Source organism: Arcicella sp. GW821-FHT09D11 (assembly GCF_059416265.1).
In genome coordinates this window covers 115,343-173,013 of sequence record NZ_JBWKOV010000002.1, presented here as the reverse complement: position 1 = coordinate 173,013, position 57,671 = coordinate 115,343, and the positions used below count along the sequence as shown (strand labels likewise).

Genomic DNA, 57,671 nt, shown 5'->3' with positions numbered 1-57,671 from the left:
AATAACAATAAGAAGAAGCGTAAGCGTATTGATAAACCTGGTGGTGCTAAAGTTACAGAAGCTGAAATCCGTAACGAAAGAGGTGCCCCTCGTCCTAAAAAAGATGGTGTACCTAATGCTGCACCCGCTACGAATGACCCTAATGCTAAAAAACCTGCGAATAATGTTGGAGCATCAGGCAACAACAACAATCAGAACAATAATAATACCCAGAATAACAACAACAATAATCAGGGTAATAATAATAATCAGCATAATAACAACTTTAAGAAAAAACCAGCAGGAAATAATAACAACAATAATGCTGGCGGTGGCGTAAAACCACAACCTAAAGGTGAAGTTTCTGAAAAACAAATTCAAGACCAAATTAAGGCTACGATGGCTCGTCTGCAAGGACAAACCAATAAGTCTAACTTTGGTGCAAAAGAACGTCGTGTTAAACGTAAGTTCCGTGCAGAAAGAAATGAACAACGTCAATTAGCAGAAGACGAAGAAGCAAAAATCTTGAAAGTAACTGAGTTTATCTCAGCTAGCGAATTGGCTTCTTTAATGGATGTATCGGTAAACGAAATCATTTCTACTTGTATGAGTTTAGGAATGTTCGTTTCAATCAACCAACGTCTTGAGGCAGATGTTATCGCCTTAATTACAGAAGAATTCGGCTTTGAAGTTCAGTTTGTTTCAGCTGAAGAAGAAATCGAATCTGCGATTGTTGAAGAAGAAGATGCTGAAGAGGATTTATTACCGAGAGCGCCAATCGTAACGATTATGGGTCACGTTGACCACGGTAAAACATCATTACTAGATTATATCCGTCGTGCTAAAGTTGCCGCTGGTGAAGCCGGAGGTATCACACAGCACATCGGTGCATACTCTGTAAAACATGACGATGGCCGTAGAATTACCTTCTTGGATACGCCTGGTCACGAAGCCTTTACGGCAATGCGTGCTCGTGGTGCTAAACTGACAGACGTTGCCATTATCGTAATTGCAGCAGACGACGCAGTGATGCCACAAACAGAAGAAGCTATCAACCACGCAATGGTTGCTGGCGTACCTATTGTTTTTGCTTTCTCGAAAGTAGATAAGCCTGGTGCAAACACAGAAAAAATTCGTGAGCAATTATCTATCAAAAACATGCTTGTAGAAGAATGGGGTGGTAAATACCAAACTCAGGAAATTTCTTCAAAATCAGGGATGGGTATCAATGAATTGTTAGAGAAAGTATTACTAGAAGCCGAATTGTTAGAATTGAAAGCCAATGCTAATAAACGTGCGGTAGGTGCTGTTATTGAAGCTTCATTAGATAAAGGTCGTGGTTATGTTGCGAATATCATGGTTCAAGCTGGTACATTAAAAGTAGGAGATATGATGCTTGCAGGTGCTCACTATGGCCGTGTAAAAGCCATGTTCGATTACCGTGGTAATAAATTAAAAGAAGCGGGTCCATCTATTCCAGTACAAGTACTTGGTTTAAGTGGTGCTCCTGCTGCGGGTGACAAACTAAGCGTAATGGAAAATGAGCGTGATGCACGTGAAATTGCCAACAAACGTGAACAAATTATCCGTGAACAATCATTACGTACACGTAAACACATTACCTTAGATGAAATCGGTCGTCGTAAAGCTATCGGTACATTCAAAGAATTGAACGTAATTGTGAAAGGTGACGTGGATGGTTCAGTAGAAGCATTGTCAGATTCATTATTGAAACTATCAACCGAAGAAGTACAAGTTCGTATCATTCACAAAGGTGTTGGTCAAGTCTCAGAATCAGACGTATTGTTGGCTTCTGCTTCAGATGCAGTAATTGTAGCTTTCCAAGTTCGTCCAAGTGTGAACGCTCGTCGTTTAGCAGAAAACGAACAAATCGAAATTCGTACATACTCTATCATCTACCAAGCAATTGATGATGTAAGAGACGCGATGGAAGGTTTATTAGCACCGAAATTTGAAGAAGTAGTAACTGCTAACATTGAAGTACGTGACGTATTCAAAATCTCTAAAGTAGGTACTGTAGCAGGTTCTTATGTATTAGATGGTACAGTGAAACGTTCGCATAAGATTCGTGTTATCCGTGACTTCGTCGTGGTTCATGAAGGTGAAATTTCTGCTTTAAAACGTTTCAAAGACGATGTGGCAGAAGTGAAATTCGGATATGAATGTGGTCTTTCAATCAAAAACTTCAATGACCTTGAAGTAGGTGACATCATCGAATGTTACGAAATGAAAGAATTGAAACGTACATTATAATTCGTTAATAATAGCACAAAAAAAGCTCGGAGATATCTTCGAGCTTTTTTGGTGTTTTACCCCTCTCCTCTTTTTCTATACCAATCACTTAATTTTACTATTTAAATATAAATTATAAAAAAAATATGCTATCAATATTTATTTTAAGGCTTTAGCATATAGAATTCATATAAAATCTTGCTAATTTTATATTCAAAACTTATCTTATTTAATATGAATCAAAAACTTTTACTGCTGTTATTAATCACTATTATCTTTTCATTTTGCGCTTGTGAAAAACAAGACACACTCTTTACTCAATTATCCGCAGAAGATACAGGCATTACTTTCGCCAATCGGATTATAGAAAACGATACGATGAATGTCCTTGAGTTTGAATACGTCTATAATGGTGGCGGAGTAGCCCTTGGAGACTTCAATAATGATAATCTTACTGATATTTATTTTACGGGCAATCAAGTAGCTAATAAACTATACTTAAACAAAGGCGTAGATGAGGCTAACAAGCTAAAGTTTGAGGATGTAACCGAAAAATCTAACGTTGCAGGACAGGGAAAATGGTGTTCTGGTGTAGCTGTTGTTGATATCAACAATGATAACCTGTTGGATATATACGTATGTGCCACTGTTAAAAAGGTAGCCTCAGAACGTACTAATATGCTATATGTTAACCAAGGCGTTGGTAAAGATGGCATTCCTACTTTCAAAGAAATGGCTAAGGAATATGGCATTGCCGACACCACTCATACAACCAATGCTGCATTTTTTGATTATGACAACGATGGTGACTTAGACTTATATGTATTGATTAACGAAATGGAAGACATCCGTTTCCCAAATAAATACCATGATAAAATAGTAGACGGTTCGTCTAAACGTACAGGTAGATTATACCGCAACGATTGGGATGAAAAACTAAAGCATGGCGTATATTCAGATATTTCTAAAAAGGCGGGTATTTTGATAGAAGGTTATGGCTTAGGAATAAACATTACTGATATTAACAGAGATGGCTGGAAGGATATTTATATTACCAACGATTACCTGACGAACGATTTACTTTATATCAATAACCATAACGGTACATTTACAGATCAAGCCCATGATTATTTCAAGCACACTTCTTATTCAGCCATGGGTAATGATGTTGCCGATTTAAACAATGATGGTCTTGTTGATATTTTAGCCGTTGATATGATGCCTGCGGATAATTATCGCAAAAAGATGATGTTGCCTCCTAATAATTACCTGACTTATCAAAACAATGAAAAGTTTGGGTATGATTTCCAATATCCTCGAAATACGTTACAAATGAATCAAGGTTTTAATCCGAAAACAGGCAAACCTGTTTTTAGTGAGATTGGCTTGTTGGCGGGTATTGCTGAAACTGACTGGAGTTGGACACCTATGGCAACAGATTTTGATAATGACGGACTCAGAGATATTATTATCACCAATGGTTTTCCACGTGATATTACTGATCAAGACTTCATGATTTACCGTGCTGAAATGGGTAATATGGTGCCTAGAATGATGCTCTTGGATTCTATCCCTTCTATAAAAATCACGAACTATGCATTTAAGAATAAAGGAAACTTTGCTTTTGATGACGTCAGTGCTTCATGGGGACTTACTAAACCTAGTTTTTCTAATGGGGCAGCCTATGGAGATTTAGATAATGATGGCGACTTAGATTATGTCACCAACAACATCAACGATTCGGCTTCTGTTTATCGTAATAATCTAATTGAAACGAAGCCTAACGAAAGTAATTATCTACGCATAAAACTAAAAGGAACGGATAAAAATATTGGGGGCTTGGGAGCATTCATAGAAATCAGTTATCAAAATGGACAGAAACAAGTGTATGAAAATACACCTTATAGAGGATACCTTTCTACTATCGAAAACATTGCTCATTTTGGTTTAGGCAAAAGCAAGAAAATAGATGAAGTGAAAATCATTTGGCAAAGTGGCAAAACTCAACTATTAAAAAATGTAATTGCGAACCAAGTTTTAACGGTTTATGAAAAGAATGCTACCATGCTTAATGTAAGCCAGCCCGTAAAACGTACAACACTTTTTGCAGATATTACAGATTCCCTTAATATCGACTATGTTCATACTGAAAAAGATTTTATTGATTTCAATATTCAGAAATTGATTCCCCACAAACTATCCCAATTTGGCCCAGCGATTGCCGTTGGCGATGTAAACGGTGATGGACTTGAAGATATTTTTATTGGTGGGCCTTCTGAACAAAAGGGTGCTTTCTTATTACAAAATCAAGCTGGAAAATTTGTTAAGTCTGATTTGATAGGCGGTGAAACTGACCTTACAAAAATTGCGGAGGATATGGGGGTTTTGCTTTTTGATGCTGACCTCGACAACGACCTTGATTTATACATTGTAAGTGGTAGTAACGAACAACCAAAAGACTCGCCAACTTATCAAGATAGATTTTATGAAAATGATGGCAAAGGGCATTTTGTACAAAAAACACAGGCTTTACCTAGTTTCTTAAAAAGTGGCTCGTGTATTAAAGCTGCCGATTATGATAAAGACGGTGACCTTGATTTATTTATTGGTGGGCGTGTAGAAGTTTCTAGCTATCCAATGCCAGTTTCTAGCTATATCCTTAGAAACGATTCAAAAATTGGGCAAGTAAAATTCACCAATGTAAGTACTCAGGTAGCACCAAGTCTATCAAATATAGGTTTGGTATGTGATGCCATTTGGACAGACTATAACAATGATGGTTGGGTAGATTTGATGCTTGCTGGCGAATGGATGCCCATTACTATGCTACAAAACAACAAGGGTAAATTAGAAAAACTAGAAGGAGCTTTAGACCTTAACAAGCAAATTGGGTTTTGGAATAGTATTACCGCTGGCGATTTTGATGATGATGGAGATATGGATTACATCGTTGGGAATTTTGGTAAAAACTCTGTCATGAGAGCAAGTGATACTGAACCCGTGTCTATATATGCCAAAGACTTCAATACGGATGGTAATTATGATGCTATCCCAACTGTCTTTTTTAAACCTAAAGACACAGACGCTCATAAAAAAGAATTTGCTTTTAATGGTCGCGACGATTTAAGTAAACAAATGATTACTACACGTAAGAAATTTGTAACCTATAATCAACTGGCTAAATCCGACATTAAAGGATTTTTTACCGAAGAGGAATTGAAAGATGCCCTCATTTTAAGGGCTAATTACCTAAAAACAAGCTATATAGAAAACCTTGGCAGTGGTAATTTCAAAGTAAAAGCATTACCTATGGAGGCACAAACAGCTCCTGTATTAGGAATGTTGACGGAGGATTTTGACAACGACGGACATCTTGACGTACTCATGGTAGGAAATGACTTTGCGTCGGAAGTATCTGTAGGTAGACTAGATGCTTTCAATGGACTCCTCTTGAAAGGCGATGGAAAAGGGAATTTCAAAGCAAGCTTATTGCCAGAAACAGCCTTTGGCGTAACGGGTGATGCAAAAGGCTTAGTAAGACTTACTAATGCAAAAGGAAAAACCTTGGTAATGGCTACACAAAACCGTGGAGCATTAAAAACATTCAAATTAAGCAACAATACTCTTCAAAGTAAGTCTTTGAAAACCAATGATTGTGTTGTGTTGGAAAATCTGAAAAATGGAAAAACACGCAGAGTAGAAGTTGGCTATGGCACTTCGTTTTTATCACAATCATCACGAAGCGTATTGATAAATTCAAATTTGAAATCAATAGAAGTAATAGATTCAAAAGGTAAAAAGCGAGCACTTTAACCTGAACAATAAATTAGGTATTTCAGTAAAGCAAATTCAGCTAATTAGCTGGATTTGCTTTTTTTATTTGCTTTTCTCATTAGATTATCTTGCTATTGGGCTTTATCCATACAAATAGCAAAAGGATATTTGATGGTTATTTTCTTCAAAAGAAATTCTAACAAGGCAGGATTAAAATCTTGAATAAAATTTTAGCTAAAAACATTATCTCAAAATTGCTAAACAAAAAGTACCTTATGGCAATAAGCTATACTATATTTCCACAAATAGAAACACAGTTAAACTATTAATAATCAAACACTTAAATACTATTTAAAATAAGTATATTGCTCAATCTCCAAATTCCTTTTTGTCCTTTGCCTTGCAAACTATACCTTTACGATAAATTTACGTAGGCACTGTATAAATATAATCACTGTTAAGATTAAATGCAGTAATTTCACAAAAAAACTGATTTTTACAAACCAAATATTTATCTGAAATGAGTGTACTTGTTAACAAAAACTCAAAAATAATCGTACAAGGCTTTACTGGGTCTGAAGGTTCATTCCACGCTCAGCAAATGATCGAATATGGTACTAATGTAGTTGGTGGTGTAACGCCAGGAAAAGGTGGTTCAACCCATCTTGACCGTCCTGTATTTAATACAGTTACTGAAGCTGTAGAAAAGGCAGGTGCTGATACTTCAATCATCTTTGTACCACCTGCATTTGCTGCTGATGCTATTATGGAATCGGCTGATGCTGGTATCAAAGTAATTATTTGTATCACAGAAGGTATTCCAACCAAAGACATGATTTATGCTAAGGAATACATTCAGAACAAAGATTGTCGTTTAATTGGACCAAACTGTCCGGGAGTAATGACAGCAGGTGAATGTAAAGTAGGTATCATGCCTGGTTTTATTTTCACTAAAGGTAAAATTGGTATCGTATCAAAATCAGGAACTTTAACTTACGAAGCTGTAGACCAATTAACAAAAGCAGGTTTGGGACAAACAACTGCAATTGGTATTGGTGGTGACCCTATCATCGGAACAACTACTAAAGAAGCCGTTGAATTATTAATGAATGACCCTGAAACTGAGGGTATCGTAATGATTGGTGAAATTGGTGGTGGCATGGAAGCAGAAGCTGCTGAATGGATTAAAGCTGACGGAAACAGAAAACCTGTAGTAGGTTTTATCGCTGGTCAAACTGCACCGAAAGGTCGTAGAATGGGTCATGCTGGTGCTATTATCGGTGGTGCAGATGATACTGCTGCTGCTAAAATGGCCATCATGGAAGCTTGTGGTATCCACGTAGTACATTCTCCAGCGGATATTGGTGCTACAATGTTAAAAGCATTAGGATTGTAGTAAACGGTTTCAATGAATTATTGATAGTTTTTTTCTAATTTTGCACAAAACTATCAAGACTTGAAATCCTTCCAACAATATATTCATTCACAAAATCCTGCACGATTTATTCAATCATGCAGGATTTTGCGTTTAGTCAAATCATACTCTTTCCTCAGAATAGCCTTTTTAATCATATCGGGGTATTTATTTTTCATTCCTAACACCCTTGCCAAAGACACCGTTGGTCCAAGCAACGCTTATTATTTAGTGCATGACTACCGAGATGACTGGCAGGTATTTGATGAACGCTATAAAGCCTATGTACCCTATGTTCGTGAACTCCATAAAGACTATAATTCATTTAGCTTGTTTTGTGATATAGAAAATTATAAAACTTATAAAATTCTGTATTACTCATCCAAAGAAAATTACCTATTCATTAATGCTTCCTTACAACAACAATTGCCCATTAATAAATGGGTTGTTTTAGATGTTGACAGCTTGCAGAGAGTCTATAAAAAAACGAAACTATTTCTTACAATTTATGGTAGCAATACCAATATTGAAGAATTGATGGTTTATGTAGGAAATAGAATATCTAGAACTCAGGAAACATTTGAATTATCTGAGTCTTTATTAACCATTATTCCACGTGATATTTCCTCTTTCCAAAACTTTTTTGTGATTGGCTTATTCTTACTGGTAGGTGCTTACGCATTTTTGTATAATTATCAGCCAAAATCTTTCGAGCGTTTTTTTAATCCCAAAGACTTGCTGACAATTAGTGTACGAGATGATTCATTTATCGTAAACAAGCCTTTTGATTTAGGGAATCTACTGTTTGTCATAAACCTTAGTTTTACAATCGGCTTTATTTTTATGCTAGTCATTAATGAAAAGAACGATTTATTCTCTACTAGCAGTATCCTTCAAGAAGGAGAAACACTTGGCGTATTATTGAGTAACTTCTTAGTAATTTCTTCAATTATCTTTGGCGCATATATTTTTAAATATATCTCCTTAATGATTCTTTCAAACCTTTACAGGCTCGATAAAATCATCAATATTCACTTTTTTAAAATTATTCAAGCTTCAAGTATTTTTTTCCTGATTGTACTAATTATACTCACTTACAGTACGATATCAATACCTGAAATTACGGAAAATGCAGAAAAATATTTGTTCTTCCCTATTTCATTATTCTTTATCGGACGCCTAGCACTTTTATACTTTACGATAAATAAGATGACGGCACTAAAAAATCTGTATTTATTTTCGTACCTTTGCATCGTTGAATTAATACCGCTTATAGTAGGCATCCGTTTTGCACTCTAAATAATGTGATAATTCAACAAAAAAATGTTCTAAAAATAGCACATTAGCCCAAACAATAATCCAATCAAGTTTAACTGCATTGAGCATGAGCGAAATAGCATTAACCGCACATCCAGACAGATTAACCAAAGTAACCAGTATTTTAGTTACGCAAGCACGCCCAGCCGACGATAAATCACCATATTTTGAGTTGGAAAGAAGATACAATATCAAAGTTGATTTTCGCCCATTTATCGAAATTCAAGGCGTTGCTTTTAAGGACTTCCGGAAGCAAAAAATCAATATTCTTGATCATACTGCCATTATTTTTACTAGTCGTAATGCTGTAGATCATTTTTTTCGCATTTGTAAAGAAGCGCGTATAGAAGTACCAGCTGACATGAAATACTTCTGTATCACAGAACAGACTTCTAATTACTTGCAGAAATATATTGTAATACGTAAACGTAAGATTTTTACAGGAACAAAAACTGCTGCTGAATTACTTGAGTTAATCAAGAAACATAAAACTGAGAAGTTTTTATTTCCTTGTTCAGACAAGCGTCGTAGTGATATCCCAGAATTTATGGGAACAAACGATTTACAACTTACAGAGGCTGTAATGTATGAAACAGTTTCTTCAGATTTATCTGATTTAGAAAGCGTGTTTTATGATGTAATTGCATTTTTTAGTCCTTCTGGCATAAAATCTTTGTTTCATAATTTTCCAGATTTCAAGCAAAACAAAACAAGAATTGCTGCCTTTGGACCAACAACCGCAAAAGCAGTAACAGAAGCAGGCTTGATTTTGGATATTCAAGCGCCTCTTCCAAATGCCCCATCTATGACGGGTGCTTTAGAGCTTTATATCAAGAAAGCAAATAGTATTTAAGACTATTTAAAAGAATTCATAAAAGACCTGTGAGTAATATAAACTCATGGGTCTCTTTTTTTATCACCCATATCACAACAAATATTAATAAATTAGCGTTAGGAGTATCTATGAGATACATTTTTTAACGTAATTTATACAAATGTTTATTAGATTTGGAATTAAAGCCTGTATTTGACTTATTTGTACTTTTTTGAAAGACTATGCGAAAGAATTTACAATTTTTTACTATAATTCTACTGCTATTGGCAAACTATTCCGTCTTTGCTCAACAAGATGCACAGTTAAGCCAATATATGTTTAATCCACTATACATTAATCCAGCCACTGCTGGTACTGATGGTGTGATGAAATTTCAATTACATTACCGTAATCAATGGACAGCCTATCAAACTACTTATGATGGTTCGGGGTCGTTAGGAACACAGCTTTTTACAGCCTCAATGCCGTTAAATGGACTTCATAGTGGGCTTGGTATTCAGTTTGTAAACGACAAAACACCATCTGGTAGTGGTTATCAGAATATGTTGTTATCGTATTCTTATCAAATCGGGCTTAGAAATGGTTCGATTATTTCAATTGGTGTAAAGGGTGGTTTTCATACTAAAACATTTGATTCAAATTTCAGACCTGGTGAATCTGGAGACCCAATTGTGGATGCAGCCCTAAAAAAACTTAATGAAACCAAAGCCGACCTATCATTGGGGGTTTTATATAAAGCAGAGAATTATCAAATCGGGGTAAGCCTTAATCACGTAAATAATCCAAATTATAGTTTTGGTGTTGACAGAGCTAGTCAATATACCATCAAACAAGCCCTGAATGTAACGGCGAGTTATGATTATTATTTAAACGATGACGTAAAAGTTACTCCTACAGCCCTTTGGCGTAGTGATTTCGTAACAACGGCTTTAGAAGGAGGTGCGATTTTTACTTATACAGAAAAATATTGGTTGGGCGGCTCCTACCGACTAAACGATGCTGGTATCATTATTGCAGGTATTTCGATGTTGAATAACTCATTAAGATTGGGATATTCGCTAGATTTAACCACTGTTGGGCAAACAGCTAAGTCGCCTACATCGCACGAAGTATTAATAAGTTATGCCTTGCCAGCACCTAAATTATTTGGTGGAAAGAAGACACCTGTGCGTACACCAAGGTTCAGACATCAGTAGTTTTTTTTCTGTAAAATGTGCTTACAAAAACGTAAATAAACGATTGATGTATTTACAACAAAAAAAAATATTAACTTTGTTTTTGGGTTACTATAATAACCGAGTAAATAAGGTCGTTTTTAAGAAGATTTAACACTAAAAATGAATTTTATTACAATAAATATAAAGTACGATTATTAATACAACCATTATCAAAATTTAAGAGATCATTACCTTATTTTACTCACGGGTATCAATTAAAAAAGTTAAGACACTATGAATTACAGTGGAATTTACAGGAAAATATCCTTACTACTTTTAGTAGTTACTACTGTTTTGTTTTTGGATAGCTGTAGCTCTTCTGGTACTAGCAAATCGACTAGTAGTAGGGGAAGAAGTAGCAGGTCTAGAGGAGAACAGGTTGCCAAAGGCAAAAACGGTAAACGAAGTAGAAGTAGCAAAAAAGAAGATATTAAAATGGTTAATGGGGAAATTGCAGCTACTAGCCGTAAAGGTTGGAAGCAAACTACTCCACTAGGCATGGTTTTAATTCCGGCTGGCTCTTATATGATGGGGCAAGCGGATGAAGATATTGCTGCATCGTCAGTTGGTTTTAACAAACGTGTAACAGTCGTTCAATTTTATATGGACGACACAGAAATCACCAACAACGAATATCGTCAATTTACGGATGTAATGTTGACAGACTCAATCGCTGTACTAGGCGAAGAAAAAGTTATTTCTGAATATTATCCTGATACTACTGTATGGAGTAAAGACTTTACTTATCATAATGGTGACCCAATGACTGAATATTATTTCTCAAGCCCTGCTTTTGATATGTATCCAGTAGTGGGCGTAAGCTGGATTGCTGCAAGATATTTCTGCGACTGGCGAACAAAAGCTTATAACGATTACAGAACCTCTGAGGGAATGTATATTTCTCCAAGATTCCGCTTACCATCTGAAGCTGAATGGGAATGGGCTGCTCGTGGTGGAAAAGCTTCTGCTAAATATCCTTGGGGTAACCCTTACGTAGCGAACGTTAAAGGATGTTTGTTAGCCAACTTCAAGCCTCACAGAGGTAATTATGATGCAGATGGATATGCTTATACGGCTCCTGCAAACCAGTTCAATCCGAACGATTATGGTTTATATAACATGGCAGGAAACGTTGCCGAATGGTGCTTAGATGCTTATGCAGACAATGCTGTAGCAGTTACTTGGGACTTAAACACGATGAATGACGATAAAGACGAACCAAGAAAAGTTATTCGTGGCGGTTCATGGAAAGATGTTGCTTATTATCTTGAAACGGGTACTCGTTCTTATGAATATGAAACAAAGAAACGATCTTACATCGGCTTCCGTTGTGCCATGAATCATTTAGGACGTTCATCTGGAAAAGAATTCAGATAAAAGAAAAAACGATTTTAAATCGTAAGCGAGGGAATCCAGTCGTTAATTTACGACAACATTCTCTCGCTTCGTTTTGATAATCCCTTCACACATCAAATCATTCTCAAATCATATTACACTCAAAATCATTAAAAAGACAAATGGAAAGAATTATTAACGTTATCGCCAGTTTTGGTGCAGCAGTTGTTATCGTTGGTGCTTTATTTAAAATCTTACACTGGAATAATGCCAATGAAATGCTAATGGTTGGTATGTTTACTGAAGCATTTATATTTATATTATTTGGGGTATTGTATCTTTCTGCAAAGCCTGAGAAATTTTACGATTGGGAAAAAGTATATCCAGAATTATCTAAAGATTTTCAAGGTGAATTACCTAAAAGAAGTGTGGCAACTTCAACTGCAGGCGTTGGTTTAACAGCTAAAATGGATGAAATGTTAGCTAATGCTAAAATTACTCCAGATGTTTTTGAAAATTTAGGTAAAGGCATGAAGTCATTAACAGAAACGGTTTCAAAAATTGGAACAATTACTGATGCTACTGTAGCTACAAACGAATATGCTAAAAACGTAAAAGTTGCTGCTGGTACAATGACAGAAATGAACAAGGCTTATGGCGTAACGATGAGTGCAATGGGTGAAATGGCCAATGCTTCACAAGACGCTAAAGAATATCGTGTACAGTTCCAGAAAGTTACTCAAAACATGGGTGCATTGAATGCTGTATATGAATTAGAATTACAAGATACAAACAAGCATTTAAAAGCAATGAATGCTTTCTATGGCAACTTAACAGTAGCGATGGAAAACATGGCTGATGCAAGTAAAGATACTCAGCAGTTTAAGCAAGAATTAGCCAAATTGACTTCTAACTTAACTTCACTAAACAATGTTTATGGAAGTATGTTAACAGCCATGAAAGGGAACTAATTTAAGAAACATATCCGTCTTTGATAGTTTAATACTAATCAAGACAAAATGTTGAAAAAAAACTTAAACAAAAACTCCTACAAGTAGATAAGAAAATGGCTGGAATGAAAGAAACGCCCCGTCAGAAGATGATTGGGATGATGTATTTGGTGCTCACAGCTTTACTTGCATTGCAAGTGAGCGATGCCCTTTTACAAAAATTTGTACTATTAAATAATAGCTTAGAAGCAGCGAATGGCTCTGCTGTTCAAAAAAATAACCAAACTGTTGAAGGGATTAAGGCAAAAGTAAATGATTCGCCTAATCCTGCTCAATATGCTGATATCATCAGACAAGCGCAAGAAGTACGTAAGCTTTCTGACGCGATGGTTGGTGAATTAGATAATTTGAAAGGTACTATCGTTGAACAAACGGGTGGTATAGATCCAGAAACAGGTGCTTATGTCGGCATGAAAGAAACCGAAAAAGTATATGAGATAATGATCGGGGGTAAAAAGAATGGATTAGCTTATGGCTTAAAAACTCAGCTTGATAATTTTGTCACTAAAATAGCAACTTATAGTGATAAAAATACGAAGTTTGAACCGCTTGCTCTTTCAGGAAAAGAAGACCCTGCGGTAGCTAAGGATGCTAACAATAAAAATAAAGATTTCGCTGAATTGAACTTTGCTGAAACGCCAGTACCTGCTGCTTTAGCAACGTTAAGTCAGAAACAATCTGAAATTCGTCGTTACGAAAGTACTATTTTAGGTCAATTAGCAGAGAAAGTAGGTATCAAAGACATCAAGTTCGATAAAATATTAGCCATGGTTTCTGCAAAATCTAATACTGTAGTAGCTGGGATGGATTATGAAGCTGAAATGTTTATTGCAGCTTATTCAAGTGGAATTACGCCTAGAATGAGCTTCAATGGTGCTGGTGTACCTGTAAGAGACGGTAAAGGTCAGATTAAGTTTAAGGCACAGGGCGGTCAATACGACAGCCGTGGACTTTCAAAGAAAACTTATTCGGCTAGTATCTCATTCAATGGTCCTAACGGTCCTGAAACTAGAACCCTTAATGGTGAATACTTTGTCTTAAAACCAACTTATAATATCGAAGCAGGTAGCTTACCTCCGTTGTATTTAGGTTGTGCCAACAAATTGAGCATTGTAAGTCCAGGCTTAGGTGCTTTATGGCAACCAAGCTTTAGTGCCAATGGTGCTGAGGTTATTGCCGCTGGTGGTGGTAAAGTGACTGTAGTACCAAGTGCTGCTTCTGTAGAATTAAACATCAACAATGGTGGTATTCTATTAGGAACAGAGAAATTCAGAGTTAGAAGAGTACCAAGACCTGAAGTGAAAATCTTCGGTGGTGGTGGTGAATTAGATGAAAAGCGTGGTGCTAGTGCAAGTGGTTTAAGAAGTGTTGAAGCAAGAGCAATTGCCGATGAATCATTCAAAGCAACCAATCCTGACGATGCTCAATACCGTGTATCAGAAATTTATGTAGCTTTAGCAAGAGGCTCTAAAAAAGTTGCTGACATTACATTACCTGGTGCTGGAAGTATTAGTTCATTAGCGCAGAGTGCTCAAGCTGGAGACCGTTACTATATCGAGGTAAAAGGTGTTCAACGAAAAAACTTTAAAGGTGTAATAGAAACTATTCCATTTCAAATGGTAAAGAATATTCCATTAAACTAATCTCATATTTTGTATAGACGACATTAATTTATACAAAATTTGTGGTAGCTATAAGTTTACAAGTATTTGATAATCAAGCTTAGTGTAAAACTTGTAATGATAATAACATTATGAAAAATTTAATCAAAATTACCGGAGCAATTGTTCTTAGTTTGGTTTCTTGTTCGCTGGTAACAGCACAAGAAAAAGACATTAGAGGAAAAAATCCCGACTCTGTACGTCCTATCGATGATTCTAATATCATGTGGAAGATGCGTTTATGGAGAAGAATGGATTTGAATGAAAAGCAAAATCAACCTTTTTTCTCTAAAGGAAACGAGATTACCAAATATTTAATGGAATGGGTTCAGAGTGGGGTTTTGCAACCTTACAGAAACGATTCATTAAAAACGAAGATTTCTAAAGAAGATTTTCTAAAGAACTTGGTTGTTGAAAACTCTATCGGAGACAATGCCCTTTCTGATGCTGAAAGAGCTGCAGGATTCGGTGCTGAAAGTACTGCTACCACAGGGGCTGATGATGGCTGGGGAGACCCTAAACCTGCGGCAAATGGTGCTAAAGCTCCTGCTAAGCCTGCCAGTGAAACGGGAGATTTGTATTTCGCTAAAGAGCTTTCTATCATAGAAATCAGAGAAGATGCTATTTTTGATAAACAGCGCTCTCGTTTATACTATGATATTCAAGCTATCACAATCATTATTCCTGCTAATAAAACGGCAGCTGGTTTTGATAAGACTGTAGCGTCATTCAAATACAAGGATTTAGATAAATTATTCAGAAGCAACCCAAATTGTATATGGTATAATGCTCAAAACGAAGCTCAACATAAAAATATGGCAGATGCTTTCGATTTACGTTTATTCCATGCTAGACTTACCAAAAAAGGGAACCCTGAGGATAAAAGCTTAGACGAATTTTATGGAGGAGAAAAACAAGGGCTAATCCAATCTCAACAATTAGAATACAAATTGATGGAAATGGAACATAATCTTTGGGAATATTAATCCAAGAATAATATCATAAAAAAAGCGAGTGGAAAATTTCCATTCGCTTTTTTTATGACTTCTCAATCAATCTAGACTAGATGAATTGATTGATGATATTTTCAAATAATTCTTGCTTACCGCTAGTAACTTTAGGTTCACCAACTTCAAAAGCATAACTTCTTAAATCTTCTAAAGTTAATTTACCAGCTTCGTAGTCAGCACCTTTACCGCCATCAAAAGAAGCATAACGGTCTTTACGCAATTTCTTGTAAGATGATTTCTCTAAGATGTTATCAGCAATGACTAATGCACGAGCAAAAGCATCCATACCACCGATATGAGCCAAGAAAATATCGTCTAAATCAGTTGAATTACGACGTGTCTTAGCATCAAAATTGATACCTCCTTGTGTGATTCCTCCAGCCTCTAAGATAATCAACATAGACTCAGCTAATTCATTTAAATTAGTAGGGAATTGGTCAGTATCCCATCCGTTTTGATAATCTCCACGGTTAGCATCCATACTACCCAACATATTGTTGTCAGCAGCTACTTGTAATTCATGTTGGAATGTATGACCAGCTAAAGTAGCGTGGTTTACTTCTAAATTCAACATAAAATCATTTTCTAAACCGTATTCTTTCAAGAAGCCGATTACGGTAGCAGAGTCAAAATCGTATTGGTGTTTAGTTGGCTCACATGGCTTAGGTTCGATGAAGAATTTACCAGTAAATCCGTTTTTACGAGCATAATCACGCGACATCGTTAAGAAACGTCCTAAGTGAGCTAATTCACGTTTCATATCAGTGTTCAACAATGTCATATAACCTTCACGACCACCCCAGAACACATAGTTTTCACCGCCTAAAGCAATCGTAGCATCAATAGCATTTTTTACTTGTGTACCTGCATGTGCCAATACTGAAAAATCAGGGTTAGTAGAAGCCCCATTCATATAACGTGGGTTAGAGAATACGTTGGCAGTACCCCATAATAATTTCACACCACTTGAAGCTTGTTTTTGTTTTGCATAATCTACAATTGCTTGCATATTGCTTTCGTATTCTGATAAAGAACTTCCTTCATCTACTAAGTCAATATCATGAAAACAATAGTATGGAGCACCAATTTTAGTAATGAATTCAAAGGCTGCATCCATTTTATCTTTAGCTCTTCCTACGATTTCATTTTTTGCATCCCAAGGAAATACTTTTGTTCCAGGACCAAAAGGATCAGCACCAGTTCCACAGAAAGTATGCCAATAAGCAATTGCAAAACGCATTTGCTCTTTCATTGTTTTGCCTCCAATAATACGATTTTCATCATACCATTTGAACGCTAAAGGGTTATCAGACTCTCTTCCTTCAAATTGTATTTTACCAATTCCTGCGAAATACTCTTTGTCGCCTAACGTGATGTTTGCCATTGTCTTTGTTATTGATTGTTTAATTTGTTTAGTCGGTATAAATATGTGTTCTATACTGTTCTATAAATTTAATGCAAAAATACTATTACATCTAAGAAACACAAAAAATGTTTCTCATTATTTGAAATTATTTTTATTCGAAGTAGAAGACATTCTTAAATCTTGTTAAAATGGATAATAAAATAGTATTATAACGTTCATATAAACCTGTCTAAGAGTATTTTATCTCAATGATATCTCCAAAAAATGCAACCAACAAAAATACAATTATACATCAATATAATGATATTTATATTGATTTTTAACCCTATTTAATTAAATGAAGCATTCAAAACATAAATAATTCGTTGTAAAGGCTTTAAAAAGTCTTGTAACAGATAAATATTCCAGATTTGGTTAATATCCTTTCCATAAGTCTTTATATAAGTTATACGGGTTATGAATGGATATTTGTTCGGCTGTTCCTGCTATTAAATTTTCTATACCATAATATGCTATAGATTTTCGTAACTTTGTATCAATATTAAATTTTAACCTGCGCAAATTCCATAATGATCTCTCGTCTTGTAATTATACCGACATACAACGAAATTGAAAACATTGAATCCATTGTCCGTAAAGTAATGAGTTTAGAACCAAGTTTTGACTTACTAATTGTTGATGATGGTTCACCAGATGGTACTGGGATGAAAGTAAAAGAACTTCAAGATGAATTCGGTAAAAATCGTTTGCATTTACAAGAAAGAATAGGGAAGTTGGGTTTAGGTACTGCCTATATTCATGGGTTTAAATACGCTCTTGCAAATAATTATGAATATATCTTTGAAATGGATGCAGACTTTTCGCATAATCCCGAAGATTTAGTAAAGCTTTATAATGCTTGTATAGAGGGTTCTGATATGGCTATTGGTTCACGCTATATAAGTGGGGTAAACGTTGTCAATTGGCCAATGGGAAGGGTTCTAATGTCTTATTTTGCGGGTTATTACGTTCGCTTTATCACAGGAATGCCGATAATGGATGTAACAGCAGGATTTAAATGTTATCACTCCAAAGTGTTAAAGACAATTAATCTTGATAAGATTAAATTTGTTGGTTATGCTTTTCAGGTAGAAATGAAATTTACAGCATGGAAGTATGGATTTAAGATTGCCGAGATACCTATCATTTTTACCGATAGAACCAAAGGCGTTTCTAAAATGTCGGCTAATATTTTCAAAGAGGCTATTCTCGGGGTTATTCAAATGAAGGTTAATAGCTTTTTCAAAAACTACAAGCATTCATAAAATCATTGAAAATGGTTAAACAATGGAATATAATCATATCAAAGCAATACATATCATTTTTGTAACAAGTTGGTTCGCTGGGCTTTTTTATTTACCTCGCTTATTTGTTTACCACACTGAAGCGAATGAGAAGCCTGAGCCTGAACGACAAATCCTGCAGAAAGAGTATAAACGAATGCAAAAAGTACTCTTTAACGCTATTATGGTTCCTGCCATGTGGCTAACAATCATAACGGGAACTACAATGATTTACTGGTTATGGTGGGATAGTTTTACTTCACAAAGTTGGCTTCATTTAAAATTAGGGTTTGTACTAGGCTTAGTGAGTTATCATTTTTTTTGTCGAAAATTAATCTTAGAGCTCAGAGAAGATAAATTCAGGTTTACAGGATTTCAGTTAAGATTATTCAATGAAGTAGCTACCATCTTTTTATTTGCCATTGTATTTATCGTCGTTTTAAAGAATACAGTCGATTGGATTTGGGGAATTATTGGTTTAGTCATTTTTGCTATATTGATAATGTCAGCAGTCAGAATTGTTAAATCAATCAGAGAGAAAAAGAAGTAAATTTCGTTTGCATTATATAACAAGAAAGGGATGGCAATTGCCATCCCTTTCTTGTTTACGCTACATTATTGATATTAATATCCAGGATTTTGTTTTAAAACATCTTTTCCTTGTCTATCAATTTGAGTTGCAGGAATTGGTAAAACTTCGTATTTACCAGCAGTAAATTTGGCACCACCAAGCGCTACTTTCAGAATATTACCTTCATACGCAAAGTATTTGTTAAGTTCAGTCTCAGCAACACCCCAACGAACTAAGTCAAAGAAACGGTGACCTTCACCCGAAAGCTCTAATTTACGTTCGAAACGAATTGCTGTAGTAGCAGCAGCTTTGCTTCCGAATGTACCGTATGTAGTAATTACATATTTAGCAGCAGGATTTCCGTCAGCACCTTTCACAAAACCAGCTTGGTTAGAAGCACGGTTACGAACTAGGTTTACATATTCAGTAGCTTTTGCTAATGATCCAACTTCTACTTCAGCTTCAGCAGCCATTAACAATATGTCAGCATAACGAATGATATTATAGTTCATTGCAGCATAACCTCTTGTCCAAGAACTACCATCTGTCAAAGTTCCTTCTTGAGATTTGTAATAAACAAATTTCTTAGTAGAGTATGGACCACCCCAGCTTTGAGAACGAATCCAAGAAGCACCTGGGAATGGACCGTAATCTAAATATGGAATGCCACGGCGACCTACAGAGTGATCTAAACGAGGATCTAGATTTCCTGCATCTGGAGTAAATGGATCACTTGATACTAAACCATGGTCATTTTTCACAGCATTAGCAGCAGAGTTGTAAGAACCATCCAATAAAGGCAGACCGTTAGCATCTGTACGGAATGAGTTTACTAACTCAAAACTTGGCTGGAAGAAACCACAACATCCACCCGGAGCAGCAGCACCACCATAAGGGAAGTTCAAGTCATTTTCAGGGTTTGCATTGTTCACACTACCAGTGTTAGCAGCAGCTTGGATAGAAAATACAGATTCTTCGTTGTTATCGTTAGCAGCGTTGAATACATCAGCATATTTAGCAACTAAACCATATTTTTTACCGTTTGCTGTTTTACCATTGGCTATAATTTGGTCAAATAGAGCTTTAGCATCTGTATATTTCTTTTGGTACATATATACTTTAGCTAAATACGCAGTAGCAGCCCATTTATTAGCTCTACCTGCAGCAATTTGCGTTTCAGGTAAAGCAGCCATTGCAGCCTTAAAGTCAGCTTCGATTTTTGGCCAAAGGTCACTATCGTTTTTAATCTTTTCGATACCTGTACCATAATCTACTGTTTCATCAACGTAAGGAGCAAAATTAAACAAACGCTTTAATTCAAAATAGTAGTGACCTCTCAAGAATTTAGCTTCTGCTAGAATCCTCGCTTTGTCAGCAGCAGTTACCGCAGGATCAGCATTAGCTATTAAACGAATAACAGCATTTGCTCTACTGATACCTTCATATTTTGCTTTCCAAGTATCTTCAACATCACTTGCAGTTGCAATTGTTTCGAAGCGTTGGATTGGGTTGATAGCACCATAGTCACCAGATTCAGTTCCTTTGTTGGCTTCTCCACCCAAGATACTTCCATATACCCAGTTAGTTGATGATGCAAGACGAGAAAATCCACGTCCATTCAACATACTGTAACCTCCCATTAATGTACCTTCTAACCCTGCTTTTGAAGTCAAAAGTGCAGCTGTTAATTGTCCAGTTGGAGCTACTTCCAAAAAGCTGTCTTTACACCCAACTACTAAAATAGCAGATAAGAGGGCTGTACCGACAAGTGTTTTACCAATTATATTTATTTTCATTTGAGTTTTTCTATTTTTTAGTTGAACATAATTTCCTAATCTTCTAGCAACAAGATATTAGAAACCAAGTTTTACTGACAAGTTATAGCTTCTTGTTACTGGATAGTTACCGATATCGATACCGAAGTTAGTATCTGCTTGTCCACCAACTTGAGGGTCAAGACCTGAATAACCTGTTATTGTAAATAAGTTGTTAGTTGAGAAAGCAATCCTCAGTTTTTTCATATTCAACTTATTCAAAGTAGCTTTAGGCAAATTATATCCTAAGGTCAAGTTAGTCATTCTTAAATAAGAACCGTTTTCAACATACCAAGAGTTTGGTTGCGTATCAGTACTAAAGTTAGATACGTTTTCGAAAATTGGCGAAGCAGCATTTAAGTTAGTAGGAGTCCAAGAGTTTCTAACAGCATCAGCTTTTGCTGAACCTGGGAATGTTGAACCGAACATTGTATACCATTTCGTCTGATTGAAGATTTGGTTTCCAAGAGAAGTGTACAAATATGTTTCAATATCAAAACTCTTGTAAGTAACTTTTAAGTTGATACCACCAGTAAATGTTGGAATTGGACTTCCTAATACAGTACGGTCATCAGCAGTAATTGCACCATCACCATTTATATCAGCATAACGGAAACGACCTGCACCAGCACCATCTTGCGTTGGAGCACCTGCAGCCTCAGCAGCATCTTTAAAGTAACCTAATACTTTATATCCATAGAAAGAAGCCATAGAGTAACCAACCATGTTACGTGTTGGAGCGATACTTAAACGGTTTGTTGGAGGAGTTACATCAAAGTAATCAGTACCAGGTGCTAATGCTGTAATTTTGTTACTTAACAATGACCCATTAATCGTAAAGTCATATTTTAAGTCCCGGCTAAAACTACCATGATTAACAATCTGTAAATCAATTCCTTGGTTACGCATATTTGCGATGTTTACAGACGGAGCTGCTGCCAAAACCCCTACTACTGCTGGAATTGGTACTTGGAATAATAAGTCTTTTGTATCTTTTCTCCAGAAGTCTAATTGAATTTCATACTTACCATTCAAGATAGAAGCATCAATACCAAGGTTCGAAGTTTCTGCAGTTTCCCATTTTGCATTTGGGTTACCAATACGGCTTCTATAAAAACCTTCTGCAACTCCTGTATTTGATCCACTAACATCATACGCAGCAAGACCAATACTTGAAGAGTATAAACTAAATTGATTATTTGGGTTAACGCTATTTGAATTACCCATTTGTCCCCAACCTGCTCTTATTTTCAAATCGTTGAAAAATACTAAGTCTTTCATGAAGTCTTCAGAAGACAGTCTCCATGCAGCAGAGAATGCAGGGAATACTCCGTAACGATTGTTTGCACCAAAACGAGAAGCACCATCACGACGCACAACAGCTGTTAAGAAATAGCGACTATTATAAGAATAATTTGCTTGACCAAATAATGAGTAGAAATTTACACCGCTAAATAATCCACCTGAAACATTTTTGCCTGATGAAATTGTTGTTAAGCTTAGGTAATCAAGGCTTGTAGTAAATGGATCTTGTCCGAATCCTTCAATATTTCTACCTGCTCCATCATTTAAAGATTCTATACCAGCTAAAGCATCAATACCATGAAGACCAAATTTCTTTTTGTAGTTCACTTGGTTTGTCCATATCCAGTTATATGAATATGCACTTCCTTCTCTTAATGCATTCTTACCTGCACTTGGCTCAGAGTTACCATGGTCAACGAATGTATAATCTTGATAAGTACCAAAGTTAACACCTCCACCAAAACTAGTTCTCAATGTCAATTCAGGTAATACATCATATTCAGCATATATGTTACCAAAGCCACTCAAACCAAATACATTATCTTTAGAGTTTAATGTCAAGCCTTGAACTGGGTTACGAGGGTTACTAAAACCACCCGCCGCCGAGCCAGCATATCCACCGAATACGTCATAAACTGGGATGATTGTTGGCATACGTTGAGCATCTAATAAATAACTCTCTTCTTGTGCAATACCAGCACCACCACCACCACCAGCTAAACCTTTTGTTTGGCGGTAAGTAAATTGTAAGTTTTCACCGATACGTAATTTCTTAGTAACATCAAATTCAGAGTTAGCACGGAAGTCATAACGTCTGAACTGATTGAATTTCAAGATACCTGCTTGCTCTTGAACACCTAAGCCAAAATAGAAACGACTTGATTCTGTACCACCTGAAAAACCTAAGTTATGTCTTGTGATTGGAGCAGTACGAGTAATTTCTTTATACCAATCAGTACCTGATTTGTTAGCAGCCATTACTAAATATAAATCACCTGCTAAGGGGTTATTTTGGTATTTTAATCTTTCAGCGGCTAAATCAATAGTACCAACAAGACCTTTTATTCCATCTGATGGTCTTCCTACCAATAAGTAGTCAGGAATTACTGGCGTTGTTCCTTTGCCATACTGTACATGTGAAGGAGTTTGTCCAGCATTTCTCATGGCAGCAAAATCCCAAGTAGCTTGATCTAGCGGGTTTAACATTTGAATACCAGTACCCGGATCAGTAACACCATACATACCATCGTAACTTACTTCTAAAGGACGAGCTTTTTTAGTTCCTTTTTTAGTAGTATATACAATTACCCCAGCGGCAGCTCTTGCACCATAGATAGAAGCCGCAGCAGCATCTTTTAATACTGTTGTTGTCTCAATATCATCTGGAGCTAGAAAATCTGTATTTTGTGTTGGCACACCATCAACAACATATAATGGGTTGTTACTAGTAAATGAACCAAAACCACGTACACGTACAATACTTGTAGTACCCGGCTGACCACTCGTAATTACAGTTACCCCTGAAACTTTACCTTGTAATTGCTGTTCGATATTACCTGAAGGAACGGCTGATAAATCTTTCGCTTTTACTGTTGAAATAGCAGCTGTTGATTCTTTCTTGTTTGAACTAGAGTAACCCGTCACAATTACTTCATCAAGAGCAGAAACATCTTCCGCTAAAATAACATCTACAGTACTCTGTACACCCACTTTAACTTCAGTGCTTTTATAGCCAATTGCTGAAATTAACAAAACATCTTTACCTGATTTGAGATTGATGGCAAAACTACCACTTGCATCGGTTGAAACCCCAGTTTGGGTACCTTTTAGAAGAACTGAGACTCCAGGAATACCCTGACCATCTCCGCCAGTAACTTTTCCTGTTACTCGTCTGTCCTGTGCCATTGTCAAGAACGTACTTAATAAAAAGACGCACGACAAAAGCATACTCTTCCATGTAGAGTAAAATTTTGTGTTCATAATAAAATTGGGTTTTTGATTGAAAAAATTAGATTTTTGGTCGAAAATCCTTGTAAATATATGCTTATTTTAATTCCATAACAAAACGATTATATATATTCTAATAATTTATTTCATTTTAATTTGATGAAGCTATATTCTTAATGTATCATTTTGATAATATTTATTGTATCATTTTGATACTTTTTATAAATAAAAAAATATTAACCAGTATTATTTTAACATTTTATAACACATTGATTATCAGCACATTAGTATTATTTATGTTTTTTTAGTATTATATTCTTATTTGACAAAATAATATTATTTAAGCTAATTTAAGCCAATTAAAAAGTTTTTTAGATATAGAGCGTTACTATTAAAATAATTTAAAAATAAGAAAAATCTATTTTTTTACAGAGAAGCCAACAAACCCGTACAGCATTTATTTTACAATTTTCTTGTAAAAATCTAAGTAAAATTTTTCCAAAATGGTGGTTATTTTATTTAGTAAATTTGTACTTTAAATAAAATGATATGGATGAGTTTGATTATAAAAGTGCTTTGGCTAAAGTTCCAGAACTTCCGGGGGTATATAGATATTTCGATGAAGAAGGAACTGTTATTTATGTAGGAAAAGCCAAAAATTTAAAGAATAGAGTAAGTAGTTATTTTGCCAAATCGAATCAGCATGATAGAAAGACAAAACGTTTAGTTAGTCAAATCAAAAATCTTGAATTTACCATTGTTCACACTGAATTCGATGCCTTACTTTTAGAAAATACACTTATCAAAAAGTTTCAACCTAAATATAATATTTTGTTGAGGGATGATAAGATGTACCCTTTTATTTGTGTGACCAATGAGCCTTTCCCCAAAATTATTACCATCAGAAGGGTGGATAAAAAAATGGGGACTTTCTTTGGACCTTTTGCTAATCAGAAAGCGATGTATGCTATCCTTGAAATGTTTAATCAGCTGTACACTTTCCGAACGTGCAATTTGAACCTTAATCATAAAAATATTGAAGACAGAAAGTTTAAAGTATGCTTAGAATACCATATTGGTAATTGTAAGGGTCCATGTGAAGCACTACAAACTGAAAAAGATTATCTAAAGGAAATAGACCAAGCTAAGAATATTTTGAAAGGCAATATGAGCCTTCCTAAGCAATATTTTGAAGAAAAAATGCAAGAGGCAGCCTCTAAGTTAGCCTTTGAAGAAGCACAGGAATTCAAAGAAAAACTAGCTTATCTTGTTAATTTTCAAAGTAAATCAACGGTGGTAAATCCTAACATTAGGGATGTTGATGTATTTTCAATTGTTTCAGATGAAAATGCTTTCTATTTTAATTTCATGAAAGTATTGAATGGTTTTATCACGCAGACTCAGTCGTTAGAAGTAAAGAAAAAGTTGGATGAAACCGATGAAGATATATTGACCATGATGGTATGGGAGATGCGTGATAAGTATGAAAGCGAAGCGAAAGAGGTAATTACTAATATCCCCTTGTCAGTTGAGTTGAAAGGAGTTGAAAATACCATTCCACAAATTGGAGATAAGAAAAAGCTTTTGGAGATGTCTTTGAAAAATGTGCTATACTTTAAGAAAGAAAAAGCCGACCGACAAGCCTCTGAGGAAAGTGCAGGTGATGCAAAAATGAGGATTTTGCTTACCTTAAAGAATGATTTGCAATTAAAATCAATACCACGCCACATAGAGTGTTTTGATAACTCTAATATTCAAGGCACAAACCCTGTATCGGCAATGGTGTGTTTTAAGAATGGGATACCTTCTAAAAAAGATTATCGACATTTTACCCCAAAAACAGTTGAGGGTCCTAATGATTTTGCTACCATGCACGAGGTAGTTACGCGGAGGTATTCAAGATTACTGCAAGAAGAGGCAGATTTGCCTGATTTGATTATTATTGATGGTGGCAAAGGACAATTAAGTGCTTCGGCAGATGCATTGAAAAACTTGGGACTCTATGGAAAAATTCCGATTATTGGTATCGCCAAACGACTAGAAGAAATTTATTTCCCAGAAGATAGCATTCCACTATACATTGATAAAAAGTCGGAATCACTCAAGTTAATACAACGTCTTCGTGATGAAGCCCATAGATTTGGTATTACTAAACACAGAGATAAGCGTTCTAAAAACTTTATCATTAGTCAATTAGAAAGCATTGATGGTATCGGAAAAAATACAGCCGAAAAACTATTGAAGCACTTTGGTACTGTAAGTAATATTTATAAGGCTACTTCGGAGGAATTAGAAACCCTATTAGGCAGAGCAAAAGCGTTAAAATTAAAAGAGCAATTAAAAGTAATTAACGACCAATAATAGCTGTCATTATAACATCATTCTTCTGTGAATGATGTTATAATGAACCTCTTACTATCAATGAGCTTGCGCTAGCAATCTTTCCTTTTTGTCGATTATGCACCATTCTTCCAACCATTTTTCCCATCTGAACAAAGTCGTTTGAGATAGTAGTAATGCCGTTTTCAGCTAAGATTTCTTTAATCGGTGTATCATCATAAGAAAGTAAGCCTATCTCCTCTCCTAGTTTCAACTGTTTTTTATGGGTATAATTGACAAAACGGACTAAGTCATTCTCTAAGAAAAGTATATATGCGTGTCCTTTTTGTAGGTTTTCAACATCGAGGTTATCTACTACTTCTCCTATTACATTGTGTGCTTCGCAGAATTTACTAAACCCTTTTATAATACCTTTGGGCGTGTACTGAAACTGGTTTTTACTCAAGAACAATGTTAAACTTTCGTATTTATTCAACATCGGAATCGCTTCTGTGAGTCCTTGATAAAAGTTCTGTTCAAAATCTTGGTATAAAACTGCATATTCTTCATCCAGTTGCTCGACATCAATATCTAAAATCAATAATTTGTCTTTAGATATTTGCGTAACAATATCCGAAACATCCTCATTAAAGTGAGGCATAATAATATAGAAATTATAATTACCAATATTATTAATAATTACGTTTTCAAAAACCTTCAAATCGTGATAATGAAAAAACAAATCAATAGAAACATTTTCTCCTAGCGCCTCTTTCATGGCATGGAAAAGTACTTCTTTATAAGAGTTCATGGCATCAAAAAGCACAAAAACGTGCATGGAAGCCTGAATATTAGTTGAAGCAACATAATATCCCTTGCCATGCTGTGCAGCCACAATTCCTCTTTCTCGAAGCTCTTCGTAGGCTCGAATTACTGTCATCCTAGCAACACCCAAAGACGCCGTAATATCATTAATTGTCGGGAGTTGGTCACCTCTTTTTAAAAGTCCTTGTTGGATTCTCTCAATGATTTCATCTACAATTTGTTGATATTTTGGTTTTTGAGCTTTAGGTTCGATTTGTAATTTATTTTTCATTGATGGGGTTTAATCGACAATTATTACACTCATTTTCTCTCCAAATTTAAATGAATCGAAAATTCAAGATTTTATTTCAAAAAGCCTTCTTCTTCTTTGGGTTTAGCAGTAGGCATTTGTACTTGCGTTGAATCTACGGTATAAGAGTTACACCCTAAATCTGCTCCGTCAGGTTTTTTAAAAGGTTCTTTCTTGAAACCTGCTATTGCCAAAGACTGGTCAGCATATACTTTATCCATAAAATTAGCATAAGCAGGCATAGCCATTTTTGCTCCTTGTCCGAGTGCCAAGCTTCTAAAGTGAATACTTCTGTCGTCGCCTCCTACCCAAACACCAGCTACTAAGTTCTGAGTAACGCCCATAAACCAACCATCTGAGTAATTAGACGTAGTACCTGTTTTTGCACCAATATCATTACCTTGTGCACAGTTATATCGGTTCAATCCTTGAGCCGTTCCGCCTGATTCTTGCACAGCCCCTTTCAACATATAAGTCATCTTATAGGCTAAATCAGTACTAATTACCTGTTTAGTTGTTGTTTCGAAACGTCTTAATTCATTCCCATTTTTATCTTCAATACTCAAAATCATGATAGGTTCTATACGATAGCCTTGGTTGATAAAAGTACTATAAGCGGCTACTTGTTCATATACCGACACCTCGCTAGCACCCAAACATAAAGCAGGAACTTCCATCAAACTACTCTGAATACCTACCCTATTGGCAAATTCTGCTATTTTTCTTGGTCCTAATAACTTCATTAACCTAGCAGAAATGGAGTTAATAGAAAGCCCCATAGCATGACGAAGCGACATGGAAGCATAAGAATAACTACCCGTTGAGTTCTGTGGTGTCCATTGTCTGTCTATTCCATCTTCTGGGCCAAACGTTACTGGCTCATCAACTACATTTTCACACAAACTTACTGCATCATTTTCAAGGGCACTTGCATACACAAATGGTTTGAAAGTAGAACCTGGTTGGCGTTTACTTTGTCTTACGTGATCAAATTTAAAATATTTAAAATTTATTCCTCCTACCCAAGCTTTGATATGCCCATCGTTCGGATTCATCGCCATGAATCCACAATTCAAGATTCTTTTGTAATAACTCATAGAATCAAGGGGTGATAAGGTAGTATCTCTATCTCCCTGCCAAGAAAATACCGTCATTTTCACAGGTGTTTTCAATACTTTCCAAACTGCCTCTTCATCTCCATCCAATTCTTCCATCAATGCTTTATAACGCTGAGTACGTTTCATTGCACTTTTCAGGAACCCTTTGATTTCGTGCATTCTTTCATCAACCCACGGGTTTCTGCCTTTCCAGTGTGCATAAAACAACTTTTGTTCGGCCTTCATGTGGTCTTCCAAAGATGTTTGAGCATAAGCCTGCAATCTTGAATCAATGGTTGTATGAATCCTTAAACCACTAGTATATAAATTCAATTGGTCATCATCGTCTCTGGTTGAATTAATATCAGCAAGGAGGGCTTGTAGTTGTTTTTTTACAGCTTCGCGAAAGTAAGGAGCTTGTCCAGTGTTTTGATTTTCTACTTTAAATTTCAAATCTAACGGTTCATTTTGCAAGGATATCATTTCTCCTTCCGACAGATGTTCATATTTATTCATCTGACCTAGCACAACGTTTCGACGAACAAGGCATCTTTCTGGATGACGACGAGGGTCGTACATGGCAGGGTTTTGTAGCATTCCTACTAAAGTCGCAGCTTCTTTTACGGATACATTCCCCACACTTTTTCCAAAGTAAGTTTTACAAGCTACTCTAATTCCGTAGGCATTATTTCCAAACTCTACTTCGTTTAAATACATTTTAAGTATTTCTTGTTTGGTATAACGGCTTTCTAAACGAATGGCTAAAATCCATTCCTTCGTTTTGGCGATTATCGTCCTGACCAATGGGATTTTTGCTAACAATCCTTTATAACTTGGGCCATCTTCTGTTTGATCTAGCCTACGTGTATCAAAAAGGTTTTTGGCCAATTGTTGTGAAAGCGTACTTCCTCCTCCAGCGCTACCAAAATGTGATATAACCCTGAAAGTACTTCTTAAATCAATGCCAGAGTGCTGTGTAAAACGGGCATCTTCTGTTGAAATTAAAGCATTGATGATATTAGGAGAAAGCTCTTCATACTCAATCGGTGAGCGATTTTCACGGAAATATTTTTCTAATTCTACACCATCTTCAGAAATCAAAACAGAGGCAATCTGGCTCTTTGGATTTTCTAGTTCTTGTAAACTAGGCATCCCGCCAAAAAGCCATAAGAAGTTATATTGAACAGCAAAGATATAGAGTATAAAAGCAACAAAACCAATAATCGACAGCCTCCATAGCCGTTTTATGATTAGTTTGTATTTACCAGTTTGAAATTGAATCATGGGTAATTTTCAATAAGGATTTATAAAAGGATTATATTTAAGTGGTAACAAACTTAAACCTGCAAGTTCCCTAAGATATGAATGAGCACTGATATTAAATTAACTATCTTACAAATTTAAAAATTAAATATTGAATTCCTGCAAATACCTGCACTTTAGCCAATTGCAAAATGGTATTTCTGTTGCAGAGAACGTCTTGGTTTTTTAAAAATTGTAAAAGAGATGATTTCCTTTTGAGGTTTTTATCAATATACAATATTTTGACAGTTTTATATAAAATTTACACAAGCATTTCTGCGGATTTTTATCCCTCAAATACCAACTTTATAAATAACGCCTATATATAAACACTTGAAAAGTCGTAAATTGCATGATTATTTCAATATTCTAAAATATTCTAAATGAGTTTATTAGCAATTGGTTCGGTAGCATTTGATGCCCTCGAAACACCCTACGGCAAAACAGACAAAATCATCGGTGGTGCAGGAACATATATTTCTTTGTCTGCCTCTTACTTCAAAATTCCCGTAAACCTTGTAGCGGTTGTAGGCGAAGATTTCCCACAAGAATATATTCAACTTCTTGAAAGTAAAGAAATTGACACTACTGGATTACAAATAAAAAAAGGAGAAAAAACTTTCTTTTGGTCTGGTCGTTATCACAACAATATGAATTCTCGTGATACTTTAGTTACTGAATTAAATGTTTTAGGCACTTTCGACCCCATTATCCCAGCACAATACCAAGACTGCCAATACCTAATGTTGGGTAATTTGACGCCAGCAGTACAGATAACAGTCATCGAACGTTTGGCAAAACGCCCGAAATTAATTGTAATGGATACAATGAATTTTTGGATGGATATTGCAATGGATGATTTGAAAAAAGTACTTACTATGATTGATGTACTTTGTATCAATGATGAGGAGGCACGCCAACTTTCAGGTGATTATTCTTTAAGAACAGCTGCCAAAACGATTATGGCAATGGGGCCTAAAACATTAATTATCAAAAAGGGAGAACATGGTGCTTTGCTTTTCCAAGGTGATAAATTATTCTTCTGCCCAGCTTTGGTACTAGAACAAGTATTTGACCCAACTGGTGCTGGAGATACTTTTGTTGGTGGATTTATTGGCTATTTAGCTAAAACTGACGATATCAGCTTTGAAAATATGAAAAGAGCCATCGTACATGGCTCGGCAATGGCATCATTCTGTGTAGAGAAATTTGGTACAGAAAGAATTGTTGACCTGAGCGATGAAGAACTTACTTCACGTATCAATGAATTTAAAGATTTAGCTGGATTTGATATTTAAGCTTTTTCGGATTACTAGATTTGTATCGTCTAGTAATCCGACATCTTCACATTCCTCCGCCAGATATAAAGTTTTGTAAATGACTAATCGTTGCTTTCTGGTCTTCAATAATATATCGCACTACGTCTCCCATCGAAACAATTCCTACGACGTGTTTTTCTGCAATGACCGGTAGATATCGAATATGTCTTTCAGACATTATCTCCATACATTTTTCAATAGAATCTTCAAATTTAACAGAGGGACATTCTGATTCCATGATTTCTGATACCAAAGTATCATTAGAATGTTTTCCTTTGACAATTACTTTCTGAGCATAATCTCGTTCTGTGAGTATTCCTACAAACTCATCTTGATTATATACTACCAGTGCCCCTATATTTTTCTGGGCCATAATCTCAAGTGCTTCGTAAACAGTTTTTGAAGCATCGATGACAGTAACAGTATTTCCTTTGTGATAAATAAGATTAGATACTCTTTTCATAGCTTTATTTATTTTGTTATAATGCTATAATTTAGCAAAAAAATCCTAAATAAAAAAGTCGAAAAGTCAATTTATTTTCCACCTACTACTATTTCATCTAAAGAATTTATCGATAAATGCTGATTTGCCACTTCCATAACCATCTCAGCATTAACAGCTTGGATATTTTGGATATAACAATCATAAAAATCAGTAGGAAGTCCCTCAGAAAAAATAACCTTATAACGGTCTGAAATATCAAATGGCGTATTCAAAGAGCCTGCAAATGAACCAATCATATAGTTTTTAACAACTTCTAGTTCTTCAGCATCAATTAATTCCTTCTGAAGTATTGTTATTTCTTTATGGATTTCATCTATTGTAAGTTGCGTGTATTCCTTTTTAACATCAGTTCCAATCACGAAATAACCTGCTTGTGAAAAAGGAGCAATATTAGAAGAAATACCATACGTAAGCCCTTTCTCTTCACGAATGTTCTTCATCAATCTTGAGCCAAAATATCCTCCTAAAGTCTCGTTTAAAACTAACATTTTAAAATAATCTGGATGCTTGCGAGTCATCATCTGCTTTCCTATTCTGATAGACGACTGTACGCTTTCTTCTCTCTCTATCAATATTTCCTTCTTCTCAGCTGTATAGACTTGGGTATTATCCAATTGCTTTTTATCGCCCTCTTGCACTTTAATATCTCCAAAAAAGTCTTCTACCAGCTTCACTTCTGTCTCCGTTATTTTTCCTGATAAAAATATTCGTGGCTTTTTATTTAACCAGAAGCTTTGATAGAATTCAAGTAACGATGCACGACTAATAGTATTGATAGCTTCTTCGTCCAAAGATTTTCCGTATGGATGATTATCTCCAAATATGGTATTTCTAAAAATTTTATTGGCTAAAAACGAAGTTTTTTCAGTGTTTACTGATAGCGTTTGTAACTGTATTTTTTTGAATTTTATTAACTCATCCTCTGGGAAAGTAGCATTATTGAGTATTTCCTGTACCATGGGCAAAAGCGCAGGCAAATACTTTGCTAATCCATACACCGTAATATTTGCTCTATCAAGCCCATGACCAAACTCTATGAAGGCTCCGTATTGATCAAAAAAAGCACTTATTTGTGAAGACGAATATTTAGCTGTGCCTTCTCCAAGCATTTTGGCAGTAAAAAATGATACTCCATTTTCTTTTTCATACCAATTCCCTGCATCAAAACTAATTTCGAGCTTTACTACAGGTTGTTCCCCAACACTGATATAATGCAACGGAATGCCATTTGATAAGAAAATGCTTTCAATTTTTGGAATGCTTACTTGCTGAATAGTTTGATAATCTGGATTTTTTACTCTATCTACAATCATTTCTCTTTATGCTAATTTTTATTAGACTTTATAAATGTTCACTGGTATAGGCTAATATTTTAAACTAAAAAAAATGACATCTCGTTCGAGATGCCATTCATTCTATTATTGTAATAATATTTTATACAAAATTAATTAGTCGTTGCTACTTTTGGAGCTGAATTAAAAGTAGCATGTAAACTTAATCTAAGTGTTTGTGCTAATGCGTTTCCACTTGATACTGGAATTAAGTAGGCAAAATCTAGTCCAAATTTCTTTTCTAATTTTACTCCAAATCCTGCTGTAAAATATTTACGACCTCCTTTATAAGTATCTTCATAATAATATCCTCCTCTTAGTGCGAATAAATCATTGTATAAGTATTCTGCCCCTAAAGAAAGATTGATTTCTTTCAATTCTTCACTAAACCCGTCTGGTGCATCACCAAATGAGCCCAAAATACCCCCAATCGCTGTTGATGGTTGTTGTAATACACCATTAACCTTTTTTGGAGTAGGCACCATTAATTTGTTGATATCCATTGTCAATGTCAACTTATTGTGTTGATCAATCGTATTGATAGCCGCAAAACCTGCTTTGAAATTAGTCGGAATAAAATTAGATTCTGATAAGCCATAAGAAACGCGGCCTGAAATATTTTGAATCATTACACCCCAGTTATAATTCCAAGGCTTATCCCTTTTTGAAGTGTGAAATAAACCAATGTCCGCAGCAACTGTAGATTCGTTCTGTACGACAATCGCATTAGCTGTAATTGGGAACAATTGAGAATTGATATATTTTACATTTACACCAAGTCCAAGTTTTTCAGATAATTTACGAGAATAAGAAGCTGAGATTGAATATTCTTTTGAAGAAAAATCTCCTAAAGAGTTTCCAATACCGTCAGTAGCTTGAAATTTACCTTGATCAAAATAATGAATTGATATTCCTAGTGCTTGATTTGCTTGAATTTTTTTATAAAAACTAGCATTCAAAAGTCCCATATCATTAACCAATTGGCGTAGCCATGGCGTATATGATACAGAAACAGCCATATCTTTCCCAGAAAAAGGGATTTTTCCTGGATTCCAAAAAATACTATTCGCATCGCCATCACCTGGCGATAGGGCTACCCCTGCATCGCCCATTGCTGCCGAGCGGGCATCAGGAGTAATTATTAAAGATTGAATAACTGGAGACGGTGCATTAGTAAATTCAGTTTGAGTTTGAGCAAAGACGTTCACAGCGGGCACTGTTAATCCAAACAACAGGGTCACTCTTAGAGCGCTGGTAATTTTTTTAATCATTGTCTTTAAGGTTAAAGTTTCTTGGAACGAGGCATATCAAAAGTAGTCAATAAACCTTTTTTTACAAAATTTATCCAAATATTCTTTGCTGGAAATTATTTTAACGAGATAATCTTGCCACTTCCATTTGCTTGATATCCAGTTGTTAGTGACTTTACAAAAATACGATAAAAGTAATTACCAGTTACATTTGAAACAGAATCTTCTACAATATTCCATGAAATTTTATTAAATGGTGTGCTTACTTGGTAAGCATTTTCTTTTATTTGTTTAATTAGATGCCCAAAAGTATCAAAAATTTCGATAATTACATTAAAATCATCTCCTTCTTGATTATGCTCAAAACTGAAAGTAGTTTTTTCACTTGTAGGATTTGGAAAACAAAATACATTTTTTAACGTATTTTCACTCTCGGCGTTGACTCTGAATCGTAACGAAGACTCAGTGGAATTATTATTAGTATCCCAAACTTTTAATTTTAATTGATGCTCTCCTGCTATTAAGTTCTTGATTTGATACTTTATTTGTCCGCTTCTATAATCATCCTTATTAGCAATAAAGTATTGATTTACAATTATTTTCAGCGTATCATCAACCGTTAATAATAGTTCATGACCCAATCCTTCACTAGCGATGTTAATACCATTTTCGTCTGCAATATTAGCTAAAAAAATCGGACTCTCATTCGTTAAGTCTCCATCAATAAAAGATAAGTCATTTAAAAACAGTTTTACACTGGGTGGAGTATTATCTTGTTCCAAACGATTATCCGCTCCTCCTATCATAGGGCTCAATGCACCCGAAGCATCGAGTAATCCATCAGTAGTTTGAGCATACATAAAGATTTTACCCTCGCCTAGCTGATAATTAATATCTTTAGGAACAACAAAAGTACTGGTAAAGCTTCCATTCAAAACACTTACTTCTCCTTTAAATAAAATATTAGTAAAATCTTGATAATTGAACTTTGCACCCTTGTTTCCCTTGGTCGAAATACTCTTTTCTTTGTCATAAACTGTAATAACAGCTTTGCCACTAAATGTATTTACCTTTGTCTGTGTTCCTAGTAGTCTTATTTCGCCTTCAATTGTCACTTTGCTTTGGGCTTTTAAAGTATCGGCTTTGGCTATTTCTTTTCCATTTATTTTCACAAAGGCTACTTCATGTTCAGGATAAGCTAATTTCATAGATGGGTCACCCAACAATGAAAAGTTCCTATTCAATACTCCTTGCAAACTATTATTTTTTGTATAAACCATCACATCCCCTAATCTTGGCATTACTCCATTAATAGGCGTAAAAACAGCTTGATAAAAGGCCTGATTAATAAAAAAATTAGTGTTTTGATAAACAGGTCGTGTGGTGGTTAATAAGGCAATTGCACCACCGTTAGGGTTCAGAATAGATAACTCGGCTCCTGAAATCTGATTGGGGTCATCAAATCTACCAAATTGACAAGTTGCCGTAAGCATCAAGGGCATATTATTAAAATTTGTCCAAGATTGTATGTCTTTTAACGTCAGTATTTGTTCGTCAGTCCAACCAGTTTCAGCCCCATGACCATTATAATTCACAATTAACGACCCTTGCTGAAAAGCTTGATTAAGCGCACTATTGGCTAATGGCGACCGCTGTCCTTCGGGTAAAGAAACCAAAGGGAAAGCATCTAAATAAATTTTCCCTGTTTGATAAGCTGGCGAAAATATATTTACCATGGTGGCAAAAGCCTCAGCATCTTGCTGGTGAATATTACCATCATCATCATCAGCCACAAAAGCTAGCTTGCTTCGCCATTGCCCAATTGTATTTTTGTTCGTGCCATAGTTTATCAACTTATCTACTATCTGCTTGGCTTCTTCTATATTCTTAACAGGCAATCTACCTATTCCAATCTCAAGGCTATGATTCCCAGCTTGGTTCTCCGTCCATTCACCTTCATTATCCTGTAAAAAGCCAAAGTAATCATCTGAAGAATAGCTGAAAATAGGATGTAATGATTCCCTACTTTCATAAGTGGGTATTAAAATAGCCTTGGTTTCATCATTAATTACGCTCAGTCTTTTTTTATAATCATACGAAGCATCCCCAAAAAGTAATAAATATTTGATGGTGTCAGGCTTTTTTTGATAAAGACTCCTTAAAAAATCTCTAATGGCTGATATATCTTGTTTCCCTGAAGAATACTCGTTATAAATTTCTTCTGGCGATACTACCAGTACCGATAATTTATCATGTTCTCTTCTAAAATCCGCCAGACGTGAGGCTTGTGTTTTCAACAAAGGTGAGCTAACTATTACTAAATTAGGAACATCTATATTATGTAAATTTTGATTATTAATCTTCTGAGTCGATACTGGAGCAAGGAAATCAGCATTGCTAAAAATGATAAATTCTCTGAGTGTTTGGCTAGTAAGTCCAAAGCTTACAGACTGGTTTTGTGAAGAATATACCTGATTTTGAACTTGTAGGGGATTAGTAATATCCCAAATTTTAAAGGTAGCTGTGGGCTTTTCAATGACATAATTTACGGTTGGGTAGTTTATACTTTCAATAGCCCTAAAAATCGTCTGTTGATTATATAACCTCAAAGCTCTTTTTGTCTGAATACCTAAATAATTTAAGTATCCTACGCCATAAGTAAGTGTTTTTTTATCATAAGTTAGGCCAACTCTAAAGGCATCTGTACTAGCAAAGGCACTACCGCTAATACTAAAACTTTTTGTCGCACTGGCTCCTTTATAATCGTATCGGTCACTACCTATTGCCAACATTGCCATTCTGCCCAAATCCTGCTCGTTGGCTCTTATAACAAAGTCTGTTTGCCCATAAGCCGATACTACTGCCGAACAAGTTATGTTTACCATTGAAGTTGCGATAATTCCTGGAAGATTAAAAGCAAAAACCTGCTCATTAGTTCCCGAAAATTCTTCACCAAACCATTCTCTGCCAGAACCAGCAAAAGGGGCTTGTGCCAAAATGTTTTTTTGGTCTACTTCATGAAAAACATAATCATCAAATGTTGAGATATTGTTCTTCGCGGCTACAGACGCTTGGTCTTTTATCCTTAATCCTTTGGTTTCGGCAAGGGTTAAAAAATAAAAAGTAGTATCAGCATAAATATTGAATTGGTGCTTTAACAAGCCCGTTGCAGAATCATAATAGGTCTTGTTCGGACTTTGTCCGTAGAAAAGAATAAAATCTTGGGCATCAAACTTTCCGTCGGCTTCTCCTTCAATATAAATATTATTTTCAGTTAAATCAACAGACCTATTTTGTAGATTGCTTTGAGGGAGCATTCCTCCACCATTGCCAAAGAGTTGAATATTTTGAGGATTGATTTTAGCTAAATCAAAGCCATTTCGTTGTAGAAACTCAGCTTCTAATCGATAAACTCCATTATTTTTTACCCCAATTTTTATCCAGTTACCTTTTGCCAATACTGAATTTTGAGCATAGTTTTTTAAAGGAAAAAAGAAAAGGAAAAATAGAATACTATTTATAAGTGATTTTTTCAAGACTACATTTTTTACTTTATTTAAACGTAAGCTGATTTCAAAAATTATATTTTTTTTACCATCGCAATGGCCGAAACTACATACCGTTTGCCATTAGCTTTATCTGTACACAAGAAACGTGTTCTGCGTAAATCTCCTTTTTCAAAATACCTCCCATTCAATTCAAATATTTCGCCTTTTTCCAGATTTGTTAAAATTATTTTTGAGCAATCATCCGATAATTGATCATATTTTCTCAACTCTTTCATCAATGGCGAATAGCTCTGAGTAGTCGCAGAGGGGTTTTGTAGATATTCTTTCAATGGAATAACTATCTCTATAGGCAAAATTTGTTCATTCAATAATGGCACAAATAAATCTTTAAAATACTTTTTCCATTCTTTACCATGCGGTTTTGGCTTATTCCCAAATTGTTTAAAAGTAGCTAAGTGAGCTACTTCGTGAACATAAGTAACTAGAAAAGAATAGGGATTTAAATCGCCATTCACCGTAATTTGATGTCCTTTATCTCTTCTAAAGGAATAATCACCTAATTTGGATTGGCGGGTACGAGTAATTTTAAAGTTAAATTGGTATGTTCTCCACAAGTCAAAACAGTAATTAATAGTTGTGCTCGGGAAATATTTTTGAAAAACTTCTAATTCTTTTTTCATGATGCTAATATACTATAAAACCTCGTTGATTTCTGAAGGAAATACACGAGGTCATAAAAAAAGCCTTAACTAGGTTAAGGCTTTTTTCTTTCCATAAGGAAACTGATAATTACTTAGTTGTAGTATCAACAGCAGCAGTATCAACAACAGCAGTATCAATTACAGTTGTAGTATCTACAGTTACTGTATCAGTTGTAGTAGTTTCAGCTTTCTTTTCTGAACAAGCAGCTAATGAAATCATACCAGCTACTAAAGCGAATGCAAAAAATTTCTTCATTTCGTTGTGATTGGGGTTTGTTTGATACAAATTTATGTACAACTTTTATTCCATGCAAGGATTTGTAAATAAATTTTAAGTATTTCTTAATAATTGGCAAAAAATCTACCTTTTACAGTGTTTAATCAAAGAAAAGTACAATTAAAACCTTAAAATCTCTTTTATTTTAATATCTTTTTATGAATTCAATGAGCAAGCCAACAATAAAAAATAAAATTAAATATTAAAATATTTATATTTTACAAAACTAGCTTCTTTAATCGGTCATAGAAGCCCGTGTCTTTAAAAGTAAAAGTTTTATGAAGTGTATAGTTTGACATAAAACTAAAACCGTTACCAATTAAATGGCAAACTAGTTGATTTACATTAATCACCTTTTTTGAAAAAGGGATTAAGTAATGGAAAATTTCGAAATAATGATTTGAAATTCTGTAAGAGAAAGTAGCGAAAAACCAAGTTACTCCTCCCGAAAAAGTAGCTACCATTAAGTATTTCACTACTTCACGGCGAGTTTGGCTTGACTTACGAGCATTAAATGCAAATAGTTTAGTGAGGATAAAACCTGCAATCAAAGAAATAAAATACGAGGGAGCAATGCTTGCTTCGTAACTTATTGAAAACCAAGACTGAAAGAGGCTACTACAAACTAGCTGAATGACAACTCCTGTTCCAGCAACCAAAAAGTAAACGATTAGATCCTTTTTGTTAAGTAATTTTGAATTCGACAAGATTAAAAGATATTTTTAACTAAATCAGGAGCTATTCCCAATATAATAGTCAGCGCTGTTGTTAGAATTAAGATATATTTATAAAACGGTGATAGTTCTATTTTCTCTGTTTCTCCTGTTTTCATATACGCCGCAATGATTGGCTTAAAGTAATAATAAACCCCTACTGCGGACATCAAAATGGCAAGGATAAGAATGCCTTTGAACAATACTGAAGGGTTAGAGAAAGCATCACTAAAGATAAAAAACTTACCAAAGAAACCAGCAGTCAGAGGAATTCCTGCTAAAGACAACATTGACACCGTTAAAGAAAATGCTAATAATGGATTGTTTTTTGCTAGTCCATTCAAGGAATCAAAACTTTCATCCGCTTTTCCTCCTTTAGATTTTGCTTCTGATACTACAATTAACACCGCAAAGGCTGTAATAGTAGCAATCGCATAAGCGAGTGAATAAAACAAAAGCGAAGAGTTTGTTTCAGGTCTTTTAGCTAGTACCGTGATTAATAAATATCCAGCATGAGAGATACTAGAGTAAGCTAGCATTCTCTTGAAACTTTGCTGATAAACAGCAGAGATATTACCAATTACTAACGTTGCACAAACAATATAGACTAATGGATTTCCCCACAAACCATATACTGAAGGGAAGCACGTTGATAAAATACGGTAAGTAGCTGCAATACCTGCTGTTTTAACTACTGTTGACATAAATGCTGTAAAGATACTTGGTGCACCCTCATACACATCTGGTGTCCAGAAGTGAAAAGGTGCTGCCGAAATTTTAAAGAGCAAGCCAACCATTATTAATATTACGCCAGCATACAACAATGGACCGTATGCACCACCCATTTGTTCTTTTGCCTGAGCTACTGCCAAGCCTATTCCATGAATATCGAATGAACTTGTTGCGCCATAAACCAATGCTACACCAAACAACAAAATTCCCGTTGCAAAAGAACCCATTAAAAAATATTTCAACGCCGCTTCGTTTGAACGTAAACTACGTTTATCTGACCCTGTCAATACATACATTGAAACAGAAAGGATTTCTAAGCCTACAAAAAGCATAATCAGGTTCTCGAAAGTTACCATCATAATAGCACCCACCGTAGAAAACAACAAAATAGCGTAGTATTCGGCTGGATGCGAGTGTTCGTCGTCATCACCAAAACTACGAGAGATACCTACTACAAGTAAGGTTGACAACAAAATGATAGAAACAAAGTTGACCGATAGATTATTGGTTTTCAACATATTATTGAACCAATAATATTCGTGATTCCAGTCTGCGAAATTTAATCCAAGAGCAATAAGGACAAAAACTAGCGTAGCTGGTAATAATATTTTACGGTTGTTCAAAAAACCTAAAAATAGATTAGAAATCCCGAAGAGTGATAATGCTATAATTGCGTTCATGTTTCAAATTTGAAAACTTGAATAGTTGAATTTCTGAAAAGGCAAAAACAATTTCACAAATCCAATAATCAAATTATTTGATGATTGATAATAATTGGCTAACAGCTGGTTCAGTTAATTTTAAGAAAATATTCGGTGCAATGCCCAAAGCAATTACTAAGAATGAAAGCGGTAACAATACTGCTTTTTCATTAAAAGTCAAATCTGCGAATCCTTCTGTAATCGGAGAAGTATAACCAAACATTGATTTCTGAACCATTCTCAACATATAAACTGCCCCTAAAATGATGGTTAATCCTGCTACTGCTCCTATCCATGCATTAAACTCGTACACACTTTTCAATAACAAAAATTCACCTACAAAACCATTGGTAAGCGGTAAAGCTACTGAACCTAGCATTAGGATGATGAAATATACTGTCAGGTTTGGAGTCGTTTGTGTAATTCCTCCTAAAAGTGGTAATTCACGCGACTTTGTTCTTCTTTCAATAATTTCTACCACAAAGAATAAACCAACTACGTTAATACCGTGTGCCAACATCTGAATCAACGCTCCTTGAATACCGTCAAGGTTTCTTGAAAAAATACCTGCCGACATCAATCCTACGTGTGCAAATGATGAGTAGGCAATCAATCGTTTCATGTCTTTTTGCTGAATAGCAATCACCGAACCATAAATAATACCAATTACCGAAAGGATGATAGCAACAAAGCCCCACTTTTCAACACCTAGTGGAACAATTGGTAAGATAAAGCGAATCAAGCCATAAACCCCCATTTTCAACATAATACCCGACAAAAGCATAGTTCCTGCCGTTGGTGCTTCCTGATAAGTATCTGGTTGCCAAGTATGGAATGGGAAAAGGGGCATTTTAATAGCAAAGGCAATAAAAAATGCGCCAAATAAATAACTCTGCGTTGATATTTCTAATCCTTTTGCGGATTGATAAATCACATTAATATCTGAAGAATGTGTCCCCGGTGTTAGTAAATACAAGTATACTAATGCCAACAACATAAACAAAGAACCAAACAATGTATAAACAAAAAACTTGAATGTTACTTTAATACGATTCTCTCCGCCCCAAATAGCTGCAATAAAATAGATAGGAATCAAAGCGGCTTCAAAGAAGAAATAGAAAAGGAAAGCATCTTTAGCGGTAAATACGCCTACTAGTGCCGCTTGCATAAACAATATCAATGCATGCAGTTTTGAAGCATTTGCGTAATTATTCCCAAAAGTAGAAAGGATAATAAATGGTACCATTAAAGTGGTAAGAAATACCAATATCAAACTGATACCGTCTACTCCTACAGAAAACTTAATCCCTGCAGAATGAATCCAGTCGTAACTAACACTAAATTGTGAAGTAGCATCTGGCACAAATGATTTATACAAGTATGCTCCTAAAGCCAACTCAGCAAAAGCAAAGACAAGGGCAACAGTTTTAGCGGTTTCTCCCTTGATGACTAATGTAATTAGCCCTGCAATAATGGGAAGAAGAATGAGAGAAAGTGTTAGCATATTTTTTTATCAATCGGATTTGTAATGAGCAAATCTTTCAATGTATTTAATTGTCTTTAATCTATACCCAAAGGAAACTTTTCAAGCCCCAAACTAATATGACTGCAATAGATAGTACCATCGCAAAAATATAATAACCTGTTGTTCCACTTTGAAGCAAACGAATTTCGCTAGAGAGTGTCTTTACTAATTTTCCAATACTTTCTACAATTAAATCAATTACTAGGAACTCAATAACCGAAGTAAAGAAATTAGAAAGTGCTGTGATTGGTTTTACAAAAATGGCATTGTACAATTCGTCTATGTAATACTTATTGTAAATTACTTTCTGTAAACCTGTCTCCTCTCCTTCAGCTAATGGAATATTTTTCTTCACAACGTATATGAAGTAGGCAACACCAGCAGCAACCAAAGCCGCTATTACTGAAACAATCATTAATTTTATTTCAAGAGATTCATCAACGGCAACGTGTTCAAGAGCCGATTGCTCAAACAATGGAGCCATAAATTCTGCTAAACTAGCGTGACCCCCAAAAATATGTGGGAAATTAAAGAATCCGCCTATTGCTGAAAGTACTGCAAGAATCATCAATGGGGCTGTCATCGCAAGGGGTGACTCGTGCAAATGATGTTTTTGGTCTTCTGTTCCTCTGAATTCTCCGAAAAATGTAAGGAATAATAAACGGAACATATAGAATGACGTCATTATTGAACCAAACACACCAAAAGCCCACATCAATTTGTTATGTTCAAACACGTGTGCTAAGATTTCGTCTTTAGAGAAGAACCCTGCGAAAGGAGGAATACCCGAGATAGCAATGGTAGCAATCAAGAAGGTAATAAAAGTAATTGGCAATTTTTTACGAAGCCCGCCCATTGAACGAATATCTTGTTCGTCAGACATGGCGTGAATCACAGAACCCGCTCCTAAGAACAAAAGTGCTTTGAAGAATGCGTGAGTCATTACATGGAAAAATGAAGAAGAATACGCCATTACTCCCAAGCCCATAAACATATAGCCTAGTTGCGAAACAGTTGAGTAAGCCAATACCTTTTTAATATCATTTTGGAAAAGACCAATAGAAGCCGCTAACAAAGCAGTAGCCAACCCTACCCAAGCTACAATATCAAGGGTTTCAGGTGCTAGTGAATACATCACATTCGAGCGAATAATCATGTAAATACCAGCCGTTACCATCGTAGCTGCGTGGATTAAAGCAGATACTGGTGTCGGGCCAGCCATTGCATCTGGCAACCATGTATATAATGGAATCTGTGCCGACTTACCCATTGCTCCAACGAACAAAAGAATCGTGATATAAAACAACGTTTTGTCGCCTGAAGAATATCCATCTTCCACTACTCTTCTAAATACTTCTGAATATTCAACAGAACCGAAATGAGTAATTATTAAGAAAATACCTAATAGAAAGCCTAAGTCACCGATACGGTTCATAATAAAGGCTTTACGCGCGGCATTTCCGTAATTACTATTCTTATTCCAGAAACCAATCAATAAATATGAACATAAACCTACACCTTCCCAGCCAATGAACATTACTACATAGTTTGAACCTAATACTAGTAAAAGCATGAAGAATAAGAAGAGGTTTAGAAAAGCAAAAAACTTACCAAAACCTTCATCATGACTCATGTAGGCAATAGAGTAAATATGAATTAGCGTTCCTACCCCTGTAATGATTAAAAGCATCAACAACGAAAGTTGATCTAGCTGAAATGACATTGAGATATTCAGGGTGCCAACTGTAATCCAGTCGAACAAATGAACAATCTGAGGTTGACCATTAAAGCCTAAAAACAAGGTTAAAGCACAAGCAAAAGAGGCAAATGCGGCCGCAGAGCTAATAATACCAGCTAAAGATTTAGGAACATGGCGGAATCCGATTCCATTGATAAGGAAGCCGATTAAGGGAAATAGTGGAATGAGTGTAATTAGAGACATAATTCTAATTTGAAAGTTTTCTAAATTTGAGATGATAATGTTTTAAATTGGAAAATTACCATTTCAATTTATTCAACAAACCAACATCAATTGTCTGGATATTTCTATAAATCATCACGATGATAGCAAGCCCAACAGCTACTTCGGCTGCGGCTACTGCCATGATAAAAAATACAAAGATTTGTCCAGTGGGGTCAGCTTTATAAGATGAAAATGCTACCAGTAATAAATTTACGGCATTTAGCATTAATTCAACTGACATGAAGATGATGATTGCGTTGCGGCGTGTTAATACGCCAATAATTCCGATACAAAATAAGGCTGTACTGAACCAGACATAATAGTTCAAATCTATTTCACGGATGACATCAGGTATTTGTTGCATGAGTATAGCGTTTCTGCTTGAGAACTTAATTAAACGAAACTTATTTTGCTAAATCAAAAAGCACTACTTGTTTATTGAATCTTATAATGTACTTATGAAAACTTATCAGCAAAATTAAGGAAAAACTGATAAAAGCATAAAAACAAAAGACAAAAGTGTAGGTTTATTCTGCCCAGACCTTTGTCTTTTGCTATTTTACTTGTTATTGAAAGCTCTAAGCTTTATTTCTGTGAGTTTTCTCTTGGTATCCATCGGAAAATCACCCTTCATCATCCAATCATAATATGATGGTTCTTCCTTCAATACTTGCACAACTGGCTTGCCAGCATGTTTGCCGAAATTGATTACTTCAATTCCTTCTTTATTGAAAGCCATTCTTTGGGCAAAATCTACGAGTTTAGCTGCCGTGATTTCGTGCAAGGCATCCATATCATTTTTTACAGGCTCAATCTCCACTCCGTGACTATCCTTTATTTTTACGCCTTCATAATGTTTTACTTGTGCGTTTAACACTTCGAGCGTAGCAATAGTATCAGCCTCTGCCGAGTGAGCATCAATTAATTCTTTTTTACAATAGAATTTATAGGCAGCCGACAAAGTGCGTGGTTCCATCAAATGGAAAATACGTTGTGCATCAATCAGCCTACGGTTTTTAATATCGAAATCTATCTCGTTTCTAAGAAATTCTTCTACTAAAATAGGAACATCAAAACGATTTGAATTAAAACCAGCTAAATCACACCCTTCTAAAAACTGAGCCATCGATTTGGCTATTTGTTTAAAGGTAGGTTCGTTCTTAATGTCTTCATCATAAATACCATGTACCAAAGATGACTCCAAAGGAATAGGTATTTCAGGATTTACACGACGGGTTTTCACCGTAACAGTGCCATCAATATTGGCTTTGGCAATACTGATTTCTACGATACGGTCTTTTACAACATTTACACCTGTCGTTTCTAGATCGAAAACGGCAAGAGGTTTACGGAGTTTGAGCTGATGGTTGAGCATAAATAATATAGACCTCATTTAGAGGTTTTGCAAAGTTAGCCAAAATAAATCTGAAACGAGTGAGAGTTTAAATTCTTCTTTCTATTTTTGGCAATTCATAACATTTCTAACATGAAGTGCGTTACTTCTTAATAAGAAGAACCATCAATTATTAAATGAAACTTACACAATTCGTACAAGCTCTCAACGAAGAATTTTCCCAACAAACTTACGGCGAACATCCCGAAGAATTATATGAACCCATTCGATATTTAATGTCTTTGGGTGGTAAAAGAATGCGTCCATTAATGACCTTGATGGCAACAGCCTTATTCACAGACGATTGGCAAAAAGCAATAAAACCTGCCAGTGCTGTGGAAGTATTCCATAATTTTACTTTAATGCATGATGACATCATGGATAAAGCTCCGTTGCGTCGGGGCAAACCTACTGTGCATGCCAAATGGAATGATAATATTGCCATTCTTTCTGGGGATGTAATGCTGGTACAAGCTTACGAATTATTGATGTTTGTGGAAGATGCGCGCTTTAAAAAAGCATTAAAAAGATTTAATCGTACAGCCGCAGAAGTTTGTGAAGGTCAGCAACTGGATATGAATTTTGAAAAACGTGAGAACGTTAGTGAAGAAGAATATCTGGAAATGATAAAGTTGAAAACGTCGGTATTATTAGGATATGCCCTAGAATTAGGCGGAATTATTGGCGGAGCAAGCGATAAATCTTGTGATTTATTATATAATATTGGCCTAAATATTGGCTTAGGCTTCCAATTGAAAGATGATTTATTGGATGTTTACGGTGACCCTGAAAAATTTGGCAAGCAAGTAGGCGGTGACATTATTTCTAATAAAAAGACTTTCATGCTGATAGAAGCCTTAGAAAAAGCGACAGGCGATACAAAAGTTGAGCTGGACAAATGGCTCTCTTTAGAAGAATTTGATGCAACTGAGAAAGTAAAAGCCGTTACTGCTATTTATGATTGCTTGGGAATAGACCAATTGGCTAAAATTAAGATAAATGCTTACTTTGATAAAGCCTTTGAAGCCCTAGATTCACTAAAGGTAGATGATGAACGAAAGGCTGTGTTACGAACATTCACTGAAACTTTGATTGATAGAGAGGTTTAGCTTAAATTTGTCAAGAAATATTGTGGCAGTCGAACCCTTTGTTTCGACTGCTTTTGTTTTATGAAAACAAACCTATTGTACCTTAATATATTTTTCCACAGATATTCTAAAAAAATAATATGTCATTAACTTTCATTTTTATTGGAATTACTGTTGCTCTCAGCCTTTATGCTTGGAACAACCAATCCATTATGAATAAATGGATTATGAATCCTTATTCAGTAAAGCAATACAAAGAATATTATCGTTTCTTAACGTCAGGTTTTCTACATGCTGATTATGGACACTTATTCTTTAATATGCTGAGTTTATATTTCTTTGGAGATATCGTAGCATATTATTTTTCAGGCATTTTTGGTTCTGATATTGGTTCGTTATTATATGCTGTATTATACTTAGTTGGTATTATCGTGGCCAATGTTCCAAGTTATGCAGACCATAAAAATGACCGTTATTATAATGCCTTGGGCGCATCAGGTGGGGTTTCGGCAGTAGTATTTTCAGCCATACTTTTTCAGCCTACTGCTCAAATATATGTGTATTTCTTTCCAGTGCCAGGCTTTGTATATGCTATTTTATATTCAGCTTATTCATACTATATGTCTAAGCGAAATTTAGATAATATTGGCCACTCTGCCCACTTATATGGTGCTGCTTTTGGGGTTGCTTTTACATTACTCTTACAACCCTCATTATTTTCGCACTTTATTAATCAAATTCTAGGCTGGAGTCTTTAATTTTATACCATAAATCAAATGGAATTTGTAAACAACATTCCTCTTTGTGATTTCTAATCAAGCTTTTAATAAATACCTTTAAATATAATTGATATTTTATTAGCTAATTGTCTGATAAATAGTGAGTCAAAATTAAATGATATAATGAACAAGAGTAATTTGTGGGCGGTCTGTCACCGCGGTTTAAAGGTGTTAATCTCTAAATTACTCATTCATTAAATCGCTCAATTACTTAATAAGATTCATAGCTTACGGCTAATAGCTGATAGCTACTTATAATTTATGCAAAAAAGAAAAATTGCCATTTTGGGCTCAACGGGTTCAATCGGAACACAAGCCTTAGAAGTAATAAAAGCAAACGAAAATATTTTCGAAGTTGAAGTACTAACTGCTCAGAACAATGCTGATTTATTGATTGAACAAAGCTTAGCTTTCAAGCCTAACTGCGTAGTAATTGGTAATGACGATTTATATGATAAAGTACATGCTATCTTAGACCCCGCAGGTATCAAGGTGTATGCTGGTGCAAAAGCATTAGAAGCCGTGGTTCAGATGGATGCTATTGATATTGTGCTTACCTCAATGGTTGGCTATGCTGGCTTATTACCCACTATCAAGGCCATTGAAGCAGGCAAACACATTGCCCTTGCGAATAAAGAAACGTTGGTGGTGGCAGGTGAATTAATCACTAAACTTGCCGAAGAAAAAGGCGTAAACATCTACCCTGTCGACTCAGAACATTCTGCTATCTTTCAATGCTTAGTTGGTGAATTTCATAACCCTATCGAAAAAATTATTCTGACTGCTTCTGGTGGGCCTTTCAGAGGGAAAAAACGGGAAGACTTATTGAACGTGACCAAAGCACAAGCTCTAAAACATCCAAACTGGGTAATGGGGGCTAAAATCACGATTGATTCGGCCAGTTTGATGAATAAAGGACTTGAGGTAATTGAGGCAAAATGGTTGTTTGGGTTAAAGGCTTCTCAAATCGAAGTAGTCGTTCATCCTCAGTCTATTATCCATTCATTGGTGCAGTTTGAAGATGGCTCAATGAAAGCACAAATGGGCTTGCCCGATATGAAATTGCCAATTCAATTTGCTTTAGGCTTTCCTAACAGACTAAAGTCGGATTTTCCACGTTTTGACTTCACAAAATATCCGTCTCTCACATTTGAACAACCTGATACCGAAACATTTCGTAACTTGCAATTAGCTTTTACAGCGATGGACAAAGGTGGTAACCTTGCTTGTATCATGAATGCAGCCAACGAAATTGCCGTTGAAGCATTTTTGCAGGATAAAATCGGCTTTTTACAGATGTCAGACCTTATCGAAAACTGTATGAGTAAAGTAACATTTATTCCTCAGCCAACTATCGACGATTATATACAGACAGATCAAGAAACAAGAAGACTAGCCCAAACGCTAGTTTGATATTTATAAATATTTATTTAATCAGTAAAGAAATCTCAAAACACAAATCGTAAATAGTCAATTAAATTTTACGAGATAACACTTAGCAAATGGACGGTTTAGTTATGGCGGGACAGTTAATTTTAGGACTGTCAATTTTAGTAAGTTTACATGAATTTGGGCATTATATTACCGCAAAATGGTTCAAAATGCGTGTTGATAAATTCTACCTATTTTTTGATTTCTTATTCCCAGTACCTACGGTGCTGAACTTTGCTTTATTCAAAAAGAAAATCGGTGATACAGAATATGGTTTGGGGTGGTTTCCATTGGGTGGTTATGTTTCGATTGCAGGGATGATTGATGAAACCCAAGATGCTTCTAAATTATCTGCTGTTCCAGAACCTTGGGAATTTCGTGGCAAGCCAGCTTGGCAACGCTTAATCGTGATGCTTGGTGGTATTATCGTCAATGTTATTTTGGGTGTTGTTATTTACTTTGGTATTAATTACAAAGTGGGAAATAATTATATCTCTAAAGATGAATTAAACAAAAACGGTATTTACGCAGGAAGTTTAGCTCAAGAAGTTGGCTTTAAAACTGGCGATAAAGTATTAAAAGTAAACGGACAAGATTTTAAAGAATATAGCGAAATAGGCGGTGCTATTTTGGATGATAACGTTTCTTATACAGTAGAACGTGCTGGAAAAATTATTGAAGTGGTGATTCCATCTGATTTTTTGAATAAGTTATCTGACCAAAAAGACCAATTTATTCAGCCTTTGTATCCTTTTAAGATTTTACAAGTTACTGAGCCTAAAAAGCCGTCGTTATTAAGCAAGATATTCGGGAAGTCGACAGATTCAGAAGAATTGCCAGCTTATAAAGCGGGCTTGAAAGCAGGTGATAAAATTGTAAGTATGAATGGACAGCCTGTGGTTTTCTATCAGTTATTAAAAGACAGCCTAACAAAATATGCTGGCAAAAAAGTAGCTTTTGGTATCGAAAGACAAGGCAAAGTTGATACAATGGATATTACTGTTACCAAAGAAGGAAAGCTTGGCTTTGCGATGGAACGTTTGATTAAATTCTCTCATGAGGATTATACTATCGGACAGGCCTTTGTAATGGGTGCTCATGATGCTTTTGATGTAGTAGTAAAAAATGTAAAAGGCTTTAAAAAGATTTTTGCGGGGGATGTTCGTGCTGATAAAGCATTGAGTGGTCCTTTTGAAATTGCAGAAATGTATGGTGCTCACTGGGATTGGTTAAATTTCTGGACGCTTACAGGTTTACTTTCGATGGCGTTAGCATTTATGAATTTATTGCCAATTCCTGCATTAGATGGTGGCCATGCATTGTTTTTATTATATGAAATCATCACTGGTCGCCCACCATCAGAAAAAGTATTAGAGAGAGCTCAACAAGTAGGAACAGTAATCCTGTTGGGACTAATGGTTTTTGTATTAGGAAATGGTGCCTTCAAATTGTTTTTTAAATAGAATGATAGTAACTAATAATATTAATATAATTAATATACAAAAAAACCAACCCCTTCTCCTTCAGAGAAGGGGCTTTTTTGGCTTCAAGAAGACTATTAAATTCAATCTTTTATCCCTAGCGAGAGACTTAAGTCCCTCGCTAGGGATATTTAGCTTAACTGCATTTGTGAAACGGTTTATCCCCCTTTTAGGAATCATTATCCTTTCAAGCAGTTTCAAGCTAAGTAATACTGGTTTTCATGCATTTCATACTAGCCTTACAGAAATGCGTTATAATGCTAAAAGCAAAGGTTTTGAAGTGAGTCTAAGGGTGTTTACGGATGACCTAGAGAAAGTAATATCACGTGACAATCAGAACAAGAAAATTGTTATTGAAAACAATGACAAAAATGATGCTTTGGTAGAACAATACGTAAAAAAACACTTTATGTTGGTGAATGCCACTAATCAACTAAAGGCGATTCAATACGTTGGTAAAGAAAAAGAAGGTGAGGCTACTTGGATTTATTTAGAAGTTCCCGTGAATGAAGCCATTGCAGGATTAAAACTTAAAAATGATGTATTGGTTGATATGTTTGAAGACCAAACAAATATTGTGAATGTCTTTGTAAAAAATGAAAAAAAGTCCTTTATCTTCAATGCTAAAACAAAGATTTTTGCCATTAGCTTTGAGTAATTTATGTAGCATTAGTTTTTAACTCGTGCTGTTCTCTATCTAATATTTTCAACAAATCGTTTTTGATTTCCATCCACGATTGATTGAGATTCAGAGTTTCTACCCTGATTTGATGCCCTTCGTAAGTATAAGAAAGACTTAGGCTTTTCTGAACAGTCGTATACAATAAAATCCCCTCAGCTTGTAGGTTTGGCTGATTTTTCAAGTAGGCAAACATTTGGTATAAATTCCGAGAATGTATTTTTTCGGCATCATAAAAATGTTGAAGTGTCTCTGAATAATACTTGGCATCTATGATAATCTTTCGGTCAGAAGGGAGTTTGATAGAAATATCTGTTTGCATTTTGGGTAAAAATTGCATCTGTTCGCCTGTAAACTGCCAATGTAAATCTTCTCTAAAAACCTTTGCTTCGGGTACTTCAATCTTGTAGAAATTACGGACAAACTCTTCAAAAAGTCTAGCCATTTGGCGTTCGTCTCTCAGGAAATCTTTAAATTTTACTTCTCCCGTTTTTTCATGAATCAGTAGGTTGTGATGTAACAATTCACAAATGTTCAGTAAAAAAAGATAATACTGATTATGTCGGTTAATCTTTACACTTGCAAAAGTATCATTGCTGACTACAATGGTATCAATCTCTGCTAAATGGTATAAAATAGCGTGTATCTCTCTTCTTAAGTTTCTATCTAGCGTCGGTAACTTAATTACATGTTGTAAGGTAGTTTTTAGTATTTGATTAGGCAAAATATTCACCGAAAGTTCATCAAACTCGCACATTGCCAACCCCTGCTGAAATAGATTTTTACGGAATGAATAATTAAAATCTACTCTCCCTTTGATGCCTTGATAAAGATTCTGCTCGGTAATATATTGTTTATCTAGCCCACGATTAATTAATAATTTTGTACCCTTCAAAAGCACCCTTGCTAGTAAATTAGGCAAATCTGTTACTTCAATGGTAGAAACATTGACAAGCTCCTTTTCATCAAGCCGATTCCAAGCGTAGCAGAGTAGGTAATATATGTTTTCGATAGGAATCATTTTGAGTGAGGAGTTTTGAATGCGGAGTGAGGAGTGTTTTTTTATTAATCCTTTAGTTTTCTAAATAAGCTCATTTCTCAAAGCTTAAAGCTAAAAAATCTCAAGCAATTTCTTAATTTCAGCCTTTACTTTATCCTCATTATCAAACCAATATTCTTCTAAAAGCGGAGCGATTTCTAGGTTTACAATCCTGCGATACCATTTACGTGTATCATCTTCATTAGCAAAAGTTGAAAAATAACTATGCCCAATCTGAAATCCTTTTTGTAGGTTTTTATCGTTGGCAATCACTTGATTCAATTGTGTAATAGCTTTACTGATATTTTCAGCAAAATTTCTTTCAACACCTTTTTGTACTAAGTACGCTACAAACTTTTGATTGAAAAGAGGCTCAAGATTAATAAAGGCAAAGCGTCTTCTTAAGGCGTAATCAATCATTGCCAAAGAGCGGTCTGCTGTATTCATCGTGCCGATGATGTATAAATTATCAGGCACATAAAACGGTTCAGAGTCTTTATCGCCATAAGTCAATGGCATTTCATTGGCTCGTCCACGTTTGTCAGATTCAATCAGGAGTAACAATTCACCAAAAATTTTGCTCAGATTACCACGGTTTATTTCATCAATAATAAAAAAATGGTCAATACCTGCATTGCGTTGAGCCTGTCTGCAAAACTCATAAAATACCCCATTTTTCAGTTTAAAACCTCCTTCACCATCAGGACGTAGCCCTTGGATAAAGTCTTCATAAGAATATGACTGGTGAAACTGCACCATTTTTATCCTAGAATCATCCTGAGTACCGACCAAAGTATAAGCTAGCCTTTTAGCAATAAAGGTTTTGCCCACCCCTGGAGGGCCTTGAAGAATAATATTTTTCTTGTATTTCAACGTATCGAGTATCTCTTCAAATTGCTCTTCATCCATAAATAGGTCGACTAAAGCATCCTTTTTTTCATAAGGTATCAACACATCTTCTCCCATCATTGCTTCTTTCTGCTCATCAATCATGGCCTGAATGGCCTCAAATTCATCCTCGGTAATTTTGAATAAACTTCCCTGATTGTTTTTATTCTTTAATACTTCCGAATCTTTAAAGAAATGAATGGATTTTAGCTCAATCCAATCGATAGGTTCGGGTACTCGTTCTTTCATTTTGAAAGAAATTATTTCTCCAAAATGAGGGTCGACGTGAAGTGGCTCTGTAATCTCAAAAATTGCTTTTATTTGTTTTACAGGCGTAGATTCATACCCGATTACTAAATCCCCTTTCTTTACGGCCTCGAAATACTTATAGATACGTCTTTTATGGTCAAACTCATTGTGCGAAGCATAAGCCTGTACTTGCTCAGGCTTGAGCGAGTCTATCGACCAAATACGAGGATTGGCATTCAACCACCAATAATTTCTAGCATTTTTTTGAGGCATCTCCATATAAAATTTATACAAATATAGGCAAAAAAAACAGCCTGAAATCAAGGTGAAATCAGGCTGTTTTTTCAGGTAATTATCGTTTATCCATTCAATTCGATTGGCTCGCTATGGTCGTTCAGAAATTTAAAATCTGTAATACCAAAGGACGTATCCTGAATTAAATTCACCCATGTTTTATATTTAAAGAACCACTTCATACGAATTGAAGGGAAACCTTTTGTAAAATAAGCATGTAAAAATGGATGAAGTAAAATAGTTGGTTTTTTCTCGTTTTGTTTCTCTAGAATATGTTCAAGATGATGCTCTATAATATCCGAAATAGCAATACTTGCCGTAATCTTGCCAGTTCCGCCACAAGTCGGACAGTTTTCAGCTGTTACCACATTCATTTCAGGACGAACCCGCTGACGTGTAATTTGCATCAAACCAAACTTTGTTAAAGGCAAAATGGTGTATTTAGAACGGTCGGTTTTCATTTCATCCTTCATGATATCCTGAATCAATTTCTTGTTTTCAGGTCTTTTCATATCAATGAAGTCAATGACAATAATTCCGCCCATATCTCTCAGTCTTAACTGACGAGCAATCTCTTTAGCAGCTTCACGGTTTACGCTCAGGGCTGTTGCTTCTTGGCCATCTTCGTTGTTAGATTTATTACCTGAGTTTACATCTATTACGTGTAAAGCTTCGGTATGTTCTACAATTAAATAACCTCCCTGCGGCAAACTTACTGAACGTCCAAACAACATTTTCAGTTGTTTTTCGATACCCAGTTGTTCAAATACTTTATTCTTCCCTTGGTGAAGTTTCACAATTTTTTCCTTTTCAGGAGCAATATTGGAAACATAATTGCGGGCTTCTTGAAACAGTTCGGGCGTATCAACGACAACGCTATCAAAATTCTCGTTTAATAAATCACGCAACATTGATGTTGCACGGCTCATCTCTCCGATTATCTTATCACGCGGTTTAGCACTTTTCAGTGCTTTCATTCCTGCATCCCATTTAGCGATGGATTCGCGGAGGTCTTTATCCAATTCCTCTACTTCTTTCCCTTCGGCTACTGTTCTTACAATCACTCCAAAATTCGCAGGTTTAATAGACGACATCAAACGTTGTAAACGCTGACGTTCAGCCTTTGCGGTAATTTTTTTGGAGATATTCACCCCATTTGAAAAAGGAACTAACACCGTATAACGCCCTGCGATAGAAATATCACAAGACAATCGAGGTCCTTTGGTCGAAATAGGTTCCTTCACAACTTGCACTAAAATTGGCGTATTTTTACTTAATACCTTATCAATTTTATCGTGCTTGTCAATTTCAGGTTCTAGCTTAAAGTTATCTAATCGTCCAGACTGTAATCTTTCAGCGATAACCTCTTTCGTAAATTTGTTTAAGGAATTGACGTTCGGACCTAAATCATGATAATGAAGAAAGGCGTCTTTCTCATAGCCAATATCGATAAAGGCAGCGTTCAATCCCGTTACCATCTTCTTGACTGTCCCGAGATAAATATCTCCGACAGAAAAGTGTGGTTCGGACTCCTCTAAGTGGTATTCCACAATACGCTTGTCTTGCAACAAAGCTATGCGGTCACCTTTGGGAGTCGAATTGATAATTAATTCATTACTCACAGGTGATTAAAGCATTTAGAAATGAAAGAGATATGAAGGACGTCGTAGTAGTGAGTATGCTTGCGTTAAGTCTTTAAAAATTTAGAAAATTCCAGATATGTGCGAGCCTAGAAAAAAAGGAAAAATCGATTTTTTATTAGGAGAATTATCACGACAAAAGGGTAATAATTATTAATTAAAATTGGTCTGAAATTTAATATTTTTAAATTGACTTTAATGAAGGTGACTTATCTTGGTTAAGCAAATGATTTTATTAAATAGCCTGATTAAACACTAAATAGAAAACAAAAAGCATTAGTAATTAATACTTAGTATTTTTTTAAAATCACTACATATCCCCAAAATGTCATGACCGAAAATTACATAAAAAACTGACAATGAAACCTTTATGTAATTAAACTTTTCTTTCAAACAATCAATCTCACAAAAACAACAAAAACAGGCAAATTCCACATAGGAGACTCTGCCTGTTTTTTGGGTACTAAGGCGAAAGGAAAAGACTGGTAATAAATATTTACTTTGCCCGTTTCCTTATGCCTTAACTACTTCTTCTTATGTCTACTTTTTCTAAGACGCTTCTTTCTTTTGTGCGTTGAGATCTTATGTCTCTTTCTTTTTTTTCCGCAAGGCATGATTCTAAAAGGTTTTAAATGTTAAAAATATGTTTAATGTTTTTGTATTTCTGATGCTAAAGAAGCTCGAAAAGTAATATTCAACATACAATATTACTTTAATTTTGACAAAATTTCATTAGCTGCTGCTTTTTCTTGTGAATCAGTACTATTCGCAAGCACTTTTTCTAGAATAGCTTTAGCCTCTTCTTTTCTGTCTAACTCAGCTAAGCAATATCCCAAATTCAAAGCTGCCTTTGAATTAGATGGGTTGTTCTTCAAAATTTGTTTAAAGCGTTCAACCGCTTTTCCAAACTGATTTGAACGAATAGAAAGTATGCCTAAACTGAACAAAGCTGGTTCATAATCTGGTTCCTTTGCAATTACTTCTCTCAACATTGTGATTCCCTGCATAGGGGTCGAAGTAGATACGTAAGTCATTGCCATGTTGGTTTTAGCCAACAAGTTTTCAGGATTTTTTGCCAAAACTTTACTAAAAATTTCTCTGGCCTTTTCCCCTAACACAGTAGTCTTTTCTGCTTGAAGCGAGTAGGTAAATGCTTCGTAATACAAATTACCTGCTTTCATCAAATTCGTTTCTGAGGGTTCGATTTTGTTGGCTACTTCCTCTGCATAATAAGCGGCACTATCAAAGCGAGTATATTCTACAAATTTAGCAATCAATTCGTCTCCCGCCTTCATTTTTACTTTCGCTGTGCTACCATTCAAATAACTCCCCTTCAATTGCGCAATCACACGTTGCTGTTCAACACTCAATGTAGCACCATGACTTTCGGCACTTTCTTGTGTTTTAGATGCTGCCATTTTATCGCGATTGGCAGTTGGTGCAGGGGTTTCTTCCGAAGTTTGCTCCAACTTTCTCTTCTCATCGTTCACAACTACTTTTGGTAAACTGTATAAACCTCCAACCAATCCGAAGGCAATAACGATGATAATGATAAAAGGCTTTTGCATGATTTTTTTAGTTTTTAAGCTATTAATTTATCTGTTAAGGTAAATGTTAAAAACCCTAATTACTGTTAAAGTGTTTCACACGGATAACAAAGAATTTGAACAGACAACTAAACTTAATCTATTTTGCGTTTGACTTAACCTGTTCTACAAAAGTTTTTGCAGGTTTGAAACTAGGAATAAAGTGTTCTGGAATCTCGATTGAAGTATTCTTAGAGATGTTACGAGCGATTTTGTGTGCTCTTTTCTTGTTTACAAAACTTCCGAAACCTCTTACATAAATTGGTTCACCATTTGAAAGGTTGTCTTTTACTACCGAAAAGAAAGACTCAATTGCACTTGATACATCTGCTTTGTCGATACCAGTCTTGTCTGAAATTTCTGCGATTACGTCTGCTTTAGTCACTTTATTGAAAATTTTAGGATTAATAAAAAATATGTTAAACAAATAATGATTGGTTGCGTTTCAGCATTGAAAATAACGGTAGAGTTCACCTTGATTTTAGTGATGAAATCATTACTTTCGTAACCCCTTGATTATTAAGGGTCACAAAGGTACGGCTTTGGTTTGAATTATGAAAGAAACAAAAAAATATTATCCGAACTTTTTTTTCGTAATTGCTTAATTGTTAGCCGATTGCCAAAACTTAAATCCGT

General features: G+C 35.4%; 41 protein-coding genes (1 of these 41 cut by a window edge). 19 read left to right on the top strand and 22 right to left on the bottom strand.

Going from position 1 to position 57,671, the window contains the following annotated elements; all coding sequences use genetic code 11:
- The 10 genes from infB to porN all read left to right on the top strand — a co-directional run.
- On the top strand, positions 1 to 2,253 hold the 3' portion of the coding sequence (infB, locus tag AC07N0_RS06115) for a translation initiation factor IF-2 (RefSeq protein WP_494588503.1). 1,224 nt of this gene lie to the left of the window's left edge; only the last 2,253 of its 3,477 coding nucleotides appear in the window; the start codon falls outside the window, past its left edge; it ends in the stop codon at positions 2,251 to 2,253.
- Between the two features lie 213 nt (positions 2,254 to 2,466).
- Positions 2,467 to 6,045, top strand: a complete 3,579-nt coding sequence (locus tag AC07N0_RS06110; RefSeq protein ID WP_494588502.1) for a CRTAC1 family protein — start codon at positions 2,467 to 2,469, stop codon at positions 6,043 to 6,045.
- A 481-nt stretch (positions 6,046 to 6,526) separates the two neighbouring features.
- Positions 6,527 to 7,402, top strand: coding sequence for a succinate--CoA ligase subunit alpha (gene sucD, locus AC07N0_RS06105; RefSeq protein WP_309922454.1), 876 nt, complete (start codon positions 6,527 to 6,529; stop codon positions 7,400 to 7,402).
- Positions 7,403 to 7,462: 60 nt separating this feature from the next.
- Positions 7,463 to 8,719, top strand: a complete 1,257-nt coding sequence (locus AC07N0_RS06100) for a DUF4271 domain-containing protein (RefSeq protein WP_494588501.1) — start codon at positions 7,463 to 7,465, stop codon at positions 8,717 to 8,719.
- Positions 8,720 to 8,804: 85 nt separating this feature from the next.
- Positions 8,805 to 9,590: a uroporphyrinogen-III synthase gene (locus tag AC07N0_RS06095; RefSeq protein WP_323247079.1), complete on the top strand. Its 786-nt coding sequence runs from the start codon at positions 8,805 to 8,807 to the stop codon at positions 9,588 to 9,590.
- A gap of 203 nt (positions 9,591 to 9,793) precedes the next feature.
- Complete coding sequence (locus AC07N0_RS06090) at positions 9,794 to 10,768, top strand: PorP/SprF family type IX secretion system membrane protein (protein ID WP_494588500.1); 975 nt, start codon at positions 9,794 to 9,796, stop codon at positions 10,766 to 10,768.
- Between the two features lie 255 nt (positions 10,769 to 11,023).
- Entirely contained in the window at positions 11,024 to 12,166 is a 1,143-nt protein-coding gene (porK, locus tag AC07N0_RS06085) for a T9SS ring complex lipoprotein PorK/GldK (RefSeq protein WP_492801473.1), read from the top strand.
- A 140-nt stretch (positions 12,167 to 12,306) separates the two neighbouring features.
- Positions 12,307 to 13,095: a type IX secretion system motor protein PorL/GldL gene (gene porL, locus AC07N0_RS06080; RefSeq protein WP_494588499.1), complete on the top strand. Its 789-nt coding sequence runs from the start codon at positions 12,307 to 12,309 to the stop codon at positions 13,093 to 13,095.
- Between the two features lie 104 nt (positions 13,096 to 13,199).
- Entirely contained in the window at positions 13,200 to 14,777 is a 1,578-nt protein-coding gene (gene porM, locus AC07N0_RS06075; protein ID WP_494588498.1) for a type IX secretion system motor protein PorM/GldM, read from the top strand.
- Between the two features lie 110 nt (positions 14,778 to 14,887).
- The gene (gene porN / locus AC07N0_RS06070) at positions 14,888 to 15,781 is read left to right on the top strand and encodes a type IX secretion system ring subunit PorN/GldN (protein WP_492801467.1); all 894 of its coding nucleotides are present in this window, start codon (positions 14,888 to 14,890) and stop codon (positions 15,779 to 15,781) included.
- A gap of 76 nt (positions 15,782 to 15,857) precedes the next feature.
- Here the strand turns inward: porN and xylA are convergent, their stop codons facing one another.
- Positions 15,858 to 17,189 carry a xylose isomerase gene (gene xylA, locus AC07N0_RS06065; RefSeq protein WP_309922480.1) on the bottom strand — a complete coding sequence of 444 codons (1,332 nt, stop codon included), beginning with the start codon at positions 17,187 to 17,189 and terminating at the stop codon, positions 15,858 to 15,860.
- 551 nt (positions 17,190 to 17,740) lie between these two features.
- Between xylA and AC07N0_RS06060 the strand changes: the two genes are divergently transcribed.
- On the top strand, positions 17,741 to 18,475 hold the full coding sequence (locus tag AC07N0_RS06060; protein WP_494588497.1) for a polyprenol monophosphomannose synthase: 735 nt from the start codon (positions 17,741 to 17,743) through the stop codon (positions 18,473 to 18,475).
- Positions 18,476 to 18,497: 22 nt separating this feature from the next.
- Positions 18,498 to 19,043: a CopD family protein gene (locus AC07N0_RS06055; RefSeq protein WP_494588496.1), complete on the top strand. Its 546-nt coding sequence runs from the start codon at positions 18,498 to 18,500 to the stop codon at positions 19,041 to 19,043.
- A 74-nt stretch (positions 19,044 to 19,117) separates the two neighbouring features.
- Here AC07N0_RS06055 and AC07N0_RS06050 read toward each other — a convergent pair whose 3' ends face one another.
- Positions 19,118 to 20,860: a RagB/SusD family nutrient uptake outer membrane protein gene (locus tag AC07N0_RS06050; protein WP_494588495.1), complete on the bottom strand. Its 1,743-nt coding sequence runs from the start codon at positions 20,858 to 20,860 to the stop codon at positions 19,118 to 19,120.
- A gap of 57 nt (positions 20,861 to 20,917) precedes the next feature.
- Complete coding sequence (locus AC07N0_RS06045; protein ID WP_494588494.1) at positions 20,918 to 24,163, bottom strand: SusC/RagA family TonB-linked outer membrane protein; 3,246 nt, start codon at positions 24,161 to 24,163, stop codon at positions 20,918 to 20,920.
- Between the two features lie 516 nt (positions 24,164 to 24,679).
- Between AC07N0_RS06045 and uvrC the strand changes: the two genes are divergently transcribed.
- Positions 24,680 to 26,491 carry an excinuclease ABC subunit UvrC gene (uvrC, locus tag AC07N0_RS06040; protein WP_494588493.1) on the top strand — a complete coding sequence of 604 codons (1,812 nt, stop codon included), beginning with the start codon at positions 24,680 to 24,682 and terminating at the stop codon, positions 26,489 to 26,491.
- A 37-nt stretch (positions 26,492 to 26,528) separates the two neighbouring features.
- On the opposite strand, the gene AC07N0_RS06035 is transcribed toward uvrC, so the two are convergent.
- Both AC07N0_RS06035 and AC07N0_RS06030 read right to left on the bottom strand, forming a co-directional pair.
- A complete protein-coding gene (locus AC07N0_RS06035) occupies positions 26,529 to 27,545 on the bottom strand; it encodes a GntR family transcriptional regulator (RefSeq protein WP_492801460.1) in 1,017 nt (338 codons plus the stop codon).
- Positions 27,546 to 27,616: 71 nt separating this feature from the next.
- The gene (locus AC07N0_RS06030; protein WP_494588492.1) at positions 27,617 to 29,944 is read right to left on the bottom strand and encodes a penicillin-binding protein 1A; all 2,328 of its coding nucleotides are present in this window, start codon (positions 29,942 to 29,944) and stop codon (positions 27,617 to 27,619) included.
- A gap of 401 nt (positions 29,945 to 30,345) precedes the next feature.
- Between AC07N0_RS06030 and AC07N0_RS06025 the strand changes: the two genes are divergently transcribed.
- Positions 30,346 to 31,260, top strand: a complete 915-nt coding sequence (locus tag AC07N0_RS06025; RefSeq protein WP_494588491.1) for a PfkB family carbohydrate kinase — start codon at positions 30,346 to 30,348, stop codon at positions 31,258 to 31,260.
- Between the two features lie 46 nt (positions 31,261 to 31,306).
- Here AC07N0_RS06025 and AC07N0_RS06020 read toward each other — a convergent pair whose 3' ends face one another.
- The 12 genes from AC07N0_RS06020 to AC07N0_RS05965 all read right to left on the bottom strand — a co-directional run bounded on the left by AC07N0_RS06020 (position 31,307) and on the right by AC07N0_RS05965 (position 45,881).
- On the bottom strand, positions 31,307 to 31,744 hold the full coding sequence (locus tag AC07N0_RS06020; RefSeq protein WP_309922504.1) for a CBS domain-containing protein: 438 nt from the start codon (positions 31,742 to 31,744) through the stop codon (positions 31,307 to 31,309).
- A gap of 71 nt (positions 31,745 to 31,815) precedes the next feature.
- Positions 31,816 to 33,099 carry a M16 family metallopeptidase gene (locus AC07N0_RS06015; RefSeq protein ID WP_494588490.1) on the bottom strand — a complete coding sequence of 428 codons (1,284 nt, stop codon included), beginning with the start codon at positions 33,097 to 33,099 and terminating at the stop codon, positions 31,816 to 31,818.
- A 131-nt stretch (positions 33,100 to 33,230) separates the two neighbouring features.
- Positions 33,231 to 34,388 carry a type IX secretion system outer membrane channel protein PorV gene (gene porV / locus AC07N0_RS06010; protein ID WP_494588489.1) on the bottom strand — a complete coding sequence of 386 codons (1,158 nt, stop codon included), beginning with the start codon at positions 34,386 to 34,388 and terminating at the stop codon, positions 33,231 to 33,233.
- A 95-nt stretch (positions 34,389 to 34,483) separates the two neighbouring features.
- Positions 34,484 to 37,903 carry a type IX secretion system sortase PorU gene (gene porU / locus AC07N0_RS06005; RefSeq protein ID WP_494588488.1) on the bottom strand — a complete coding sequence of 1,140 codons (3,420 nt, stop codon included), beginning with the start codon at positions 37,901 to 37,903 and terminating at the stop codon, positions 34,484 to 34,486.
- Positions 37,904 to 37,947: 44 nt separating this feature from the next.
- Positions 37,948 to 38,556 (bottom strand): SprT-like domain-containing protein, encoded by a 609-nt coding sequence (locus AC07N0_RS06000; protein ID WP_309922519.1) that lies wholly within the window; start codon positions 38,554 to 38,556, stop codon positions 37,948 to 37,950.
- Between the two features lie 109 nt (positions 38,557 to 38,665).
- On the bottom strand, positions 38,666 to 38,833 hold the full coding sequence (locus AC07N0_RS05995) for a PG1828 family lipoprotein (RefSeq protein ID WP_492801454.1): 168 nt from the start codon (positions 38,831 to 38,833) through the stop codon (positions 38,666 to 38,668).
- Between the two features lie 239 nt (positions 38,834 to 39,072).
- The gene (locus AC07N0_RS05990) at positions 39,073 to 39,561 is read right to left on the bottom strand and encodes a GtrA family protein (protein ID WP_309922525.1); all 489 of its coding nucleotides are present in this window, start codon (positions 39,559 to 39,561) and stop codon (positions 39,073 to 39,075) included.
- Positions 39,562 to 39,563: 2 nt separating this feature from the next.
- Positions 39,564 to 40,979, bottom strand: a complete 1,416-nt coding sequence (locus tag AC07N0_RS05985; protein WP_492801453.1) for an NADH-quinone oxidoreductase subunit N — start codon at positions 40,977 to 40,979, stop codon at positions 39,564 to 39,566.
- Between the two features lie 73 nt (positions 40,980 to 41,052).
- Positions 41,053 to 42,504: a complex I subunit 4 family protein gene (locus AC07N0_RS05980; RefSeq protein ID WP_494588487.1), complete on the bottom strand. Its 1,452-nt coding sequence runs from the start codon at positions 42,502 to 42,504 to the stop codon at positions 41,053 to 41,055.
- Positions 42,505 to 42,565: 61 nt separating this feature from the next.
- Positions 42,566 to 44,467 (bottom strand): NADH-quinone oxidoreductase subunit L, encoded by a 1,902-nt coding sequence (nuoL, locus tag AC07N0_RS05975; RefSeq protein WP_494588486.1) that lies wholly within the window; start codon positions 44,465 to 44,467, stop codon positions 42,566 to 42,568.
- Between the two features lie 55 nt (positions 44,468 to 44,522).
- Positions 44,523 to 44,852 (bottom strand): NADH-quinone oxidoreductase subunit NuoK, encoded by a 330-nt coding sequence (nuoK, locus tag AC07N0_RS05970; protein WP_492801450.1) that lies wholly within the window; start codon positions 44,850 to 44,852, stop codon positions 44,523 to 44,525.
- 195 nt (positions 44,853 to 45,047) lie between these two features.
- Positions 45,048 to 45,881, bottom strand: coding sequence for an exonuclease domain-containing protein (locus tag AC07N0_RS05965; RefSeq protein WP_492801449.1), 834 nt, complete (start codon positions 45,879 to 45,881; stop codon positions 45,048 to 45,050).
- 137 nt (positions 45,882 to 46,018) lie between these two features.
- On the opposite strand from AC07N0_RS05965, the gene AC07N0_RS05960 reads away from it, so the two are divergent.
- The 5 genes from AC07N0_RS05960 (at position 46,019) to AC07N0_RS05940 (ending at position 51,318) form a co-directional block, all read left to right on the top strand.
- On the top strand, positions 46,019 to 46,990 hold the full coding sequence (locus tag AC07N0_RS05960; protein WP_494588485.1) for a polyprenyl synthetase family protein: 972 nt from the start codon (positions 46,019 to 46,021) through the stop codon (positions 46,988 to 46,990).
- A 119-nt stretch (positions 46,991 to 47,109) separates the two neighbouring features.
- On the top strand, positions 47,110 to 47,727 hold the full coding sequence (locus AC07N0_RS05955; RefSeq protein WP_494588484.1) for a rhomboid family intramembrane serine protease: 618 nt from the start codon (positions 47,110 to 47,112) through the stop codon (positions 47,725 to 47,727).
- A gap of 282 nt (positions 47,728 to 48,009) precedes the next feature.
- Positions 48,010 to 49,161, top strand: coding sequence for a 1-deoxy-D-xylulose-5-phosphate reductoisomerase (locus AC07N0_RS05950; RefSeq protein ID WP_494588483.1), 1,152 nt, complete (start codon positions 48,010 to 48,012; stop codon positions 49,159 to 49,161).
- Between the two features lie 89 nt (positions 49,162 to 49,250).
- On the top strand, positions 49,251 to 50,642 hold the full coding sequence (gene rseP, locus AC07N0_RS05945; protein ID WP_492801445.1) for an RIP metalloprotease RseP: 1,392 nt from the start codon (positions 49,251 to 49,253) through the stop codon (positions 50,640 to 50,642).
- A 166-nt stretch (positions 50,643 to 50,808) separates the two neighbouring features.
- Complete coding sequence (locus AC07N0_RS05940) at positions 50,809 to 51,318, top strand: DUF6702 family protein (protein WP_494588482.1); 510 nt, start codon at positions 50,809 to 50,811, stop codon at positions 51,316 to 51,318.
- Position 51,319: 1 nt separating this feature from the next.
- Here AC07N0_RS05940 and mcrC read toward each other — a convergent pair whose 3' ends face one another.
- From mcrC to AC07N0_RS05915, 5 genes are all read right to left on the bottom strand, one after another.
- A complete protein-coding gene (gene mcrC / locus AC07N0_RS05935; protein WP_494588481.1) occupies positions 51,320 to 52,360 on the bottom strand; it encodes a 5-methylcytosine-specific restriction endonuclease system specificity protein McrC in 1,041 nt (346 codons plus the stop codon).
- A gap of 90 nt (positions 52,361 to 52,450) precedes the next feature.
- Positions 52,451 to 53,788 (bottom strand): AAA family ATPase, encoded by a 1,338-nt coding sequence (locus AC07N0_RS05930; RefSeq protein ID WP_494588480.1) that lies wholly within the window; start codon positions 53,786 to 53,788, stop codon positions 52,451 to 52,453.
- An 86-nt stretch (positions 53,789 to 53,874) separates the two neighbouring features.
- On the bottom strand, positions 53,875 to 55,431 hold the full coding sequence (locus AC07N0_RS05925; RefSeq protein WP_309922564.1) for an Rne/Rng family ribonuclease: 1,557 nt from the start codon (positions 55,429 to 55,431) through the stop codon (positions 53,875 to 53,877).
- Positions 55,432 to 56,156: 725 nt separating this feature from the next.
- Complete coding sequence (locus AC07N0_RS05920; protein ID WP_494588479.1) at positions 56,157 to 57,017, bottom strand: tetratricopeptide repeat protein; 861 nt, start codon at positions 57,015 to 57,017, stop codon at positions 56,157 to 56,159.
- Between the two features lie 118 nt (positions 57,018 to 57,135).
- Positions 57,136 to 57,432 carry an HU family DNA-binding protein gene (locus AC07N0_RS05915; protein WP_492803641.1) on the bottom strand — a complete coding sequence of 99 codons (297 nt, stop codon included), beginning with the start codon at positions 57,430 to 57,432 and terminating at the stop codon, positions 57,136 to 57,138.
- Positions 57,433 to 57,671 lie beyond the last annotated feature (239 nt).

Bases quoted from the DNA above. Each gene is read 5' to 3' on its own strand.
- AC07N0_RS05950 (WP_494588483.1), top strand. From the start codon at position 48,010: ATGCAAAAAAGAAAAATTGCCATTTTGGGCTCAACGGGTTCAATCGGA.
- AC07N0_RS06020 (WP_309922504.1), bottom strand. From the start codon at position 31,744: ATGAAAAGAGTATCTAATCTTATTTATCACAAAGGAAATACTGTTACT.
- AC07N0_RS06045 (WP_494588494.1), bottom strand. From the start codon at position 24,163: ATGAACACAAAATTTTACTCTACATGGAAGAGTATGCTTTTGTCGTGC.
- mcrC (WP_494588481.1), bottom strand. From the start codon at position 52,360: ATGATTCCTATCGAAAACATATATTACCTACTCTGCTACGCTTGGAAT.
- AC07N0_RS05960 (WP_494588485.1), top strand. From the start codon at position 46,019: ATGAAACTTACACAATTCGTACAAGCTCTCAACGAAGAATTTTCCCAA.
- AC07N0_RS06025 (WP_494588491.1), top strand. From the start codon at position 30,346: ATGAGTTTATTAGCAATTGGTTCGGTAGCATTTGATGCCCTCGAAACA.
- AC07N0_RS05985 (WP_492801453.1), bottom strand. From the start codon at position 40,979: ATGAACGCAATTATAGCATTATCACTCTTCGGGATTTCTAATCTATTT.
- AC07N0_RS06015 (WP_494588490.1), bottom strand. From the start codon at position 33,099: ATGATTGTAGATAGAGTAAAAAATCCAGATTATCAAACTATTCAGCAA.
- nuoL (WP_494588486.1), bottom strand. From the start codon at position 44,467: ATGTCTCTAATTACACTCATTCCACTATTTCCCTTAATCGGCTTCCTT.
- AC07N0_RS05995 (WP_492801454.1), bottom strand. From the start codon at position 38,833: ATGAAGAAATTTTTTGCATTCGCTTTAGTAGCTGGTATGATTTCATTA.
- AC07N0_RS05955 (WP_494588484.1), top strand. From the start codon at position 47,110: ATGTCATTAACTTTCATTTTTATTGGAATTACTGTTGCTCTCAGCCTT.
- AC07N0_RS06110 (WP_494588502.1), top strand. From the start codon at position 2,467: ATGAATCAAAAACTTTTACTGCTGTTATTAATCACTATTATCTTTTCA.
- porV (WP_494588489.1), bottom strand. From the start codon at position 34,388: ATGATTAAAAAAATTACCAGCGCTCTAAGAGTGACCCTGTTGTTTGGA.
- AC07N0_RS05920 (WP_494588479.1), bottom strand. From the start codon at position 57,017: ATGCAAAAGCCTTTTATCATTATCATCGTTATTGCCTTCGGATTGGTT.
- AC07N0_RS06000 (WP_309922519.1), bottom strand. From the start codon at position 38,556: ATGAAAAAAGAATTAGAAGTTTTTCAAAAATATTTCCCGAGCACAACT.
- xylA (WP_309922480.1), bottom strand. From the start codon at position 17,189: ATGGCAAACATCACGTTAGGCGACAAAGAGTATTTCGCAGGAATTGGT.
- porM (WP_494588498.1), top strand. From the start codon at position 13,200: ATGAAAGAAACGCCCCGTCAGAAGATGATTGGGATGATGTATTTGGTG.
- porK (WP_492801473.1), top strand. From the start codon at position 11,024: ATGAATTACAGTGGAATTTACAGGAAAATATCCTTACTACTTTTAGTA.
- porN (WP_492801467.1), top strand. From the start codon at position 14,888: ATGAAAAATTTAATCAAAATTACCGGAGCAATTGTTCTTAGTTTGGTT.
- rseP (WP_492801445.1), top strand. From the start codon at position 49,251: ATGGACGGTTTAGTTATGGCGGGACAGTTAATTTTAGGACTGTCAATT.
- nuoK (WP_492801450.1), bottom strand. From the start codon at position 44,852: ATGCAACAAATACCTGATGTCATCCGTGAAATAGATTTGAACTATTAT.
- porL (WP_494588499.1), top strand. From the start codon at position 12,307: ATGGAAAGAATTATTAACGTTATCGCCAGTTTTGGTGCAGCAGTTGTT.
- sucD (WP_309922454.1), top strand. From the start codon at position 6,527: ATGAGTGTACTTGTTAACAAAAACTCAAAAATAATCGTACAAGGCTTT.
- AC07N0_RS06095 (WP_323247079.1), top strand. From the start codon at position 8,805: ATGAGCGAAATAGCATTAACCGCACATCCAGACAGATTAACCAAAGTA.
- uvrC (WP_494588493.1), top strand. From the start codon at position 24,680: ATGGATGAGTTTGATTATAAAAGTGCTTTGGCTAAAGTTCCAGAACTT.
- AC07N0_RS06055 (WP_494588496.1), top strand. From the start codon at position 18,498: ATGGAATATAATCATATCAAAGCAATACATATCATTTTTGTAACAAGT.
- AC07N0_RS06090 (WP_494588500.1), top strand. From the start codon at position 9,794: ATGCGAAAGAATTTACAATTTTTTACTATAATTCTACTGCTATTGGCA.
- AC07N0_RS06035 (WP_492801460.1), bottom strand. From the start codon at position 27,545: ATGAAAAATAAATTACAAATCGAACCTAAAGCTCAAAAACCAAAATAT.
- AC07N0_RS06060 (WP_494588497.1), top strand. From the start codon at position 17,741: ATGATCTCTCGTCTTGTAATTATACCGACATACAACGAAATTGAAAAC.
- AC07N0_RS06050 (WP_494588495.1), bottom strand. From the start codon at position 20,860: ATGAAAATAAATATAATTGGTAAAACACTTGTCGGTACAGCCCTCTTA.
- AC07N0_RS05965 (WP_492801449.1), bottom strand. From the start codon at position 45,881: ATGAGGTCTATATTATTTATGCTCAACCATCAGCTCAAACTCCGTAAA.
- AC07N0_RS05930 (WP_494588480.1), bottom strand. From the start codon at position 53,788: ATGCCTCAAAAAAATGCTAGAAATTATTGGTGGTTGAATGCCAATCCT.
- AC07N0_RS06030 (WP_494588492.1), bottom strand. From the start codon at position 29,944: ATGATTCAATTTCAAACTGGTAAATACAAACTAATCATAAAACGGCTA.
- AC07N0_RS05980 (WP_494588487.1), bottom strand. From the start codon at position 42,504: ATGCTAACACTTTCTCTCATTCTTCTTCCCATTATTGCAGGGCTAATT.